This window comes from Thioalkalivibrio thiocyanodenitrificans ARhD 1 (genome assembly GCF_000378965.1).
Classification (GTDB): Bacteria; Pseudomonadota; Gammaproteobacteria; order Ectothiorhodospirales; family Ectothiorhodospiraceae; genus Thioalkalivibrio_A; species Thioalkalivibrio_A thiocyanodenitrificans.
Genome location: NZ_KB900536.1, coordinates 2,112,872 through 2,170,542 on the forward strand (window position 1 = coordinate 2,112,872; position 57,671 = coordinate 2,170,542).

The following is a 57,671-nucleotide window of genomic DNA, read 5'->3' on the forward strand; positions in this document are numbered from 1 at the left end:
CCGGCGTCAACGAACGCCGCCTGCGCGACATGAACCTCCCCCACGAGGTGGTCTACGCCCACCCGAACAATCACGTGGGGTACTACCCCGGCGCCAGCACCATCAACATGAAGCTCCTCTACGATCCCACCGACGGCCAGGTGCTGGGGGCCCAGGCCGTGGGTGCCGAGGGTGTCGAGCGGCGCATCGACGTCATCGCCATGGCCATCCAGATGCGGGCCACGGTGTTTGACCTGGAGGAGGCGGAGCTGTGCTACGCGCCCCAGTACGGGGCCGCCAAGGACCCGGTGAACATGGTGGGCATGGTGGCCGCCAACGCCATGCGCGGCGATCTGACCATCACCCACTGGGACGATTTGGCCCGCGACGACGCGCTGGTCCTGGACGTGCGCACCGCCGAGGAAGTGCGCGACGACCCCATGCCCTGCGGCATGCACATCCCCCTGGATGAACTCCGGGGGCGGCTGGACGAACTGCCGCGCGACCGGGCCATCCAGGTGGTGTGCCGCGTGGGCGTGCGCGCCTACAACGCCATCCGTCTGCTGAGCCAGCACGGTTACCGGGCGAGCCTGCTTTCCGGAGGCGTGTCCACCTGGCTGCACTTCAACCCGCCGGTCTGCAACGACGCGCAGGACATGCAGGGAACGGGCGCCACCGGCTGACCGGGGCTAACGACCACACCCGGCGGCACACACCGGCGGGGCACGAACACCACAGGAGGGATACCCACATGAACAGGGCGCCGCTCATCTCATCGGAGCTGTTCGACTATCTGCGCAACCTGGCCATCGAGCCCTACACCAAGCTCAGCGATCTGGCCCGCGATCGCCTCGGTGACGAGGTGCGGGTCATCCCGCTGCTGGCCGGGGAGAATCTGGTGACCCGCAAGCCCGGGCAGCGGGTGACCGTCCTCTCCGGAACGGTGGAACTGGATGCCGAGGACGGTCCGCTGGATCTCGCCGGAACCCGGGAGCGCATGGTGCAGACAGGCGCGGACGGGACCTCCCTGCGCGCCCTTGAGAATGCCGTGGTCCTGCTCGCCGACGCGGAGTTCCTGGACACCCTGGCCTCCTGGGCGGAACTGGCCGCCTACGCCAAGCAGTCGGGCGGCGAAGCGCTGGTCCAGCGGCTGCTCTCGGTCATGCACACCAACGCCTTCAAGCAGCTCCCCCTCGAACATGTCACCCAGGCCCTCAGGCAGATGGTCTCGCGCAGGGTCAGCGCTGGCGAGGTGATCGTCAACCAGGGCGAACGGGGCGACGCCTTCTACCTCATCTGGTCCGGCCGGGCCGAGGTCTGGCAGGAGGACCCGTTCGAGGGCGACCTGAAGCTCGTTGACACCATGGGCCATGGCGACACCTTCGGCGACGAGGCCCTGGTGACCGGCGGCACGCGCAATGCCACGGTCAAGATGATCGAGGACGGCGAACTGCTGGTGCTCGCGGAGCAGGACTTCCGGGAACTCATGTCCCGCCCCATGATCGAGGAGATCCCGCCCGGCAGCGTGCCGGGCATGATCGACGATGACTGGAAGGTGGTGGACGTACGCTACATGGAGGAATTCGAGGACGGCCACATCCCCGAGGCCATTCACCTGCCGCTCCACGAGCTGCGCCAGCGCGCCGATGGCATGCTCGATCGGAACGATCGCTTCATCACCGTGTGCCTCAGCGGCAAGCGCAGCGCCGTGGCCGCCTTCCTGCTCAAGCAACGCGGCTACAACGTGGTGTCGATGAAGGGCGGCATGTCGGCCTGGCAGGGCGAGGCGGTCACCTGATTGCGGGAGGTATCCGGTCATGAGCCGTATCCTTGCACCCTTGCCGTGCGTGCTGTTCGCCTGGCTGATGAACGCCGCCCTGGCGGGCCCGCTGTCGGCCAACTCCAGCGTGCTCGCCACCGACCCGCATTACACAGAACTGGGCTTTTTTGACATCCACCTTTGCAACTGGCCCGAGCGCCCCGAGTACTTCAAGGTGCTGTTCTCGACCGAGCACTTCGAGGACGTCGTCTCCATGGACGTCTACATGCCGGACGGCACCGCGCTGGTCAGCCTGGACAAGGACAGATTCATCCCGCTGCGGCGGGAGGGTCGGCCCGAGAGGCGGGTTTTCATGCTCGACATCGACGTGCCCCCGTCGGCCTCGGTCGGCTGGTACCGCATCCGGGTCCGGACACGCAGCGGAAGCACGGCCGAGGGCCGGGACTTCGTCACCCTTTCCCGGCTGGAGCGCGTCAGCATGCCCGATCCGCCCCGGGATGCCGAGGACATCACCATGCCCGAGGCCCTGTCCTGGGCGCCGGTGCCCGGCGCACGCTACTACCAGGCCTACCTGCGTGATGCCTGGACCGATCAGCGGATCTTCAGTACCGCCCTGCTGGACGAACCCAGGGCGGAGCTGCCCGGCGATCTGCTGGAGCCCGGCGGTTACTATTACTGGACCGTCCACGCCCGGGACACCAACGAGCATATTCTGCTGGGGGACTTCTCCATGGGCTCCATGAGCGAGCGTTTCTACTTCTCGGTGGCCCGTTGATGGCGGCCGTGGCCGGCCGAATCGGAGCCGACCCGTGACACACCGTGTCCTGCTCGCCTGCCTGACCCTGATACTGGCCGCCCCGATTGCCTGGGCCACGGGCGACGAGGGCGGTGCGCAGTTCAATGTCGTCGAGATGACCATTGGCGAGGCCCGCGAGGGTCTGCGCTCGGGCCGGTTCAGCTGCCGGCAGCTGACCGCCCGCCACCTGGCCCGGATCTCGGCATACGATCAGGCCGGCGGCCTGAATGCCATCGCGCACATCAACCCGAACGCCATGCGCCGGGCCGACACGCTGGACAGGGCCTGGCGCGACCGGGGGGAGATGGCGCCGCTGCATTGCATGCCCGTGATTCTGAAGGACAACATGCATACGGCCGACATGCCCACGGAGGCCGGGGCAATCGCCCTGCAGGGCTTCGTTGCGGCCGAGGACGCGTTCATCGTGAAGCGCTTGCGTGAAGCAGGGGCGATCGTGGTAGCCAAGTCCAACATGGGGGAATGGGCCTTCAGCCCCTTTCACACCATCAGCTCGACACGTGGCGAGACCCGCAACGCCTACGATTCGGAACGGGTCCCCGCGGGCAGCAGCGGGGGCACGGCGTCCGCCATCGCCGCCGCTTTCGGCATCATCGGCCTGGGCACGGACACGGGCAATTCCATTCGCGGTCCGGCTGCCCACCTGGCCCTGGTCGGACTGCGTCCGACGCTGGGCGCAACCAGCCGTCACGGCATCGTGCCCCTGTTGCTCAACCGTGATATCGCGGGCCCCATGACGCGCACCGTGGAGGATGCAGCGATCACCTTCAGCGTGATCGCCGGCCATGATCCCGCCGATCCGCTCACAGAGCGGGGGAAGGAGAGGCTCAGGGAGGACTATCGGGCCTATCTGGACACCGGTGGCCTGTCGGGGGCGCGCCTGGGGGTGATGCGCGAACTGTACCAGACGGCCGATGCCGACCCGGAAGTGATGCGCATCATGGAGCAGGCCCTGCATGACCTGCGGGACGCCGGTGCCGTTCTGGTGGATCCGTTCGAGGTGTTCGACTTCGAGATGCTGCGCAACGCGACGGGCTTTTGCAGCCGCTTCCGCTTCGATCTCGCCAATCATCTGCGGGACCTCGGCGACGCGGCGCCGGTGCGCACCCTGGACGAAATCGTCTCGGCAGGACGCTACCTGGCGCACAACGAACGCTCCATCGCGTGGGCGATGGCGGTTGACGTGCCGCCCCATGAGATGCAGCCCCCGTGTGTGGATGTGGACGGCGACCCCCGCCGCAGGGCGCTGCTGGATGCCGTGCTGGGGGCCATGGACGAGCAGTGGGTCGATGCCGTCATCTATCCGACATGGAGCAACCCGCCGCGCCGAATCGGCGATCTCGACAGTCCCCACGGCAACAACAGCCCCGTGATCGCGCCGCATACGGGTCAGCCGGCCATCACCGTGCCCATGGGGTTCACCGCGTCGGGCCTGCCGCTCGGCCTGCAGTTTCTCGCCCGGCCGTTCGACGAGCATGTACTGTTTCGGCTGGCGTACGCCTATGAACAGCACACGCAACATCGCCGCCCGCCGGCCCGCTTCGGAGCACTGTCGCCATAGGTATGCAAGGGGTTCATGAGCCCGCCCGAACGACGGTGGCCTGCGAGGGTGAGGCGCAGGCGGGCACTGCCGCGGCACGGGGGAACGCCGCAACCATCCGGCCCCGTCCAGCCATGCCCGTGGCGCGAACCCCTCTGTGCTGAATCGCCTGTCAGCGATGCTGCTGATCCGCCCCGGGGAAGGGGCGCAGGTCGGCTATTTCTTCGCGCTGTTCGTCACGATCGGTGTGGGCATGGCCCTGGGGAGGGGCACCACCGATGCGCTTTTCTTCAAGCGCTACGGGATCGAGTACCTGCCGGTCATGTACGTCCTGGTCAGCGTGCTCCTCGCGGGCGTCGCCCTGATCTACGCCGCCTTTGTCGACCTGATCCCGTCGGAGCGCTTCTTCAGGATTCTGCTCGGCACCCTCGCCGGCCTGCTGGCGCTCAACTGGGCCGCCATCACGTTCGGGGGTTCCGACCTGGTCTATCCGGCGTACTTCCTGCTCTACGAGGTCGCATCCGAACTGTTGCTGATCCACGGTGCGCTCTATCTCGGACAGAATCTGGTCCAGACCCAGTCGAAGCGGCTCATCCCCGTGATCCTCGCGGGACACACGATCGGCGTGATCGCCGGCGGACTGTTTCTCGCCTTCGCCTCAAGGGCACTGGGTGTGCAGAATGTCCTGCTGGTCTGGGCGGCGCTGCTCGGGACGAGCTTCGCGCTGCTGACGCTGTGGCATCGGCGACGGGGCGTCTCGCCCTACTTCCGCGCCCCCCGCAAGGAACGCTCGAGACTCAGGCAGTCGGTGACTCAGGTCCGCCAGGGGGTCCGACTGCTCGGGGCCTCGCCCCTGCTCAAGTGGGCTTCTGTGGGACTCTTCTTCATGGTCATCTCGGTCTACGTGCTCAGCTACTCGGTCAACCGGGTCTATACCCACAGCTTCGAGACCGAGGAATCGCTGAGCGCCTTCTTCGGGATACTCACCGCGGTGACCAGCACGATCGCGCTGCTCCTGCAGGTCTTCGTCACCAACCGGGTGATCCGCCGTTTCGGCGTCAGGTCCGTCAACCTCGTGTTTCCCGCCACCAGCCTGTTGAGCTTCACCGCGCTGTTTGCCAGCTTCAGTCTGCCGGCGGCTATTCTCGGAAGCTTCAACAAGGATGCACTGATGCCGGCGTTTCGAAACCCGGTGCACAATGTTTTCATGGCGGCGCTGCCGGGCCAGCTTCAGGGGCGGGCCCGGGCCATGTCGCTCGTCATCGTGATGCCGCTGGCGCTGCTGGTGGCCGGCCTGTTCCTGTGGGCAGCCCAGCCGCTGGACAGCACGCGCTATCTGGCACTCCTCGGCATCATTGCCGCCGCCGGTTTTCTGTTCTTCAGCCACCGGATGAACGCCGCCTATATTCGCGAGATCGTGCAGAACCTCCGCGAGCGTCTCTTCCTGCCCGAACAGCAGATCCGCGACCTCGCCCGCAGCGGGGACGGGCAGGCCGTCCGCGACATTGAGCGGGGCGTGATGCACGACAATGACGAGATCAGCCTGGCCTATGCGCGTGTCCTTCTGCGCTCGGCACCGGAACGCGCCACCGAGGTGCTGCCACGGCGCCTTGAAACGGCCGGACGTGCGACCCGGGACCAGTTCATCCGCATGCTGCGGCCACTGGAATCCACGCATCTCCGGGACCGGTTGCGGGTGCACCTCGGCAGCGGGGACGTGCGCCTCGATGCCACCCTGCTGTTCGCCCTGTTCGAGGTGTGCGACCCGCAGGCGCGCTCCAGCGTACTCCGACTGCTCGAACGCCACGAGCCGCGCCTGCGGGCAGCGGGCATCTACGGCGCACTGCACTACCCGGTGCCGGAACTGGAGCAGGCGGCGCTGGATGCCTGGCTGGAACTGCTGCGCGACCCGTCCCCCCAGCTGACATTGACGGGTGTCGAACTGCTGCTGCCCGAACTGCAGGACTTTCACAGCCGTGAACCCCTGTACGGCGGCAGCCGCGATGCGCTGATGCGCCTGCTGGGGTGCGAGGACACCCGTTTCGTGCGGGCCGCCCTAAAGGCGCTTCGCAACCGGCCCGCCGGGCCGGATGCCACATGGTTCACCGATCCGGTGGTATCGCTTCATGCCCATCCGGACCCGTCGATCCGCGAGGCCTGTCTGCGCTGCGTCCACCTGCTGCCGCCGGACATGCGGCAACAGGTGCTGATCGCGGGGGTTCAGGACGCTCATCCCCGTGTACGGGTCACGGCCGTCCGGGTCATGGCCGAACCTCACCAGGACCCGGTCGACTTCCTGTGCCGCTGTCTCACCGGTCAGGACATGAGCTCACCCCGGGCCCAGGAGGCCATGATTACCCGCCTCATCGAGATCGGTGCTCCGCCCGACGTCATGCTCGAGGTCAGCCTTGCCAGGGCGGCGGATGCCCGCAGGATGCGCGGAGCCAGGGCGACACTTCGCCGGGCAGCCCCCGGTCTCGCCGCCGGGCTGCGATTGCTGGATCACGTACTGGAGGAGCGCATGCATCAGTTCATCGATCTGGCGCTTCTCGCCCTGCAAGCCTCGGCGGACGATCAGGAGATCGCGGCCCTGCGCGCGGGGCTGCAAAGCAAGGACCCGCGCCAGTTCGCCGACGCGTGTGAACTGCTGGCCAACATCAGCCACCAGGGGCTCGCGCGCTCACTGCTTTCGTTGCTCGAAGACGACGGTGACGGCGGCCGCGATCCGCTCACGTTCGACTCTCTGGAGGCCCTGTTTCAGTGGGGTCTGCAGCGCACGGACCCCTGGCTGCGCGAGTGCGTGACACATTGCGAGCGGACAGCCCGGACCGGAGCGGACAGACCGATGGCCGTCCTCTGATGAACGGCCGGCACGGTGGGGCCGGCAACCGCCCCTGCACCCCGCGCAATCAACCCATGCCTGACCGGAGGACCCGCAACGCATGACCGCCGATCTGTTCGAACGCATCCTCCTGCTCAAGCAATCGCCGATCTTCGATCAGCTACCCACCGAAGACCTTGGGGTGGTCGCCCGGCATCTTGAGGAGGAAAGGTACTTCAGTGGCGACCGGGTGTTCGACCTGGGGGAACACGGTGACCGGGTGTACTTCCTGCTGTCCGGACGGATCGGCGTCTATCTGCGCCCCACCCGGGCGGCGGAGGAGTTTCTCACCGAACTCGGACCCGGCGAGTGTTTCGGCGAGATGAACCTGCTGGACGGGCTGCCGCGTTCCGCCACCGCACATGTCCTGGACGACTCGGTGGTGCTCTCCCTGGAGAAGTCAAAGCTCCGGGGCCTGATCATCAATTACCCGGAGCTGAGCCTGGGCATGCTCAAGAGCCTGAGTCTGCGTCTGAGGAAGGCCAACCTGCGGTCGCGCGACATCTGACTCCGAGATTGGCGGCGCTGCGGGAGATATGGCGTTTCCCCGCAGCCGCCGTCCTTGTTGTTCACCGCCGCAGCCGCCCCGACCGATCATTGACCACTCCGTCCCGCCTGCCGGCGACGCACGCCGGCCATCCGCGTGTCAAACCAGCCCGCAGCACTGCGCAAGGCGGCACCCCTGCCGCGCACATGATCATCGGAATAAAAAAGGCGCCCCGAAGGGCGCCTTCCACAGACCATCAGGAACTCAACACGGCTGCAGATCAGTTCCCCGTGACCGGTGTGCCGTTGATGGACGCCGAGAGCAATTCGATATCCTCCTCGTCGTCCATCGACATGATCTGAAGGCCGTTGCCGACACCGATCCACGTGGTGCCCCTGATGGTGTTCGCCACCGGGAACCCGACCACCTGGATCGTCATCGTCTCGTCGAAGCGGCAGGTGTCGAAGGTGCCCGCCTCGACCGTGATGGTTTCACGGCCCACATAGGTGGTTCCCGTCTGGACCTCGGACTTGATCACCATGAGCTCGGTCATCGAGGCGGTATCCGTGTAGGTCACGGTACTGGTATAGCTGTGCGAATAGCTCTGCCCGGCCGACAGGTCGAAGCGCTCCAGCGCATAGGGGTCATTCACCACGGTGGTCACGAAGTCGCCCAGGGTCATTTCCGCACCGTAGGTCAGCCCCGCGGATCCGTTCTGGATGCGCATGAAGTGATCCGCAGTGAATTCTTCATCGCCCGTCACGGCCACGGACACCCGGGTGACGGACTGCCCGTTGAAGAAGTCGTCGCCCATGACGGTCGCGGTGGAGGTCAGCACGGTCGTCCCCTCATCGTCGACCGTCCTGGTCGTGGTCTGGAACATGGTGCCCGCGGCAAGGAGTTGCGGATTGAGGCAATCCAGCGCCGAGCCCGACGCGCCGGTGCCCGGATCAGTTCCCGGATCAGCGCCGGTGCCGGGGTCTGTGCCGGGATCTGTGCCCGTGCCGGTTCCGGCGTCTGCCGTCGGATTGCTGCCGGACGAACCCCCTCCGCACCCCGCCAGCAGCAGGGCGCCGATCATGACAACAAACATCAACTGTTTCATCGCTTCCTCCAAGTGAACTCCGATGCTAGCCAGCCCCTGGGCTTGCCGGTTCGCAACCGTGGTCAGGCTGATTGAGTGAAGGCGCGAAATCCGTCCCGGCCCGCGAACCAGTGTCCCGGAGCAGGTCTTACAGCCCTCTTACACCCCTCTGCCCATCACACCCGATGCTGGCTTCATTGCCGCCGACCGGTTCATGGACAGGCGCCTGACGAACGGCCCCCCGTGGATCGCTCAGCGGGCCACCAGTTCCACCCGGCGATTCTCCGCGCGCCCCGCTTCGGTGGCGTTGCTGGCGACGGGCGCCAGAGGGCCGACGCCGGCGGGGACCAACCGCGTGGCCTCGATACCGTGGCGACTCACCAGTGCCTGGACCACGGCTTCGGCACGGCGCCGTGAGAGATCGAGATTGGTCTCGTACGCACCCACCGAGTCCGTGTGGCCGACGACATAGATCTCCAGTTCCGGATTGTCCCCGAGAAGCCGGGCCATCTCCGCGATCGCCGCATCCGATTCGGCGGTCAGGGTCGCTGCGGCAAACTCGAAGTACACATTGTCGAGCCTGACGCTGCCGGTTTCGCCGATGCTCACGGCCATCGCCGCCGCATCCACCATGCGCTCTTCACATCTCTTCGAGTTCGATGATGTCCAGGTGCACGGCCACGCGGCGCTTGTCCTGGCGCAGGAAGGTGTGGTCGGCCTCGGCCAGGAAGAGTCCCACGAACATCCTCCCGTCAGCGCTGCGTGCCGCCAGATATCTCCGGTCCGACACGCCGAGCATGAACGCGGAATAGGCATGCTGGCCCGGCTGGCCAATCTGGCGATGAGAGGGGTAGATCAGTCGTCCCATGCCATCGCCGCCCCTTCCGCCACAGGCGTCTCCGGCACAGGAGAACGCGACCTCGAAGCCGCGCTCGGTCAGCGATCGTTCATAGTTCCTGAAGACCTCGAGGGCGCTCCTGCCGGGCGGGATCAGGTACATCAGGCGCGTGCTTCGGCCCTCCAGCGCCTCCGAGCGCTCCGCCGCCCACGACCCGTCGCGCTGGACAGCCGGCCCGGTGGGCAGTTGCAGGTCGTCGTAGGCGCGCGCCACATGGGCGATCAGGCAGGCATCCGCATAGCGCGGCACCGCGGGATGATCCCCCCCCTCCACGTCCTTGCAGTCCTGCGCCACGGCGGGACCCAGTAAACACACCGCAAGAACGAATCCTGCGGACGAAAGCCAATGACGTGATCTCATGACCGATGCCCCTGATGATGCAAACAGCCTCCTGTATAGGGGATCGGGTCTTACATGCTTCTTACCGGCCACTCAGGAGCTGCGTCGGGGGCCATCCACCCGGCCGGGGAGGCGAATGCGGACCCCGTGCGGCCCCCGAGGTTTCGTGCAACCGGTCACGACGTCAGACATGCCTGAACCGCTCGTAGACGGGCATGATCCTGGTCAGGGAGTCCAGCATGGCACGCACCACCCTCGGATCGAACTGCGTGCCCGCGTGCTCCCTCAGCCAGGCCAGGGCCCGCTCCACCGGCCAGGCCTCCTTGTAGGGTCTGCGCGACGTGAGCGCGTCGAAGACATCGGCCACCGCCACGATCCGCGCAGACAGGGGGATCTGATCACCCTGCAATCCACGGGGATAGCCCCGGCCATCGAAACGCTCATGGTGCCCCTCGGCAATCTCAATGGCGGTCTGGAACACGCGGAATCCCACCTTCTGCAGCTGCTTTTCGCACTCCCGCAGGACCTCGCCCCCGATCATGGGATGGCGGTTCATGAGACCGCGTTCGTCGTCGCTCAGCTTCCCCTCCTTGAGCAGCACATGGTCCGGAATACCCACCTTCCCGATATCATGCATGGGCGCAAAGCGATACACGTCCCGCGTGAACTGTGGCGTAACGGTGTCCCTGAGCTCGGGATCCTCTCCCAGCCGTTCGGCGATGATGGTGGCGTAAAGGCGCATGCGGGTCAGGTGATCGCCGGTTTCCGGGTCGCGGTGCTCCGCCAGTTTCGCCAGGCCCTCCACGGCACTGATCACCAGATTCTCCATGAGGACTGTCTTGCGCAGCGCGCTGCTGATCAGACCGGCCAGATTCGTCATCAATGACAGGTGCGACAACAGGTAGGCGTTGCTGCGCTGGCACGCGAGCACGAGTGCGCCGGCGTTTCCATGCTCGCCCCGGATCGGGAGGATCAGGGCCGAATGAAGTTCCTGTTCGTACAGCATTTCCTCCAACTGAAGGGGCTCGGACGGCGTGATCACGTCGCCCATCTCGGGAATGCGCAGGGGACGATCCTCGCTCAGGGCAATACGCAGTTGCCCGTCCTGAATCGTGAACCACCGGACTGCAGGCCGAACGGCCCGGCCGCGGTACGCGGCATGCTCCAGGGTCGCCGCAGCCCCATCCGGACTCGCCAGAATCAGTCCGGCCCAGTCCATGGGAACGAGCGTTTCCAGGTCGGGCCATATAATGGTCAGCATGCGTTCGGGGTCCTCCGCCTGCTGAATCCTGTCGATCAGCATGAAGAGGGCATGCAGCCGATCGGAGAGGTTATTGAAGGACTCGGCCATGAGGCCGATCTCGTTGCGCCCGGGAACGGGCAACCGATGACCGAAATGCCCCTGGGCCACCAGTTTGAAACCCTCGGAAGTCTGCTTGAGCGGCCGCAGGACACGGGATTGCAGCCACCAGACCGCCACGAGCATGATCAACAGCGCCGTAACGGACGATATGCGAATCATGCGCTGATGGGCCGACATGCCCGCCAAGGCGGCTTCTTCCAGAGCCCGATGCAGCGCCCGCGTGGCGGCCTCCAGACCGTCCCCATGGTCGATGATGTATTCCACGGCCCATTCGAGCCGGGGGGTCTCGGGATCATCCCCGAGCGCGCTGACGAGCCCCTCGCGGAATCGGGACCAGCTCCGGCCTGCCTCCACCACTGCGTGATGGCGACCGGCATGAACACCGAGCGGTTTCTCGGGCACGGGACCACCGGCACCGAGGTGGCTGTCAAAGGTGTCCATGTGGCGCAGCAGATCCTGGTAGTACAGCCGCACATCCCTGTAGTAGGTGGGATAGTCGCGCGCCGGCGTGGTCAGGTAATCAAGCGCCTGCTGGCGCATCAGATTGGTTGCCAGCTGCAGATTGGCCGTGGCCGCCACGAGCACTTGTTCCTGCCGGCGTTTTTCAGCTGAGTCCAGCGCGTAGACGGATGCGCCCGCAAACACCGCCAGAAGACAGATCAGCAACAGGGTGAGCTGAAAACGGATACTTTGAAGATACTCTTGGCGCACGGATGCCCTCTCCCGACCGGTCCTGTCTCTCATCAATACGCACGGTAGCGGCCGTCGGTTGCACCTGGGTCCATCCCGATCAGACGGATCCAGCAGGTGCGCCGGATTTGCGCAACTGAACCGTGCACGACGAAGGGGATCCACCGCGACCGGCCATGTTCAGGGAATAAGTGGCCGGCCCACGGATCCGAGAGCGGCCGGCAGACAGGCACCCGGGCCCTAGCCGCCGGGATGCGGATGGACTCGCCTTGACAGTGTCACGCAGGGGCCCGAATAATCCGGAGTCATCGATTTTGCCGTCACAGGCGACCTGTGGCCGCCCCGAACAGGCAGTCCCCTGATGAGTGAGCCCCCTCAGACCCGAATGGCACTTACTTAAGCACAACTGATTGAGCGATAAAGCAAAAAGGCTGACCCAAGGTGATAAGGTGTGAGCTGCGAAACACACCACCCATCGCCGAGGAGTCAGCCTTGATGCATCCTACCCGCCGTGCCTGTGCGCATCAACAGCGACGCGTTCGCCGCTGTGCCACCCATACCGATTCCTACCAGTTCTTCAACCTGCTCACCAGCCCGGACCTGCTGGAACCGCTGGAATCTCTGCTGCCTGATCATCGGGAGCGTCTGTTTCCACCGACCGAGACCTTGTCGATGTTTCTGGCCCAGGCGTAGCACACACACACCGGGGCATATTGCCGAGCCCGCCAGCGCCTGCCCTTGGAGATGTTGGGCACGCTGACCCGCCATGCCGGGCAGTGGGTGAGCGAGCGTGTGCCGGCCACATGGCTCTGGCAAGGGCGTGCGGTGCGCCTGGTGGATGGCACCACCGTAACGATGCCCGACACCCCGGCCAATCAGGCCGCGTATCCGCAACCGCGCAGCCAACAACCCGGTCTGGGATTCCCGCTGTGCCGGCTGGTGGGCCTCGTGTGCCTGGGCAGCGGCGCGCTCCTCAATGCGGCCATCGGGCCGTATCACGGCAAAGGCGGCGATGGACAGGCCCTGCTGCGCACGCTTGTGGATACGCTGCAATCCGGGGACCTGCTATTGGGCGACGCGTACTACGCCACCTATTTCCTATTGTGCGACCTGCAGGAACGGGGTGTGGATGCAGTGTTCGAACAACAGGGCGCACGCCGTCGCAGCACGGATTTTCGCCGCGGCCATCGGCTCGGCCAGTACGATCATCCGATCACCATCACCAAACCGAAGATCAAGCCCGACTGGATGGCTCAGGCCGCCGTGTTCGCGAACTCTCTGGCCCGCGAACTGAGCTTCAAGCACACCCTCCAGATCTGGGTGATTTGGCGTCAACGAGGCATGGAAACCGATCATGACGACGCGCTCTCTGCCCTGTTCGTGCTGATCGCCCAGCAGCGCGTCGGAGATCGCCCCCGGACGTATCGAGCCAAGGGCCGTCAAACGACGACCAGAACCCTATCCTCTACTCACGAAACCAAGACTTCTGGCGAGAGAGAAAATCCAGATTCATGGGCATCCCAAGAAGCTTAAGTAAGTGCCATTCGGTTCCGACCCCATTTCAAGCCGATCGACCTGCTGGAGCGCAAAGCGTTCCGCTCAAGGATCAGACTGGAACCGAAGTCGCCTCGGCGGCACGCTCCTGAATCTTTCTGCGCATCATTGGAGCCGTCTTGCCGCCAAGCAGCACAACCAGATCCCCAGGGCAGGCACAATCAAGGGCCTCGGTCACTGCCTGCTCCATGTCGTGCAACGTGGAGATTCCATCTTCGGGAATACCTTCCTCCAGGAGCGTGTCGCGGAGCAGTTCCGGTACCCCGGTCGACTGCCCCCGAACGCAGCAGACATACCGATCAAAGTGCTCGGCGGCCGCAGCGCGTGCAAACTCCCGAATCTCTTCGTCAGATCGGCTGCGGGAAGTAGTCAGCAACATGATCCGTCGTTTCGGTCGCGATAACGCCCTCAAGGCCCCGCAAAGCACGCGCATCCCGTCTGCGTTGTGGGCATAATCAATGACAACGCGGAAAGACAGCGTGTCGTCCACATTAAAACGGGCAGGATTGAACTCGTAGCTTGCCTGGAAACGCTCAAGGCCGACGCGAATCGCATCGTTCGGGACGCCCAGCGCCCACGCGGCCGCAACAGCAAACATCGCATTGTCCACATTGAAAGCCACCCGGCCCCCGAGCGTGGCTGCAACGTGGTTTGCCGGCATGGAAAAGGCCCGGGTTCCGCCGTGGCAGGCGAGGATTTGCGCGTCTTCTCCCGAGCCCTCCGTCACAACCACGCGCCCTCCGGCGGCCCGGTGGGCCGTGACGGTGGGATTATCAGTATGGCGACTGACCAGAATCACGCTTCCTGGCGGCCGTCCCGCACCCGTTGCAAGCACGCGATGATCGTCCGCGTTCAGTACCACAGTACCGGTTGTACGCCGGATCACATCCCCCTTTACTGCCGCCATCTGGTCAAGCGTATACACTCCGTCCAGCCCCAGATGGTCGGATGCCACATTCAGGAAGACGCCGACGTCACACGAATCAAACCCGGCCCCTAGCTTGATCAACCCTCCGCGGGCCGTTTCCAGCACAGCCACCTCGGTTCGCGCGTCGGCCAGAACCAAGGCGGCCCCCGTCACTCCCGCGACATCGCCATCACGAAGCTGTTCATCATTCACCAGGGCGCCCGTGGTGGTAGCCATCCCCACATAACGGAAACTTTGACGAAGAATATGACCGATCATGCGGCTGGTCGTGGTCTTGCCATTGGTGCCCGTGACCGCCACCAGGGGAATCCTCGCCGAAGCCTCCCGAGGCAGGATCGCATCCACCAGTTGGCGACCCACGTCGCAACCGGGTCCCAGATGTGGATGGGTGTGGATCTCAAGATCGGGGTCCGGCAACACATCGAGCACCACGGCGTTGGGCGCTTCCGCAGGGCCGGTCAGTTCGCTGACCGCCATGTCGACTCCGGCCAATTCATTGAGCGAAAAACACCCCACCGCGCGCTCCGCAAGGCCCTTCAGGGCTTCTCCGGTAAGCTCCGTCACGTCACGGCAAAGCCCGCCGTTGTAATAAGTCCCCTCCGCACGCAGGTTGATACGGTATCCCGAGGCGGGAACTGAGTCGCGACCGAGGCCCGCCAATGACAGCCGAAGGTCCACGTCCAAGTCTCCGCTCGCCATTTTTTTCCATGCGGATCGCACAACGCCTGTGTGATCCGCATTTGCTTGCCGGGCGATCAACTGGTCAACTGTCGTCACACCGTCCCCTACAATGACGGGGGGCTCATGCAGCACAACGGATCGCACGCGCCCCGCGATGACGAGAAAACGACACCGCATTCCAGAGCAATACCTTTCCACCCAAATCTTACGCGCAGGTCCGGCAGCTGCTTCAAAGACCGCGAGCACCTGCTCTCTGCTTGCCAGGGGGCCGAACATCCGGCGCTTCGGATGTCGATAAGAGAACTCCTCCCGGAGCTGGTACTGGACAGTCACGGGATACCCGAGTCGCTCGGCGCCTCGCACCGCGCGGGCGGCCGAGTTCTTATTGGGAAAATCAAGATCCTGCGCCGGAACAGGGACGCCTGCCTCCATCAGCCGGGAGACCACTGAAGCACGGTCAGTGATTCCCGCCAACACTTGAAGATCGGGCATCTTAGGCATCGGGCCACTGAACAGGCGACTCCGCGCACCGTAGCCCATCTGCAGCAGTCCGAAGCGTATCACGCGGCCTTCGGGGGCTTCGGCGAAGGGCTCCTGGTCGAGCCACCGGGCGGGCAGCCCGCGAGCACGGGCTGCCCCCATAAGAAGGCGCGAATTGGGATCAACAGCCCGCGGACACGCGAAGACCAGGTACTCCTCCAGTGCGGACTGCCGCCCCTCCAGGCTGTCTCCATCGAGAATCAGCCCCAGCAGGTCCGCGGCCAGTTCCCCCGCGGCAAGGCAACTGGCCGGCTCTTCGCAGTCGATCGCCACTGCGCACCCGTCTCCCTCAGGCAACTCTTCAACCCCAACCCATCGGGCCTGATGCCCGGCATGGGCGAGCAGCGCGTGAAGGAGCCGAACGTATAGACGCACGACACGTGGTACGTCGTCGGCGAACCGCGTTTCAGGATCCGCGACTGACTGAACGCCAAGGCGACTCAACCCGCCCAGGAGCAGATCTTCTCCGCAGTCGGCGCGGGCATTGGAAACGGCGAGCGCAAACCACGCGACCGTCGGCGGGCCAAAACGTGAATATCCGGTATAGATCCGAGTACCTTGGATGAAGATCACGGTGGAAACCCTGTTCGCGAAAACCACATCGGGATAGTGCTCCAACAGTCATCGGGGACCTTTCCGGGAGTCCGCGCCCCCGCACCGGCAGGAGAGACGGCTTATGCGGCCAAGGTGACAAAGTCACCCCCTCCACGGCATACCCCATGGCCCACAGACGCCGCAACCTTTATCCGCAACAGGTGCCATTCTGCCATAGTCGGGCGCGCTTCGGATTCAGGCACATGGCCCGCTTCCCATACCGGCGTCGCGCGGGCATACTCCTAAGCCCTACGGTCACCCGTACGCAACAACCACATGCACGGGTCACTCGCCTGGCGCCAGCGCCCTGACGGCCCGCAACCGATATGCCGCCCAGGACGCTCTTTTTACGCCAACCCAATCCGGTGCAAAAGGAACCTGGCGCGCAAGCCTTCAAGCCATGAAAGCCGCACTACTGTTAATCGATTTGCAGCAGGATTTTCTGGGACGCCCTGATCTGCTCCCCATGGCTGAAGAGGTCATCGCGGCCAATGCCCGGGTTCTGGCGCTGGCGCGGGCCCGGCGCATTCCGGTCATACATGTCCACACCGTCGTCTCCGAGGATGGTCACGACGCCATGCCCCATTGGCGCGCGTGGGACGCGCCTCTCTGTCGCCGGGGAAGCGCGGGCGCCGGCACGCCCGAGGCCCTGGAACCCCGACCGGGCGAAACCGTGATTACAAAGCGCTTCTATAGCGGGTTCGACAATCCGGACCTGGACTCAACGCTTAAAGCGCTGAATGTCCACACGCTACTGCTAAGCGGCCTGTATACCCACGGATGCATCCGGGCAACCGCTCTGGACGCCTATTCAAGGGGGTACGAAACCCTCGTGGTCTCCGATGCGGTCGCCAGCCCCGATCCCATTCACTCCGAAGCCAGCCGCCAATGGATGGAGGGGCGCTGCGCGTGCTTCCGTCCCATGGATCAAATCTTCGGATCGAGTAATGACCACGACTCCGCGGCCGATGTTGAAGCGGCCATCAGAGAAGCCGCGGCCTACGTGCTCGACGAAGCTTCTCAACACGACTGGCCCGACAAACTCGACGCATGGCTGAGACAGATTCAACACGAGCGCGAGTACTTCATCGACCTGATCACTCAAGAAGTGCAGAAGCCGCTGTTGAACTCACAGGAAGAGTTTGAACGGGCCGTGGAGCATCTGCGGGCGGCCATCACCCTGGCAACCGAGTCCGGCCCCGGATGGCCCGGCATCAACGTCCGACACCGCCCGCTGGGTGTCATCGCCCTGCTCACCCCATGGAACAATCCGCTGGCCATCCCGCTTGCCAAGGCGTCGGCTGCGCTGGCGTTCGGTAATGCAGTGGTCTGGAAACCTTCCCCTCGGGCCGCGGCTGTGGCCGAGAGCCTGATGAACAGTTATCAGCGTGCCGGACTTCCGAAGCAGGCGCTGCAGCTCGTTCACGGTGGCCCGGAGACTGCGCGCCTGATCGTAACCGCCGAGCCTGTCCGCGCGGTCTCCTTAACCGGGTCCGTCAGCAGTGGTCGAAGTGTTGCCGCCATGTGCGCCGCGGGCGGAAAGGCGCTCCAGGCGGAGCTGGGGGGTAACAACGCGCTGATCGTTCTGGCGGACGCCGACATAGAAGGGATAGCCCCGGACCTTGCGCTGGCGGCCTTCAGCTACTCCGGGCAACGCTGTACGGCCATTCGCCGCTTCATCGTGGAGCGGTCCGTTGCCGAGACCTTCGAACGCGAAATGAAACGGGCGACGGAATCACTGCCCCTGGGCGATCCCCGAGATTCCGCCACGGTCATTGGGCCATTGATCGATGCCGAGCAGCTTGAAGCCATCGACCAGAAGGTCCGACAGGCGATCTCAGACGGGGCTCGCCTGATCTGTGGTGGTGCGCGGCCCAACGGGTGGCAACACGGCGCCTGGTACGCTCCCACGCTCCTGTACTGTGCCGACAATACGTCGAGAATCGTCCAGGAGGAGAGCTTTGGTCCCATCGCCGTCATTCAGATCGCGGATGACCTGGAACATGCACTGGCCTTATGCAATGGCGTCGCTCATGGTCTTGTGGCCGGGCTTGTGAGCGAGAGACCCGACGCCCGAACACGCTTCCTCGGGGAGGCGCAGGCTGGAATCCTGCGCTTTGGGACAGGCCCGCTCGCCATCCACCCCGAAGCGCCTTTTGGGGGCTGGAAGGCCTCCCAGTTCGGCCCCCCGGAGCATGGCGTCTGGGATCGTCAGTTCTACACCCGCCCACAAGCCGTGTACGCCGAAGACTGAGGCGAGCGTTTCGCCAACAAACACCACAACCCCTGACATGTGTCCGAAGCTCACACCAATGAAACACCCGATTATCAAGAGCAGTTCCGAGCCCTTGGAGACCCTGTCCCTTCTCAGCTGGGAGACTGCACCACAAACATGTGATCCTGCACATGGCTGCGTGGACTACCATCGCTGCTGGAGCATCGTACGGTTGCTCGAACTGGACGGCGCGCCGCCGGCCGGCGTCAAGTTCTTTCACAGGGAACTCGCTGAGTTCGCACGCCTTCCCGAAGCGCGGATCCTGATTTCAGGCGGCGCGGACAGCGGCTTACTGGCGCTGGTCGCCGAGGCGTTTTCGGACACCGCGAGCAATCCGACCCTCATCTTCGTTGACCAGTGCGCGACCCCCTGCCACGTGAACGCCGCCTATGCACGTGAAACGGGTATAGAACTGCAGATCCTGCAAGGCGATATCAGGGAGGCACGCACCGCGCCCGTCGACGCCATCGTCGCCCATTCGTTCCTGCCTTTCTTCCAAGGGCGGGACCGTCAGCTTGTCTTGTCCGCATGGGCAAGACTGCTGCGTCCCGGCGGCAAACTCCTGATGTCCACGTGGGTAACAGAGTCCGAGACCCAGTGGGCCGCGCCCAAGGACGCAAATACCATGCTGAATCGGGCCAACCAGCTGAAGTCCAAGGCGGCCCGGCTCGGATGGGACGAACACACCGCCGCTGAACTGGCCGAGACGGCGCAACGGTTCTGGGCTGCCACTCTGGCGAAACCACCCGCCATCACCCGTGATTACCTGCACAAAGCCCTGAGCGAGGCGGGCTTCGCGATGGAAGGGTACACCGCCGAATCCGCCGAAAGCATTGGAGGGCCCTACCTGCACGGGCAGGCAACGCACGCAGCCAGGCATCGCGCGGAAGTCGTCGCGCGCCGAGTGTGATGCTTGAACCCCGGTAACGCACTGGCAGGAAATTCCCGGGATCCTTGCGCTCCGCCGACCCGCCGATGTGGAGGCCGGGCCCGCAAACCAAACCCATCATTTCACTTGAAGCTTGACGGAAACCCGGCCCAAGGACGCCTGCACAGGCCTTTTCTTGACACCATCTTCCCTGCCCCAAATAATCGTGCCCTGATTATGGCCTTTGGCCCGCATTGGCATCCGATCCGATGAATGATCCCAGCGCATCCCTCGATCAGTTCATTTCTCAACTCTTCTCCCAGCCGGACATGCTGCGAATGGGGCATGGACAGCGACTGGCCGACCAAAACCTCGGGCTTGGCTGGCTCTATTATGGACTCGCGAGAATCCTCAGACCGCGATGCGCTGTCGTCATCGGCTCATACCGAGGCTTCGCGCCCAGTGTGATCGCTCGGGCACTGCTTGATAACGACGAAGGTGGCGAGGTTCACTTCGTCGATCCATCCTTGGCCGATGGATTCTGGTCTGAACCCGCGGCTGTATCCCGCCACTTCACCGGCCTCGGCACGCCCAATATAAGGCACCATCGATACACCACTCAGGCATTTGTCGAGACCGATGCCTATGCCGGCCTTGACGATATCGGCCTGCTCATGGTGGACGGGCTGCACACCGCGGAGCAGGCGCGGTTCGATTATCAGGCCTTCCTGCCCAAACTGAGCAGCGAAGCGATCACGCTGTTTCATGACAGCACGACGCGCCGCATGAGCACGTTCTATGGGGAGGACAAGGCCTATGAGCACAACGTCTGTGACTTCATGGATCGGATACGGCAGGACACGAGCATGGAGATCTTCACACTCGCAGTCGCGAGCGGGGTGAGCCTGGTTCGCGGCTACCCGGTGAACCCTGACAGAATATTTGCACCGTTTAAGACCAATGGACATGCTCATGACACCTGACAGTACGCGGTACCTGAACATCGCTGCGGGATCACACCCCGTCGATTACTCGCCTTTGATTGGAATGATCGAGGGGGAAGGAATCGGCCCCGAGTTGTTCGACGTCTGTCGGAAGCTGCTGGATACCATTGAGGCGCACACCTCTGTGCGTTTTCGTTATCGTCACGGTGGCCTGATCGGCAAGCAGGCCCTTGTCGCGTCAGGGCAATCACTCACGCTGGAGATCATTGATTTCTGTAGCAACGTGTTCCGTGATAGCGGAACACTGTTCTGTGGTCCTGGTGGTGACCGATTCGTGTACGAGCTTCGCAAAGAGTTCTCGCTCTACTGCAAGCTTGTTCCACTACAACCCCAACCCGCGCTACGCGACACGGGGCCTTTGCGCGCCACGGCCGTGGAGGGTGTCGACATTCTCCTGGTCCGGGAGAATCTCGGCGGTCTGTATCAGGGGGAATTCTCCCTGGACGACTGGGATCGTGGTCAACGGGCCCTTCACCAGTTCAGTTACACCACTGAACAGGTCACTGACATTCTCCAGACCGCCTTGGCCCTCGCCAAGGCCAGGCAGGGAGAATTGTGTGTCGTCACGAAACCCGGTGGCGCACCCTCAATCAGTAAACTCTGGGAGACACAGGCTCGCCATGTCATCGAAGGTTCGGGTGTAAAACTCAAGCTCCTCGAGGTGGATAACGCCAGTTACCAGATGGTGGCCCACGCACGAAACTTCGACGTCGTTGTGGCCCCCAATCTGTTTGGAGACATTCTCGGAGACAGCGCGGCCTTGTTGCTTGCGTCTCGGGGCATGTCTTACTCCATGAACTTCAATCACTCGGGACATGCCGTATACCAGACCGGTCATGGCGCCGCTCACGATCTTGCCGGCACCGATCGCGCCAACCCCCTGGGCCAGATACTGTCCCTGGCAATGATGCTTCACGAGAGTTTCGGCCTCACGGACATTGCTCGCGCGCTTCACGCAGCCATCGATGACACCTTGTCCGCGGGGTGGCGAACCCCGGACATCGCCGCCCCGGATTCACGCATCGTTGGCACCCAGCGGTTCGGCTCACAGGTCGCAAGCCGGCTCCCCCTGTATCTTCAGGCCGAGTTGCGGACCACTGCTTGATCCGGAACCTGGGTGATTGATGCGGACACGCTGCGACTGGTTGCTGATTTTTTGGGCACCGCACAGCGCATCCCAGCGCCAGCAACCGAACTCCCGAATGGCTCGCGCGCAGGTAGTGCTCCATAGCCGGGGCTTAACGACCTGGAGCCCACCGCCGAGCATCGACGGCGCGAGAATCGATCATGACCCCTGAGGAGCAAGAAAGGCTCATCCGCACCTCCGCCGGAACCCCGATGGGCGAACTCCTACGGCGCTACTGGTTTCCCATTGCGGCCAGTGTCGAGGTGCCCCCCGGCCGGGCTCTGGCCCGACGTCTTCTCTCCCAGGACCTCGTCCTGTTCCGAACCACGGAAGGGGTGCTCGGCCTCATTGACGAACACTGCACCCATCGCGGCGTGTCCCTGCGTTGCGGGCACGTGGACGCCCAGGGCGTCACCTGTCCCTATCACGGCTGGAAGTTCGATCCCGCCGGGCGGTGCCTGGAGATGCCGGCCGAGCCCGCGAGCAAACCGGCATTACTCGCCAAGGCCGCCACCCACGCCTATCCGGTGAAAGAGCTGGGCGGGCTGATCTTCGGCTACCTGGGCCCGACGCCAGCCCCGCTCCTGCCCCGCTACGACCTGCTCGTCGTCGACAACGTCCTGCGCGACATCGGCGTGGCGGAGCTGCCATGCAACTGGCTCCAGATCATGGAGAACAGCGTGGATCCCACCCACGTGGAATGGCTGCATGGCCATCACCTCGCGAGCGTCCGGGGTGCCAAAGGCCAAACGACTCCGAAACAGTACGTGAAGCACCACGAACGCATCGGGTTCGACATCTCTCCCCACGGCATCATCAAACGGCGCATTGTGGAGGGCGGGAACGAGTCCGACGACGACTGGCGGATCGGTCATCCGCTGATCTTTCCCTGCGCACTGCGCGTGGGCACCGGCAATCAGCACCGCTTCCAGTTCCGCGTGCCCGTGGACGACACCCACACCCGCCACTACTGGTATGCCTGTTACCTCCCCCCGGAGGGCCGCAGCGCCCCTGCGCAGCGGCAGATCCCGCTCTACCAGGTGCCCTGGCAGGACGAGAACGGCGAGTTCATCGTCGATTTCGTGGACGGCGGCGACATCATGACCTGGGTCACCCAGGGCCCGATCGCCGACCGCACCCGGGAGCTGCTGGTGTCATCGGACAAGGGCATCGTGCTCTACCGCAGGCTGCTGCTGGAGCAGGCACACCGGGTGGCCGAAGGCGGCGACCCCATGGGCGTGATACGCGACGAGGCGGACAATACCGTCATCCGTTTCGAACAGGAGCACGACAAGTTCAGAAATGGCAGGCAGCTGCTGCGCGAAGCGATCGAGATGAGCCATGTGCGCTACAGCCCCCTGAAGGAACAGATCATCGAACTGCTCGGACCGTGACGGGACGACCATGCGGAGCGGCCGATTGCGCATCCTGTTTCATGTCCAGCACCTCAGCGGCGTCGGCCATTTCATGCGCAGCCTGGCCATCGCCCGGCACCTGGCCGCACACCATGACGTGTGGTTGACGCAGGGGGGGATTCCGGTGCCTACCGCCCACGGTGGCCGGGTCCGCCTGCTGCCGCTGCCCGGCCTTCGCAGAAGCGGGTCCATGCTGGTGCCTGTCGACCACGGCGCCGATCCGGCCGGCATCTGGCATGAGCGCCGACAGCGGATCGCTCAGACGATCGACGGGATCCGGCCCGATATCGTGATCGTCGAGCACTACCCGTTCAGCAAATGGGAACTGGGCGGTGAAATCGAATTCCTCCTGCGCCACGCCCTGGAGCACAATCCGGCCGTGAAACGGGTCTGTTCCGTGCGCGACATCCCGTTGCAGACCCGGCACGAGCAGTGCACGCCGGCAACATACGCGGACACCGTCCTCACGCGCCTGCACGGACAATTCGACGCCCTCATGGTGCACGGGGATGAGAACCTCTGCCGCCTGGATGATGCCTTTGGGGCCTTCGGCAGTATCCGCATCCCGGTCTGTCATACCGGCATGGTCTGCCAGTGCCCGGGTGAGGACGTGGAAATCTCAGATGGGGACTGCGCTCCGCCGCCCATTGACGGGCCCTTTGCCATCGCGAGCATCGGTGGCGGCAACGACCTGGCCGCGCTGCTCACACGACTCGCCGCTCACTGGCGGGACATCCGGGAACGCGCGGGTATCGCCGGATGGAAACTGGTCATGTTCGGCGGCCTGACGGGCGCCGGCACGGCCCTGGAGGAAGCTGTCCGGCACGACGAATCCATCCTGCTCCGCCCCTTCAGTCCTGATTACCTGTCCTGGCTCGAGTGCGCGGGACTTTCCATCAGTTGCGCCGGCTACAACACCTGCGCAAATCTGATGCGCACGGCGACACCGGCCCTGCTCGTCCCCAACACCGGGATGTCCGATCAGGTGCGGCGCGCGTGCCTGATGCATGCACGGGGTCTGTCGGAAATGCTGCTGCCGGATGATTTCGACGCCGGAAATGCGGCCGCGGCCATCCGCAGGCTGCTGAACGGCGGTCAGGCGACGCGTATCGAGGTCAATCTCCAGGGAGCGCAGGGCAGCCGCCTGTTCCTCGAGCGGCTGGTCGGCATCGTCAACGGCACCCCGGGCGATGCTGCAGTCACTGAATGCGCAACCCGCCCACTTGGAAGGACTCCAGTCGCCTGAGAAGCCATTCCTTGGCCTGCGGCGGGTAAAAGGAGAGCGTCACCAGGTCATAGAGCAGCTTGCCGGTCTCGGTCAGTTTCATTTCTTCGCCGTCACGTTCAATCAGCCCGCCTTCCACCAGACGCGCGACGGTCTCCCCATGGTCCGATTCCATCGGATTCCCGAAGACCGACTCGTACCGCGCCAGGGACAGGGGCTTCCCATCCCCCAGGCTTCGGGCGATGAACTGCGTCTTGAGATCCTCGTCACCGAGATGAATCACCTCTTCCACCGGGCTCTCTCCGGCCTCGATGCGTGCCACATAGGTATCGAGTGCGCGATGGTTTCGGTAGACGCTGTGCCCCAGGGAGGAGCGCGCGCTCATGCCGATGCCGAACTGATGGCCCTTCATGTCGGCGCCGGACGTGGGCAGCCACTGGTGGCGCGCCGCAATGGTGTCCAGGCGCTTGAAGGTATGCCATCGCGTCTGCGTGAAGCCGAACTCCGCGGCGGTATCCCGGATGAAGGCCCGCCAGCGCATCAGCCCTGCGATATCGAAGCGCTCGCCGGGCAGCAGCGTGCGTGACACCGGCGTGCGTTCGTTCAGCCGCAGGTTGTACGCCGTCACGGCGTGCACCCCCGCCCCGGCCACCCGCTCGAAGTCCCTGCGAAAGACCGCCTCGTCCTGGCCGGGCAGGCCGTACATGAGGTCGATGTTCAGGATCATGCCCGCATCGATGATCCGGCGGCAGGAGGCCAGCGCCAGATCCGGCCCGTGATCGCGCCGCACCGATGCCAGGACATTGTCCTCCAGGCTCTGGATGCCCATGCTGACCCGACCCACGCCATGTCGGCGCAGCACCTCCAGATGTTCATCCGTCACCGATTCAGGAGATGCCTCGACCGTGTGCACACCCGTACCGTGATAGGGCATGCGGTCGGCTATCGCGGCCAGCAGATCATCGAGCAGATCCGGCGGCAACGCGGTCGGCGTACCGCCCCCCATGAAGAACTGGCTCAACGGCGTACCCTGCGGTATCCACTCCAGCTCTTTCTTCAACGCCTCGACATAGCGCTGCATCTGTTCCCGGCCGGCACCCACCTTTTTTGCGTAGCAACAGAACGAACAGGCGTAATTGCAGAAAGGCACGTGGATATACAGACGCATGAACTCGGACTCGACCTGCTCGCGCCGGAGCCCGGGAGCCGCCTGAAACAAAGGCGCCGCATGGGGATAGTCGTGGGGGGCGGAGTATGCCGCGGTCGGCGTGAAGGCGAGAGCAGTGGCGATCTTGTCCAGTTCAACGTCAGACAGGCTGGCAGCCTTCATCAAGTATCTCCTTCCAGTCTCACGAGACCTGTGCCGGGGGACCCGTAAGGTTATTTGCGGAAAATCCGGAATCCGGGTGGTCATCATAGAGGCCTCCGCATGCGCGCACCACCCCTTTTCTCGGCGACATATGCCGGCACCCGGGTGCGAACCCTGCCTCTTTCCCGAACCGGCCATTGTCATTACCGGCCAGGATCGTGACAATGAGGATGGTAACCTGCGGGCACGGCCTGCTTGGGGACTTGACCGGGCAGTCATACATGCCAGACAGGCAGAACGCGTACATGCTGGAAACCCGTCCGTAGCCCCATGATCCATATCGTCCTGCGCGAAGACTTCCGCAACACCGTCCAGGGTTTCCTGCGTCATTCCACGAGGGGATTCGACTGCGTCCGTATTCTCTCCTACGAACGGCTGTTCGCCCGGGGGCGCACGCCCGTGGGGCACTACATCTTCACCGATTTCGACCGGCTGGACCCGGCCGCGATCGAGGTCCTGGCGCGCCTTTCCGATGACCTGCGGGCGCGGGCGCCCCAGGTGCGCATTCTCAACGATCCCCGAAAGGTGCTGGAAAGGGTCCCCCTGCTCGCGCGCCTGCGGCGCGAAGACCTGAACCGCTTCGATGTCACGCGGCTCGACGCCGGGGAGCGCCCGGACGCGTTCCCGGTCTTCGTTCGCAGCGAGGACGGTTGCGGCGGCCCGGAGACCGGACTGTTGCGGAACCTGTCGGAACTGGAGGCGGCACTGGAGGAACTTCACCTGGAGGGACGCGGCCTCAAGCGCCGGATCGCGGTGGGGTTCTGCGCCCAGCGCGACGACCGCGGCCTGTACCGGAAATACGGCGCAATGAACATCGACGGACACATCATTCCCCAGCACATGCACTGCAGCGAACACTGGGACGTGAAATGGGCCAACAACTTCCACGATGCCGGGACGGCACGGGAGGAGATCGAGTACATCCGGACGAATCCCCACAGGGACGCTCTTGCACGGATCTTTCGAATCGCCGGCATCGACTACGGGCGCATCGACTACGGGCTGGTGGACGGCACCGTCCAGACCTACGAGATCAACACCAATCCACGGCTCCCTCGATACGGGCTGAACGGCAATGAACGCACGGAGCAGCGGCGGATACTGATCCGCCCCGCCATGGAGGAGGCATTAAGGGCCATCGACAAACCGTTGCCGTCGGGACCGGACGTGCCGCTGCACAGCCCCGAATACACGTCCGTCAATAGCGATCTGCACCGTCACCCTGCGTTGCACCGGATGCTGCGGCGTCTCTATCATGCAATGCGCTGACACCGGGCGCCCTCATGGGAACCGGCTGCGCCGCCACACCCCCGGAACCACGGCGCTCAACCGGATGACTCCAGCCCGAGTACCCGGGCCTCCTCACCACGTCGCAGTCGGATGTCCCAGAACGCAGCGCCGGCGAGCAGGATGAACCCCGAAAGTTCGACGATCATGCTGTAGTCGACGAACAATGCATAGAGGATCACACCGGCACCCGCCACAGCCAGCACGGCAGGGCCGTACCCGCGGTGGCGCCGGAATCCGGCCGCGATGGCGGCAGCGGCCAGCACGGCGAACAGCGCGATCGTCCCTGCCCACAACCCTTCGTTCAGCGCCAGACCAACGCCCATCATTGTCAACAGGGCCACGGCTGCCAGCGTTCCGTAGCAGGCGAGCACCGCCGCCACGAGACTGACCGTACCCGTGAAACCCCGGCGCCACATGGACTTCACCAGACGCACGGGATTGAGGCGTTTCAGCCACTGCGCCACTCTCGACGGCGTCCGGCTTCCCCGGCGCATGCCCACCTCGACGGATCGCGCGTCGAAACTGGCGGCCACTTCTCGCGTCTGGGTACTGGGGCTGTGGGAAAAGTAATCCACTTCGCGCAGGACTTCGACGTCCTCGAAGCCCGCGTCCCTGAACAGGGTGAGAAAATCCTCCTCCACCGTCGCGCCGACGACGCACTCCACCCACAGTCTGGGATCCTCGTGGCAGTCCACGGTGACCGGCCGTCTGATGACCACATCCGCGATCTGCACACGGCCGTCCGGACGAAGGACGCGGCACATCTCGTTGACGGCCCTCCGCTTGTCGGGCACGAGGTTGAGCGCGCCGTTGCTGGTGATGCTGTCAACGCTGCCGTCGGCGAAGGGAAGCTGCTCCGCGGAACCCTGCACGACACTGACGTTACGGTGGCCCGATTCCGCTGCCACACGCTTGAGCTTGCGCGTCATCGCCGGCGTCAGGTCCAGGGCGATGACATGCCCATCGGGGCCGGCGAGGCCGCTGGCGATCAGGGCGTCATTCCCGGCACCGGCACCGATATCGAGCACGGTGTCGCCCCGGCGAACTGCCCCGGCACGGAAGGGATAGCCCACGCCCGCAAAGGATTCCCGGATGGCTTCCGGCAGTGCGTCGATCTGTTCATCGGGGTATCCGAGGGTTCGACAGGCCCCCGCACCGACGGGGAAGTGAAAATGCGACGAGGGGGCATCAGCCACGGCGGTATACATGCCCTTGACCGCCGTGAAGATCTGCTCGCGCGTGTAACCCAGTATTGCAACCATACAAGCGTCTCCCTTCTGGCGTCGAAAAGAATATGGCCGCCGACCGCTCAGAACCGGTCGAGCAGCCCCCTGATCCTTCGCTGCAACCGGTCCGGTGCCTCCACCTTCGCCGAATCCCTGATCTTTGCGCGCAGCTTCCTCTCGAACTCGACGCGGCTGAAGCAGTCGCGGCATCGCTTCAGGTGCTGGTCTATAGCGGCGCTTCGCCCGCTCTCCAGTTCCCGGTCCAGGTAGGTGAACAGCTGTTCGATCACCTCTTCACAGCTGAGCTTGTCGTCAATCATGGCGTATCCCCGGCGCCTCCGTCAGGCTGGGCGGCGCCCTGCACGATGCCGGCCTCGGCGGCCTGGCTCCAGAGCGCCTTCTGCAACAGCGTGCGCGCCCGACTCAGACGGGAGCGCACGGTGCCGATCGGTATCTCGAGCAGGTTCGAGACCTCCTCGTAGGTATAGCCCTGCACCTCCACCAGTACGATGACCATGCGGAAGACATCCGGCAGGCCATCCAGTGCCCGCTGCAGGTCCTCCTTGAGAACGTCATTGAGAAACTCCTGCTCCGGCGTACCCCACCAGAGAAGGAAGGGTTGATGCAGTTTCCGGAACAGGGAGAAATCTTCCGCCTCGGAGTCGTCCGGCACACCCTGTTCGTTCTCCAGCTTTGTGCGCTGCCGGCGCCAGGCACTGACGAACGTGTTGTTCAGTATCCGGAAGAGCCATCCTTCCATGCACTGGACATCGCGCAGATCATCGAGTCCGGACCACGCCTTGCCGACCGCTTCCGCGACCACGTCTTCCGCATCATCGGGGTTGCCGGTCAGGCGCAGGGCCGTGCCGTAGAGACGGTCCATGAGTCGCGCGACCTCCTGCTCGAACAGCGCCCGCCGCGCCTGCCCGCTGCCGCTGCCTCGCTCGCTTGAGCCTGAATCTGGCATCACACCCCCCGCACCGCATCCCAGGGATGGCCCGTTCGCGCCGTCCGCGCAGCCGGCATCCTGCCCGCCGGTGAAGTACATGGCTTTGCCCATCATGAGCCATCCCCGAGGTCGGATCCAAATTGCCGGCATTGCAAATATGTCACAGGGGTTGCCCGCACGACGGATTCAACGCAAGGACGCGGCAGAAGGAAAAAAGGTTCCCGCAGCCGAGCACGGAACAGGTCAGGGGTGCGTCGCGGAAGAAATTTCCGATGCCCGGGAACTCCATCTCGACCGAACGCGTCCTTGGGGCACCGGACACACCTGGTGTCCGGATCTCAGAACAGAAACAACGAGGAGGGTAGACTGATGAACAAGACAGGTATCGTTCTGGCTGTGACCGCACTGACGCTGGGCGCCTCGGGTGCCGCCTGGGCCGGGACCCCGTACCAGGGGGACGGTCCCTTGCTCATGGAACCGTCGGAATTGCAGTGGTCGGCGGTAGCGTCCATGGCCCCTGGAGCACGCATCGCCGTGATCGAGGGAAACCTGGGAACCGAGGAACCGTTCACGTTCCGACTCAAGCTTCCGGCGAACTACCGTGTCGACCCCCATGCGCACCCGGCGTATGAACGGGTGACCGTATTGTCCGGCACATTCCACTTCGCGCATGGCGACACGTTCGACCGCAACCAGACCACGGCCCTGCCCGCCGGGGGCGTTGCGATCATGCCACCGGGCACCCCCATGTTCGGATACACCGAGGAGGAAACAATCATCCAGCTTCACGGGACGGGGCCCTGGGGGCTCGAGTACGTCAACCCCGAGGACGACCCTCGCAGCTAGCCGGCATATCCCGCAGCCGATCCACCTGTTGCGGCAAGCGGTGACAGGGGGTGCGGGCCGGGGGTTCCATGCGGAGCCCGGATTGCGCGGGGCGGCCGTGTCATATCACGGCCGCCCCGCGGCCCTAGCAGGCGGTTGAAAAACCCTCGGGCGGCGCCATGCTGCGTTGGAAAGCGGCTCAAAATGCTCATGTACTCGCATGTACACTGCGCTTTTTCGCCGCTTTCCGCCTTGCCTGGCATCCACCGGAGACTTTTTCAACCGCCTGCTAGCGGGTCCCGTCACGCGGGGATGGATCAGACGACACCCTGGGCGAGCATCGCTTCGGCCACCTTGACGAAGCCGGCCACATTGGCCCCGTCCACGTAACTGACACGGCCGTCAGCGTGGGTGCCGTGTGTCAGGCAGGCATCGTGGATGCCGCGCATGATGTCGCGCAGGCGTCCGTCCACCTCTTCACGCGGCCACGACAGACGCATCGCGTTCTGGCTCATCTCCAGTCCGGAGGTCGCCACGCCGCCGGCATTGCAAGCCTTGCTGGGCGCATACAGCACGCCGTTCTCCTCGAACAGTTTCACCGCCTCATTGGTGGTCGGCATATTGGCGCCTTCGGACACACAAAGCACGCCGTTCCTAACCAGCGCCGCCGCGTCCTCACCATCGAGCTCGTTCTGCGTCGCGCACGGCAGGGCCACGTCCGCGGGGACATGCCAGGGGCGCATGCCCGCATGGAACTCCACTCCGACACGCTCGGCGTAATCGCTGACCCGGCCATAGAGGTGGTTCTTCACCTCCATGAGTTCCGCGAGCTTCTCGCGGGTGAAACCGGCCTCGTCGACGACCATGCCGCTGGAATCGGACACCGTCACCACCGTCGCCCCCAGCGCCATGGCCTTCTCCACCGCGTACTGGGCCACATTGCCGGAACCGGACACCGATACCCGCAGGCCTTCCAGGCTTCGCCCGGCATGGCGGAGCATCTCCTCGGCGAAGTACACCGTGCCGTAACCGGTGGCCTCGGGCCGGATCAGCGACCCTCCGAAACTCAGGCCCTTGCCGGTGAACACGCAATCGGCACGATTGGTGAGTTTCTTCAGCATGCCCGTCAGGAAACCCACCTCACGCGCGCCCACGCCGATGTCGCCGGCGGGCACATCGGTATCGGAGCCCACATGACGGTACAACTCCGTGATGAAGGCCTGACAGAAGCGCATCATCTCACCGGGGCTCTTGCCCTTGGGGTCGAAATCCGAACCGCCCTTGGCGCCCCCCATGGGCAGCGTGGTGAGCGCATTCTTCAGCGTCTGCTCGAAGGCGAGGAACTTGAGAATGGAGAGATTCACGGACGGGTGAAAGCGCAATCCGCCCTTGTAGGGGCCGATCGCCGAACTGTGCTGCACGCGGTACCCGCGATTGACCTCCACCTCGCCCTGGTCGTTGACCCACGAGACGCGAAACACGATGATGCGCTCGGGCTCCACCAGCCGATCGAGCAGGCCATGCTCGGCATACCTCGGATGCTCCTGGATATAGGGCCAGAGGCTGTTCATCACTTTCGCAACCGCCTGATGGAACTCCTGTTCCCCGGGGTTGCGCTCCGCCACGTAGGCCAAAAACTCATCTAGGGACTTGTACTTCATGCCGGTTCCTCATATTCAAGATGTTCAGGACAGGAATCACGAAAAGTCGTCAGGATGCCTGATTCTGCACGAGCGGGGCGGCCGAAGGCATGCGCGAGATCAACCACCCCCCTGGCGCGCCGGGGCCGCATCACGGCAACTCACTGAATCACGCAATAAAAGCGCACCCGCGGATGCGTGGGCCGCAGGCACGGCTTCGAAGTATCCATGAAAACGGGGAGGAAGCATGATACTTGACCGGGATTCCATTTACACTTGCGGGGCACACCCCAGCCGACGGTGCCGCCATACCGTGCCCAGTCGCAGGAACCCATCCCCTGCCGGCAGCGTCCTCGACGAGGCGGAACTCAGGGATCCGCCGGACGGCGAGGTCCTGCGATTGCGCTTCAAGGGTCCTTTCGAGGGACGTCAGGTCACCTGGAACGCCACGCTCCGCGCCCTCGGGGCTTCACGCGGCACGGATCAGGCGGACGCATCCGCCAATTTCATCGACGTGGGTGACGACACGCCCGACGGCATCACGCTCACCGTCGGCCTTGCGGTCGAGCGCATCGACCTCGCCACGGTGCGCAACGCCATCATCATGATCCGCCGGTACAAGCGCCTGCGTCGCGGTCGTCACGCGTGGTAGACCCCGAACGGCCGGCCGCCCTGGTGCAATGTCCGGGCTAGACCAGGTCCCTCGGAATGGACACGTCCCAGTTGCGGGAGAACACCCGTCGCTGCCCCTCATAGGCATCGAGCTGCGCATGGAGCAGAAATTCCGTGGGCGTCGAGGTCAGCACGGTGCGCGTGACCGTGCGCACCTGCCAGTCGCCGCGCCGGAACCCGCGTTCCCACAGGGTTTCACCCCGCACGGAGTTGAAGTCGTCACTGCGGTAGCTGTACCACTCCAGGGCCTTGCGCTGCATCTCCAGGCCGAGGGACTCCAGCAGCACGGTACCGTGATCGTTGATGACCTCCAGCGTCGACCGGTCTTCCGCAAGATCGCGGATCACCCGCCAGTTGTGGTGCTGGGGCGTGAGCTGGCGGATCTCGGTGGACAGGGATCCGCCTTCCGGCTCGGGGAAGCCGATGCGGGCATCATCCTCATCGCGGCGCTTGCGAACGGGGAGCAGGAGGCGGCTGGCACCCATGAGGATACGCAGGCGCGCGGGTTGCGGGGCGGGCCAGGCCAGGGGCCAGTAGGACGTGGAAACAGACAGGCGCACGCGGTGACCGGCGGGAAACGTCTGTGCCACATCATTGAGCTTGACCCGCACCCGGTAGGTGCCGCCCGGCTCCAGCGGCTGTGGCGACTCGGAGCTGTCGCGATGGGTGAGGTTGAGCAGGCCGTAGGTGATGCGGGTGGCCTTGTCATCCGGCGCCACATCAGACAGCCGCACGGCCACCATCGCCACGGGACGGTCCACGCTCAACTGCAACTCCACTGCGGCGGCCCCCAGGATCTCCAAGGGCGATTCCAGGGGTGCGCCGGTGAACACAAGCGCGCCGCCATCTTCCTCACGCTGGTCGTGGGGCAGATCCGGGGTGGCAGCATAGGAACACCATTTGCCCGCGAACAGGCCCACGCTCAGGGGGGACTGTACGGCCATCTCCCCTTCCGGCACCTGTGTGGACGGCGGCTCCAGCGTCCCGGGCCAGGCCAGAGTCAGGGCCTGCTGCGCCACGTTCGACGACGGCCATCGGGGTTCGCCCACCCAGCGGCCGGGCCGTTCATGGTAGTAGGTGGTCGGGGGCACACTATCCTGCATCCAGGCGCGCAACATGGGTTCGTCCATGATCCCGGTATCCCGACCCTTCAGCCAGCGGTCCCACCAGCGCAGGCATTCCTGCAGGAACCCGATGGCCGGCCCCGGCACGCCCTGGTGGGGATACTTGTGGCTCCAGGGCCCGATCAGTCCCAGACGGGGCACCCGCAGATGGGCCAGCAGGCGGAACACCGCGTTGGAGTAACCGTCGGCCCAGCCGCTGACCGCCATGACCGGACATTGCACGGCCGACCAGTCCTCGCAGATGGAGCCGTGTTTCCAGTAGTCGTCGCGGCGCTGATGGCGCAGCCACTTCTCAAGCCACAGGCCGCTGCCCTCCAGGCGCTGGAACCACGTCTCGCGCCATTCTGTTCCCACCACCTCCGGGTCCGGCGGCAGGGAGTTGTAGGCGAACATGGTGGAGGCCCATGAGAGGTTATCGCCCAGCAGACAGCCGCCCATGTGGTGCACATCATCGGCGTAGCGGTCGTCTGTGGAACACACGCTCACCACGGCCTTGAGCTGCGGCGGCCGCAGGGCGGCGATCTGCAGTCCGTTGAACCCGCCCCAGGAGATGCCGATCATGCCCACGTCGCCATTGCACCAGGGCTGTTCGCTGATCCAGCGGATCACCGCCACCCCGTCATCCAGTTCCCGCTGCAGATACTCGTCCTCCAGCACGCCCTCGGAATCGCCGCTGCCGCGCAGGTCGACGCGCAGGCAGGCGTATCCGTGGCCGGCGAAGTAATGGTGCATGACATCATCCCGGGTCCGGGTGGAGTCGCGCTTGCGATAGGGAATGTATTCCAGGATCGCGGGCACAGGATGCCCATCCGCGCCTTGTGGCCGCCACAGCCGGGCCGCAAGGCGGACACCATCGGACAGAGGGATCCAGAGATTCTCCTCCACGCGCACCGGTTCGGGCAGGTCCGTCACGCTCTTCATGGTCATGCCGGCACTCCCTGCAACGATTCGTATTCCAGCGGCAGCCGCGCCATGACGCGTTCATACTTGTGCTCCAGTTCGGCGGCGGTGCGGGCACCCACGAACACCGTGGCCACTTCAAAGGTATAGCTGTCCTGGTAGCGAAGCTGGGAAAGCCGCATGCCCTCCGTCACGTCCACCTGTATCACCACCCCGGGGTTCTCCGCCTCGATGGCATCGATCTCCGCCCGGGTCGGCGTCCGCACCACGCGGGCGTCCTCATGGCGGCGCACCATGAACTTGGCGGCGCAGGCGTAGGGGCCCTCCCGGTGGGGCATGACCGGCTCGTGCCCGAGCCCCAGGTGGATCATCACCTGGTGGTGATAGCATCCGTCCACCATGCGGAACAGCGCTGCATGCGACTTGGAGATACGCGTGTTGATCTCCAGAAGCCAGATGGCATCGGTATCCTCTTCCCAGTAGAACTCCACGTTGAAGGGCGCATCGTCATAGCCGATCTGCCGGATCACCCGTGCGGCGATATCGGCCATGCGCGCCTGAACCGGCTCCGGCAGCGTCGATGGGTACTGGTAGCGAGAGAACGAGGATCCCGCGGCGCCCTCGCGCATTGAATCGACCACGCCGTAGATCCGGACGCGTCCATGAAAGGAGTAGCCCTCCAGCGTGCACTGGCGGCCGGCGGAGATCAGCGACTCGGCGATGCAGTGATTGCCGTCCACGCCCGCCACTTCAGGCGGCAGCGACGCAAAGCCGAGCACATGGTTGAACGGCTCTCCGAAGCGATGGATTCCCTCGCGGATGCGGTTGATCGCGTGACGGAATGCGGCGGCATCATCGACGCGAAAGCCCAGGTAGGAAAGCACCGCCTTCACCGGTTTGATCCAGAAGGGGAAATCCAGCGTCACCCGGGACAGGGGCTCCGGCGCGAAGGGATCCACGGCACAGAAGGCCGGAATGTGGCCGGGCACCACCCGCGCCTGCTCCAGGCGGCTCCAGTACTTGTGCTCGCATTTGAGCACACCCTCCAGCGTGGGTCCGGGAAGGTTCGCCTCCCGGCGCAGGATGGGAAGGACGGTGCTGACGGGAAAATCCCAGTAACCGACGACGGCATCCACGCGGCCCGGAAAGCGCCTGAGCTGCTCCGCGCCCTCATCCAGCAACCGCTCGACCGGAAACCGGTCGCAGCACTTGAGTTCCTGGTGCGTGAACAGGGCATGGAATACATAGTCATCGGCCCCGGGAAGTGTGCGCAACTGGGCGAGATGAAAGTCATCGATGCCGACCACGAAGATGTTCTTCTTGTCGTACATGGGAACCTGACCCGGGACAACGGAAATGGAAGGCGACACGCGGACCCGGTCGCGCAAAAACCCGATGGGCAGTTACAAGCCTAGTACACGGTTTTCATCAGGGCATTGCCCTCGATCAGGGTTCAGGCGTAAACGCCCGACCCCGGCCGACGCACGGAGCAACGGTGAAAAGGTGCGGTCACTGCCTGTCCGTCCGGTCCCGATGCGCGCCGCCGTCTTCGGATCGGTCATCCATGCCGCCCCGGAGCCACGGCGACTCCGTGTCGGGTCCGTCATCCTGGTCGGGCTCCTCGTCCTCCCAGCTGTAGCGCACATACCTCGGCAGCGGGTCGAGACGAAACAACAGGATCCCGCAGCCTATACCCGTCACGGCACCGGCGAGGTGAGACTCGAACGAGACCCGGGGATCCTGAGGGAACACGCCCCAAACCATGCTGCCGTAGAGGAACAGGACCACCAGGGCAAGGCCGATGGACAGCGCATCGCGGCGCATCATCCCGATGGTCACGGCGAAGAACATCAGGCCATGGGCCACTCCGCTGGCTCCGATGTGGAAGCTCTCCCGCGCGAACAGCCAGACCCCCAGCCCGCTCCCCAGCCAGATCAGCACCACGGCCCAGCGTGTCGCGCGCGGGTAGCCGTACAGGGCGGCGGCACCGAGTACCAGCAGCGGCGAGGAGTTGGCGATCAGGTGCGCCCAGGAGCCGTGCACCAGCGGTGCCGTCAGGATGCCGACGAGGCCGTGGAGTTCACGCGGGTAGACGCCCAGTCCGACCCAGTCGAAACGGCCGAACTGCTGCACGGCCGCCACCACCCACAGCAGCGCGACCCCGAGGATGGACCAGCGCACGGCCGTGCGCAGGCGCAGGCGGTCGGCGCGTGGATCGGCGGGCGGGGCAGGTCGTCGGAAACCAAGCATCGGGTTCCACGGTAGAGGCACGGCGCAACGGAGGCAAGCGCGGCCACCGGAACCGCGGATCTGCGGACTGCGCGGGGTCGCCACGCCCGGGGCACACGGGAGACGACAGCCATGCTGTCCGGTCAGCGGCCGGCGATCTGCCCGTGTCGGACGAGTCCCTCGAGGACCACCACGTGCGCATCGGCAGCCGCGTCGAAACCCACCCGATACCGCGTCGGATAGTACCCGGGCCGCCGGTAGCGCTCGGCAACCGGAACGGGGGTCGTGACATCAACCTTCGACTCCAGAAACGCCCTGGTGACCATGGGCTCGACGAACACCATGCTGCCGTCATAGAAGCCGTAGATGAAGGTGCTGGCGAAGACGCCGTCGTTGAACTCCGGTGCCCCGGGATCGATGGCGTGGGCGCCCATGCGGGGCTCCGCGGTGCCTTCGGGCAGGACATAACCGGCGGGCATGAACGCGGGGTCCGGCGCCCGGCTCGCCCGCTGGAGGTCTTCGCCCTCCAGGGTGATGCGCTCCCGCTCCTGGGGGTCGATCAGGTAGAAGTGGAAATCGAAATGCGGCAGATCGTAGACGCCCGGGGGGACATGACCCTCCGGGTTCCAGTCCACCGTGATGTGGTCGTAGCCCGTGCCTGCCGCTTCCGCCGGCAGTTCCAGGCGGTACTCCCAGGCGGGGCCATGCCCGGTGGTGTGCGCCGGCAATCCCTCCAGCGCATCAGCGGACAGGTTCACGCCGATGGCGGTCGGCCGGCGCTCATCATCGAGAACGACGAACGCATGCGCCTGACCATTGCCGATCGAGGTCACGGGACCATGATAGATTTCCGGCTCCGTTCCGTCCGCGCTCCCCGCCACCGGCAACCACGCCAGCGACACCGCCAGCACCGACGCCGCCAAACCCTTTGTAATCCATGTGTAAGCCATGAGACTCCCCCCTCAACCTTGAACCGCGGCTCATATTCCCATGATCAGGTATTCACCGTTACCCATAATAGTACGCAGACTGCGAATGGGCGGACCGGACCACCGCCGGGAGAGGGTACCGGAAAGCGAATCGCGTGTGCATGCATTGCCGGATGCAGGCCATCGGGCGGGCCGGGGGCGCGATGCCTCGATGCGCACCCCGGTGTGCGCCGGGAGTTCCTGCAACGCGAGCAGATGCGGGGCCGGAGAACGCAGCCGGCCCCGCATCCCTGACGCCCGGGACGGCATGCCCGTCCGTGCCGCCGTCAATCCCGCGGCCGGGTGAACACGTACTGCCTGTCCTCCTGCGAGGCATGGCAGGCGAAACACGACTGGCCGCCGTCGCCCACCAGGCGCTCGGTGCGGCTGTTGCCGGCGAAGCCTTCGAAGCCCCAGCCGCCGGTATCGGCGTAGCGCTGTGCGTCATACGCCATGACGCCGACCAGCTTGCGCTCACCCTCTTCCACCGCGTGTTCGCTGCGCACGGAGTGCAGCAGGTCGAAGACCAGCACGGCGCCATTTTCGTAACGGTTCCGTTCCAGGCCCGCGAGGGCCTTGTCGTTGGCGTAGATGTGGTGAACGCCGGCGAAGGGATCCTCCAGCGGGTGGCCGGGCAGGATGACCATGGACTTGACGTGATGCCAGGCGCGATACCCGTCCGGGTAGGGGACGCCGCTATCCTGGGCCAGGACGGAGCCCAGTGGGGCGCTGGCGATCGCCAGCGTGAGGAACAGATTGCGCATGATTCAGCCTCCTTGAACAGTGACAGGGACTTGTCGTATCGACCCGATACTTTCTAACCTGTAGCGCAGACCTTGTCAAGGTGTTTTCGCGTCGATACTATCTGGCCATGGACGACCCTGCTCGCCTGATCGAACTCCTGGAACGGCTGGGCAACCTGCTGCGTACGGAGCGCCGCCTTGCGGCACACACCGCCGGTCTCCAGCCGGTGCATCTACAGGCGCTCGCCTATCTCTCGCGCTGCAATCGCTACAGCAACACCCCGGCCGCCGTCACCGCGTACCTGGGCACGACCAAGGGCACAGCCTCACAGTCGCTCGGGGTGCTGGAGCGCGCCGGGCTCATCGGCCGCCGCACCGATCCGGACGACCGTCGCGTGGCGCGCCTGCATCTGACACCCAAGGGCGACAGGCTGCTGGGCGAACTCATGCCCCTGCCCGAATGGGAGACGTCCGCGCGAAGTCTGGATGCCGATCAGGTCCGGGCCGCCGCCGATACGCTGGAGTCACTGCTGCGCACCCGCCAGGCGTCGCGCCGCTGGCGCAGCTTCGGGGCCTGCCATACCTGCCGGCACTTCCGGCGCGAGGGGGAAGATCAGTACCGCTGCGGTCTCACCGGGGAGCCGCTGCTTGTGGAAGAGACGCGCCTGATCTGCCACGAACACGAGTGGCCGGAGAAGGCATCGGCCTGACCGGACAAACCCACCGGCCTGTTCACACGCAATACGTACGGGCCGCTCGCGAAGCATGCGAAGCAATATGCGTGTGGGTTGTGTAACCCGCATCGTAGGAGCCCGGTCCTCCGGGCGATCCTGCACAAACCAAACCCCCTTCGCCCGGAGGACCGGGCTCCTACCGGCACAGCACGCCCCGGCGTTCAGCGATAAGGGATCTCCGCCAGTCTCTCGTCGTATCGCCGGATCACATCCAGGAACAGGGTCTTGGTGAGCCGTTCACTATCGGGCAGCCCGTAGGCCGCCTCGCAGACGGCGCGGCTGTTGAAGCCGGAGAGCGTATACAGGGCCGTGTCGAACTGATTGAAGCTCATGCTCGCCCACATGCCCATGTAGTACTCCCAGTAGAACAGGTCGTTGATGTCGTAACCCAGTGCCGCAATCGCGTCGTAGTCAGCGATCTCGTGAAATCGCTCGAACGCCGCCGAGGCACATCCACGGAAGCCGCGATCGTGCGCGTAGCGCCTGTCCTTGAGCCGGTCCGTGAAGATGCGCACCATCTCGCCCACCGATGCATCCCGCATCGGAGGTCGGTCCTTGTCCAGGCACTGAAGGATGCCACGGATGGCACTGGCACCGTGACCGTGAACAAACAGGGCTCCGGCCTCCTCCCCGTACAGACGGTACATCCCGGCCAACGTGCCGGACGCTCCCCGGCAATTGCCGCTGTTACGAACACCGATCAAGGAGACATTGTTCACCCGGTCATTGTTCGCGTTGACTTCGGCGTGTACGCCGTCGAGACAGGATGCCACAAGTCGGACGGGCTCCCGTTCCCACCGCTTCAGGTTGAAACTGGTCCATGTCACCGTGCGAACATCAGCACCATGACGACACAGGGCCGCGATCAATGTTCGGGAGTCGATCCCTCCCGTGATACTGACCACCGGGCGCACGGGCGGCCCCAGGAAATCGGCCAGACCGGCGAAATGGCGGTCGATCGTTCCGAAAAACGCCTCGAAACCGCACCGCCTTCGTGCTTGCCGCGGCCAATGCCGAATCGCCCGACGCGAACCGATGTCGTAGTAGAAGTTGGGAAGCAACAGACGGACGCCATCAAACATCGTTGCATCACCCGGAAGACTCTGCATGCCGAGATTCCGGAAGGCCCCCGTACAGACGAATGACTCCAAGTCCCTGCGTCGCCCTGCGCCGAATACCAGCGAGATGATCTCGGGATGCGAACTCAGCGCAAATGCTCCCTCCCTGCGATAGCAGACCGAACGCGCGCCGAATGCATCATGAAAAACCTGCCCGGCACCGCCCCGCAGGACCAGCAGCGCAAACCTCCCGCCAAGGCGATCCAGAAGTTCCAAACGTTCATCATGATCCGCGCCAGCCAACAGCGTCAGGGGGTCACCATCCCGACCGTCCGGCAGGAAGGCATCACCGATCAGCACCAGGTGTTCACTGCCGACACTGCGCTGTGAGATGCGCGTCTCGGGATGCCGATAAACCACGTACTCGCCAATCGTCATCCGCGGCCATAAGCGGGCAATGCGGTTCCATTCGGCCGTGCCCTCCGGGGTGTCGGCCGCCGCATGACAGAAGAAGCCGAACCGGAACAGCAGGCGCTCGGCGTGTTCACGCGGGACATTGTCAGGCGCCAGCATGGCGGTCATCCGGCGCTTCATGCCGGAGGCCCTGCGCAGGACCCGGGCCACCGGATCAGGTGTGCGGATCATGGGGTCGGGTGCAACCTCTTCATGTCGGAGCCTGTGACTGCCCATTCCGGGTGCCGGAACAGGCATCGCGTTCAGGATACCGTCCACCCCGTGGGAATGCTCGTACGATGGGACGCGGCGTATCACCCTGACAACACCCCGGCCGGAGATCCCGGGGGCCTGCCTGCCGGATTCGGTCATGGCTCCCACCCCGGGGTCGTGCGGCTTCACAAAGCCGTGCGCGCCGTCCGGGTATATCCCCGCCTCTCGCTTTCCCGCCCCTGTTCTGTATCATTCCGGTCCTCACGCATCCCGAGAACCGACGCATGACAACGGCCGCGGCGCCCTTCCTGTACGGCTATGTGTTCCTCGCGCTGGCGCTGGGCGGTCTGATCAAGGGCGTCGTCGGTGTCGGTCTGCCACTGCTCGGCATCTCACTGCTGGGGCTGGTCCTGGAGCCGAGACTGGTGCTGGCCATCCTGGTGGCGCCCATCGTCGCCACGAATCTTCGCCAGTCCTTTGCGACGGGGCTGCCCAGGGAGGGTGTCCGGCGATTCTGGCCGCTGATCGCGCTGTTCATCGTGGCCACCTGGGGCGGTGCCCTCCTGCTGGTGCAGATCAATACGGCGCTGCTGCTGGCGATCCTGGGTGTCATTGTGGTGATCTTCAGCGCCCTCAACCTGGTCAGCCCCAGGCTGTACCTGCCGCCCCGCCACGAGCGCTGGGCGGGCCCCACCGTCGGCCTGGCCGCCGGACTGCTTAACGGGATCTCCACCGTCAACGGGCCGCCCCTGGTGATGTACCTGATGTCACTGCGGCTGGAGAAGGATACGTTCGTGGCCGCCTACGGCCTGATCGCACTGTGCGGCGCCATCCCCCTCGCCATCTCCTACGCCGCGGTGGGGGTGCTCGGGTGGCGGGAACTGTGGCTGTCGATGCTGGCCCTGATCCCGGTGTTCGTCGGCATGTGGGCCGGCGAGCGGATCCGCCACCGCATCAACCCGGTGCTGTTCCAGCGGGTCCTCCTGATCACCCTGATCGTGCTCGGCCTGAACCTGATCCGGCGAGGCGTGTTCGGGGCCTGAGCGGCACCGCGACGGGAGGACCGGAAGGACATCAGCGTCCCGGACAACCCGGCATGGAGGCAGGCACCCTGGGGCCACCGGGCGTTACCGGGAGACCCGCCTGCCGGCGGCTGCATTCTGTCCCATACTCAGGGCGCAGGATCGACAGCGGGGTTCGCCCCCATTTCCCGAGGACTTCCGCACATGGCTTTCAACCGCATTCAAGCCCGCCCCCTCTGCACGAACGCCGAGTACACACTGTTCACGTCAAGCCTCGCCGGGGGTGTCACCGAACTCACACCGGCACAGTTGCGCAGCAGGATCGAGCGCACCCGCAAGCTGCGCGACAAGTACCGCGACCTGTTCCAGCGCCAGCGCCTGGCGAACCGCGCACGCACGGGCACCCGGATGGGGGAGCGGCCGGACACCAATGAGCGCACCCGGGACAAGGCCACCCTGTTTGACGAGGCGCTCGGCCGCTTCGAGGCCCGTGCGGCAAAGCTGGCGGCGGCGGCCGAGCGGGACGCGCGCCGCAAAGCTGTCCGGGAGGCGCGCCTTGCGCAGACGGCGGCCCGGAAGAAGGGCGGCGCGAAGCCGGCCGCCGCACCGGGCCGGGGCAAACCCGGGACGGCAGGCCGCAAACGGCCCGGCGCGGCCGGCTATACCAGCGAATCGGCGCGGGCCGCTGCGCACGGCAAGATGGCGCGCGACAACCGGGCAGGCGCCAGAAAGGGACAGGCGACGGCCGCAGGCAAGCGCAGCCAGGCGCGCCGGGACAGCCGGCGCTGACGCCGTCCGCCCGGGACACCTTCAGGCAACCGACTGCACCTCAACGGTCATGCCGGGGTCGGCGTATACACAGGACCATGAGGCGGCCGGCGGGCGTCGCCCTTTCCCGGGAAGGGGAACGGCATGGCACGACTGAAACTGGACCTGCATGCCATTTACAACCAGGGCCGGCAGATCGAGCAGGCACTGCAGGCGATCTTTGACGATGCCGAGAAGAAGCGCATCCGAACCGTGGAGATCATCCCGGGGAAAGGAACCGGGCAACTGAAGAAACGGGTTCTGAAGTTCCTGGAACGACCGGAGATCAAGGCCCGCTATCACCGCATCGAGAAGGATTCGAAGAACTTCGGCCGGCTGTTCGTTCATTTCCGACACTGATTCGCGAGACCCTTCGACCGGACGGGAGGTCCGCGCCATCCTCCCGGCATCAGGTTTTCCACGCAGCGAACATGTAGTTCGCGCCCGGGACGGGGCGATCCGGCAGGGGGAAATGCTTCGACCGGAAACCCTGGGCGGCCAGAAGCTTGCCGGCCTCCTCATAGCGCGCTCCCGCTACCGTATCTGTCGTTCCCGGTCGGGAACGTGCCAGATAAATCAGGGCGCTCTCCGTGATCTCCATCATCTCGGGGTCTGGAAACTCCGCCTTGAGTCGGGTGAGCAGACGGCCGAGCCGCTCGACCATGATGTCCTGATCGAAGCTCCCCTCTGGCCGGGTCGTGCCGATAAAAGTGGCCAACCGCAATTCGGATGCCAGGCATCGATATGCTTCCAGTATCTCTTCGCGACCTGAACCCCGGGTTGCGGACGAGAAATCGGTGATCAGCCGATTCACCAGGGCTTCGTAGTCACGCCGGCCTTCCGGCTCCGCCCACTCCTTGGCGACAAAGACGCCGTGATCCTTCAAACAGCCATGCACCAGCCTGAACAGGGCTGTCCACTGGCCCGGGAACTCCAGGAACAGCAGGCCACCGTCACAAACCACGGCATCGAACGCATTGGCGAAGGACGGGCGCTCCTCGAGCCAGTCTCCCACGACCATCTCCACATTGCCCCAATCCCTGCCGCCAAGCTGTCGCAGGGCCTCCATGATCTCCGGGTCCCGCTCGATGCAGACAATTCGCCGGCCCCCCAGATCGATTGCCATATCCACCAGTTCCGGTGTGGTCCCCAGGATCAGGATGCTCCTGTCCACCAGGCTGCCGATCTGCTCACGGTATAACGCCAGGCCCTCCGGGCCCGGCCTCACCGGCACCCGCAGGTTGTTCCATACGCTGCGGTACTTCGCGATGCGTTCCTGATCCATCGTCATGTCGATCGTCTCCAGGGTGCAATTGTCGGGGGGTCAGAAATCCTCGATGCCGCTCGCCAGGTCATCCAGGCGATCCTTGTACTCGTCCATGCGATGCGCCCCGCCGATGGTCTTGTTGACATCCAGCAGGATCACCTCGCCATCGTGCTCAACGTAATCGAAACGCCCGTAATCGAAGCCAAGCGCGGTCCGCCGGGCCTTGAGCGCATCGGGCACCTCCACGGGTTCCTCCGGGGTCACCGCATTACTGAACTTGACGATGGGCTGCGGGGACCCGAGCCGGCCGGCCCAGCCCTTCCCGCCCAGGAAGATCCAGTAACGCAGGTAGTACAGATCATCACGCCTCTCCGGAAGAAACCGCTCCACGACCAGGGCGGGGTTCTCCCACACCCCCGGAGGAACCTCGGCCTTGCCGGCGAACACCGGGTAGCGGTCGGGCCTGATGGCCGCCACCTTCGCCCAGGCCCGCCCCCGACCGAATCGCGTCGGCAGATAGCGTGACAACGGGTGCTCCGGCAGGCCGCCGCAGTTCGCGTCGGTCTTCACGACCACCGGTCCCGCGTAATCATCGCCGGGCGCCACCAGTTGCCTGCTGATCGCCCGCTTGGAGATGTCGACGGCCTGCCGGTTGAGGACAACCGGGTAGGATTTCAGGCAGTCGGAAATCCTGCCCGGCACCACCGTACGATCCACGTGAAGGATGACGACATCCGCATCCGGCAGGTGCCGCGTCGTACGGCGCTTCAGGATCCTGTGACCGGCCTCGCGCCAACGCAGGGCGAGCGCATCGACCAGATAGCGGCGGCGCCAACCGAGCAAGTCGCCCAGGATGAGGATTCGTTTCACGCGGCGGGCATCGGGAGGAAGCGGCGGGGACCTGCCTTGCCGGATTGGTATGACCCGGTTCCACGGGACCAGCCATCGGGCACGATAAGCGATGGCCATCGGTCGGCGGCATTCAAGATGCGTTCCTCAAACCTGCTCTGGAAGCAGGGCTCATGGGGGTCCTGGAGTAGGGGCCTGAATGCGCCCGGACCCATTATAGGGCCGACAAGACCCGGCCACCCAGCCCCCCGGGTGCCAGCACCCCGCGAAGGCCAGGGCATGCACCATCCCCGACCGCGAGCCCTGCCCCACGGATTTCCGCGGGCACACCCGCCGTCACAGCGTCACGATCGCCGGACCGACCCTCAGCAGCGGGACCCGGATCCGGGCCCTTTGTGACTCGGCGGGGGCACAAACCCCGGACCCCGCTCCAGCAGATCGACAAACTCCCCGTAGCGCTGTTTCAGGCGCGCATTGTTCGCGGGGCGAAAGGTACTGCCGGGTGAGCTGCGCCGCCAGTGCGCCGGGCGGTTCGCGGCGAGCCAGGCCAGGCCGCGCGCCGTGGCCTCGGGATCCTCGTGACGGTGCACGGGAAGGCCGGCGAGATCGGCGATGCGCTGGCACAAACCGTCGAGCCGCGACAGACCGCCCGATGCCTGGATGGCGTGCAGGCTGTCCGGATGCATCTCCTCAAGATTGCGGTGCACCAGGAAGGCGATGCTGTCGATCACGGCGACGGCCCGCCGGGCCGCGGATCGCGTGGCCGGTATGAAACGCGCCTCGACATCCTGCCGCCAGTAGGGCGAACCCAGGCCGCCGATGCTGTTCACGAACAGCGGCGCATCCCGGATCTCGCCCAGCCATTCGGGCAGCCCGCGCAGGATGTCGGTGTCCGTCTGTTGCTGCAGCCAGCGGATGGCGCTGCCGACGCCGTTGACCGTCCCCTCCAGCAGATAGCGCCGCGCCCCGGCCGTGCTCCAGGCGATTCCGGCGAGCAGGTGGTCCGGCGCGGGCGGCGTCTCGCCCGCGTCGCGCAACAGGAAGGCACCGGTACCCAGATTGAGCAGCGCCTGATCCTCCGGCGGTTCCCCGCCGGCATGGATCGCCGCGTTCTGGTCGCCGCACAGGCAGGTGAGGGGGATGGCCGTGCCCGCCAGCACGCCGTGGGCCGCCAGCGTCGGAACGCAGGCGGGAAGCGACTCCGGGTCGATCCGGAACAACGCCGCCAGATCGCGGCTCCATTGCAATCGCCCGAGGTCGAACAGGAGGCTGCGCGCCGCGTTGCTGTGATCGGCGATCAGCGGGTGCCCCTCGAGCAGATGCCAGGCCAGGTAGCTGGCCAGCGGCCCCATGACCAGTGCGCCTTCCGCGTGCGCCCGCGCCACCGCCTCGTGGTGATCCAGCAGCCAGCGCATCTTGCCGGCCAGGTAATGGGGCGACAGCGGCAGACCCGTGACCCCGCGGATCCGCTTCTCATGGGGCGCAAAGGCCCGGAGCAGATCCCTGCAGCGGGTATCCTGCCAGCTCAGGGCCGGGGCCAGCGCCCGGCCGCTGTCGCGGTGCCATGCCACCAGGGTGGAACGCTGAACCGCCAGGCCCGCGCAGCGCACCGGCCCGCCGGCCTTCGGCAGCACCTCGCCGATCACCGCGCGCACCGTCTCCAGCACCTGCTCCGGTGAGAGCTCCACCCAGCCCGGGTGCGGCTCGCGCTGATCCACGCCCGCCTCGTGGCGCGCGATCACCCCGCCGTGCGCGTCAAACAGCAGGGCGCGGCTGGCGTGGCTGCCCTGGTCAATGGCGAGAATGCACTCCATGGCTCAAGTATGGTCCATCACCACCCAACGCCATTCGCCAAGGCCCGTATCGCCGGACCCTGATCTCCCGGTCTTTCCCGGTGCGATACCTGCGGGCGCTCTCCGGATCGGCCGCGACATGGGTGTCCCCGGTCTCTGCTTCACACCACCTTGCCGGCCTCGGTGGCCTCCTTCACCTCCATCAGCTTCCCGGTCTTGCAGTCGTAGATGTAGCCGTACACCGGGATATCGCCGGGCACCAGGGGATGCGCCTTGATGCGCCTCACGTCCTCCACCACGCTCCGGGCATTGTCGGATATGGTCAGCCAGTTGATGTAGCGCCCTTCCGGCGAACCGGGTCCCTTGCCCGTGTCGTGCCAGCCGTTGGCGTCCACCGTGGCCGTCTCCAGACTGCTGGCCAGCAGGTCGCCCATGATGTCATTGGTGAAGGTCTCCATGCCGCAGTCGGTATGGTGGATGACGAACCATTCGCGGGTGCCCAGCAGCTTGTGGGAGATCACCAGGGAGCGGATGGCATCGTCGCTGGCACGCCCGCCGGCGTTGCGGATCACGTGGGCATCCCCCTCGGCCAGCCCGGCGTACCTGGCCGGATCCAGGCGCGCATCCATGCAGGTCAGGATGGCGAAGTGTCGCCCCGGCGGCATGGGGAGCTTGCCTTTGTCCCCGAAATCGGATGAATAGGCGGCATTGGCGGCGAGTACCTCTTTGACGACCTGGCTCATGACGGCTTCCTCCATCGCGTGGATACGCTTCAAGCATAGGAGATTCGCCGCGCGCCGGGGGCGGCGGGACTTTGGGGACTTTGGGGGGGGACTTTGGGGGGGGACTTTGGGGGGGGACTTTGGGGGGGGACTTTGGGGGGGACTTTGGGGGACTTTGGGGACACCCAAGACTTCATGGGGACTTCGGGGACACCCAAGACTTCCCCAAGACTTCATTGGCAGCAACAACTCCATGGCATCGCACGATGATCGGCCGCTCAGGCGTGCACCTGATATAGCCGGCGCGCCTGGCTCTTGAAGCGACCCTCCCAGAACCGGCCCTTGCAGCCGCCTTCCTCGTTGGCGCGCCGTGCCAGGTATTCGTTGAGGCTTCGCATGAACCAGGACAGGTCACACAGGCGCTCGCGCCGAACTGCCCCGGGCGTAAAGCTCGTCAAGAAGTGAAACAGGTATACTGCTCCCGCGCATGTGTCATCTTTTGGTCTGTTACACATGTCGTGCTTGGGCCACTTGCTTCTCACTCCGGCCATATCGGAGAGAATGACATGAAAGGACGATGGATGGTTTCGGGCGTTGCTGCAACATTGGTCTTTACATTCGGTATCGTGGACACATCGGCTGAGCAACAGCAAGCGACAAGTTCGTCGACCCTTGTCCACGATTACGAGGCCGACTTCAGGGAAGTGGCATCCGGTATTTCCAGGGCTGTCCTGTGGAGCAACCACAGCAAGGGTTCCTATGGTGTGTTTGCCAGATTCGAACCGGGATCCGATCCGGGGGTACAGACGAACATCAGCGATGTCCGGATCGTGGTTATCCAGGGCGCTTTTGTATACAAGGACGATGCCGGGGAGAGGCGGGTCGAGCGAGGTGAAGTCATACGGATTCCGGCCGGGACGCGGTACCGGAGTGGCAGCGATGCGCAATGGGGTGCGCTCCTTTATGAAGAGTCTTCCGCATTGGGCCCAGGCCACGCTGCAGGAGATGCACTGACACAGCAACACAATTCGCCTGTTGTCGTCTCCATGAATGAGGCGGGCTTCCAGGAAGTTGTTCCGGGCATGTCCAGGGCGGTATTGTGGGGGGACCATGACAAGGGCCCCTATGGCGCGTTTACCGAGTTCGACCCTGAGTTCGACTCAGGGCCGCATATGCATGCCAACGATATCTTGATCGTGGTGATCCAGGGTTTCTATTTGTACCACGACGACACTGGAGAGAAGCGGCTCGGACCCGGCGACTTCATGCGGATCCCGGGCGGGACGAAACACCGCGGTGGCGGCGACAAGAAATGGGGTGTGGTGTTTTACGAAGCGTCCGACGGCAGATTCGACTGACTCCCTGCACCGTAGCGCACCGTAGCGCACCGTAGATTCGAGCATAGCTTACATGGAACGACAAGCGAGGACACCGACAAGCGAGGACACCCAACTTTTCTTCGGCGTCACATCGCCATCATCCTGTTCGCAACACGTGGTCAGGCCGGCATCTGATAAAGCCGCCGAGCCTGTCCTAATCCCTTGAGAAACCGCCGCCCGAGACGCTCGGCCGCCTCGCGAAGCCGGTCGACGTGCCCAAGTGCCGCCACATGGTGGCTCCGTCCGCCCCGCCTGACATGACGAAGGTAGTGCTCGGGGCTGAGATTGAGCCGAGCAAGAATCGGCGGAAGGCGACCCGGAATGGCGCCGCGCTTGTCCTCCCGGATCGCCCGCCCGGCCCAGTCCACCAGCTGCAGGTAGTCCTCGAAAGTGAAGGCGATGTGGTTGGGGTGATCTCCGGCAGACGTCCCGTCCAGGTCCATCAGGCGCGGCCCTTGCGATTCGTGCCGGTCGGGTGGGTGGTTCCCGCCTGATCCTGCGTACTCGGCGATACGTTGCCGGATGGAGGTGAAATCGGATGCCTCCGGGGTTTGGGCGACGCCCGCACGCACCGGATTGAGATCCACATAGCTCATGCAGGTCAGCACGGCGGCCTCATCCAGAAGGGCCTGGCTCTTGAACCGGCCCTCCCAGAAACGCCCCTTGCAGCCGTCTTCCTCGTTGGCCCGGCGGGCCAGATGCTCGTTGAGGCCGCGCATGAACCAGGACAGATCACACAGGCGCTCGCGCCACTCGGCGATCAGAGCCCGGGCCTGCTCGGCCTCGGCGGCCGTGACCGTCTCGTCGGCCCGGTAGCGGGTGACCAGCACGGGCACTGAGAACAGGCGCGCCCAGCGATCCATGACGTCTTGTTCCGACCATGCCCGCGCCCGCTCGCGGTCAAGGCGCACCACCAGGTGGTAGTGGTTGGACATCACCGCGTAGGCGCAGATATCGACCGCAAAGACAGCGGCCAGCGCCTCCAGCCGCTCCAGCACCCAGCCCTTGCGGTGCTCGTAGCTCTTTCCCGAGAACGAATCCTGTCCGCACAGATAGGCCCGGCGCACGCAGCGCGCGATGCAGTGGTAGTAGGGGGTGGTCTCCGGATCAACGAGTTCCCTTCTGGCTCGGGTCATAGGAATGCTCCTTATTCCTTGATTGGATTGACGGATCAGAGGCTAGGCGGCTCGGGTGGGGGTGTCAACCAAATGATGGGTGTCCTCTTGATCCTGCTGGGTGTCCTCTTGTTCGTTCTCTTGTTCGTTATTCGACAGTCTCAACGCCGAGCTAAAGGGCACCAATGGCACGTAGCGGAATTGGCGTCCATTTTGAGCGTCGCGTTATGTGGTTACGAGAAATCAAAAACAACGCAACCGTTCCCTGCTGCGGCAATGCTACGAAGATCAGTTGTAGACTTTTTGCCGGCATTAGTAATTACGATTTGGGCTTGCTTGTTGCTTGCGGCAGAAGCGATGCTCCTTAAGTCGGTAGTGGAATAATTTTCTGCATCAATAATCATCCCCCCACCTGCGGCTGCGATACTTCTTAGGTCTGTTGTTGACTTTCCCATGTTTCAGTCTCCATTAGTTTGTTTTAATCACATAACACCGCATTCACCAGCCGGTCCGGTGCAATGCCTTGTTAAATTTTACTTTTTTGTACTTACTGTATGCACGATGCCCATGTTGTTTTTTTATATGCCTGCCTAACTTCTTCCGCCCGGTATGCGACTCATTGCATATAGGGCAAGCCATCAAGTTGTGACAGATAAAATGGTGCCTACCCATATTCTTTGGCAAGACCTTTTGTCCACATTTGTCACACGACTCTCTCAGGTCGGGCTTGCTGCGCGGAGCGGTCTCTTTCTTCAATGCCGACTTCAGAACCCCCCTAAATGTTCTCATCTCTGGAGCCGAACATATACCATGATTAGGCTGCTCTTTCTTGGCCCTATCCAATCTATTTTGCTTTTCGTGATCAAATTTGGTCATAGAAATTTAACTAGATTTCTGCCACAGATGTGGCGTGTTGTAACACGACAAAATCGCCGCACAATCTTCCACGCCGTTCGCAGCCCATTGAATATCCAGAATGCAGGTTGCACAAACACTGCAATAATTCACGGAGGAAACACTGCCATGGAGGCACCCCCTCAGCCGCGGCTGCTCGACCAGGTTCGGGAGCGTTGCCGCGTCAAGCATTACAACCTGTGTACCGAGCAGGAACTGCTGGGGCACAGCGTCGTGCGCACGACGCAGATCTACACCCACGTGCTCAACCGGGGCGGGCTGGCGGTGCGCAGCCCGCTGGATGCGGGCTGAATGCGGTGCGGCTGTCGGGGGCATGAATAGGGCCACTCCCTGTGTGCCTTTTGTGAACTTTAGCCCTTCGGGCCCCGGGGTGGCAAACCGCATGCGGTGATCACTTCCTGATGCGGGCTAAAACGCCGGGCAGCTGGGGCTAACAGTTCATCCCTTGTTTCCCCGGCACGTAACGCAGGCGCGCTGGGTAAGGGGGCTATCGGGCATGTGCGTTCGCCCAGAGGACTGGGCTCCTACGGGTGTGGTTTTGTGCCAAGTTTGCTGGAGAGGGGAGCGCTCAGGCTCAGTCCTCCTCTCCATAGTTGATCACCGCGAGAAAGCGGATGGGCACCTTGATCAGGCGCTCGGGTCCGTGGGGGATACTGCCCTTGAAGGTGAGTGAGTCGCCCGGTTCCAAGATGTAGGTGTTGCGCCCGTGCCGATACTCGATCTTTCCCTCCAGCATGTAGATGAACTCCACGCCGGGATGGGTGAAGGTGGGGAACACCTCGCTGGCGTCGTCCATGGTGATGAGGAAGGGTTCCACCTGCTTGCGCGGGCCCTGGTCGTAGGCGAGCAGATGATACGTGTGGCCGCGCCGGGTGCCGCGGCGCACCACTTCGAGACCCTCGCCGGCCTTGACGTGCTGGGCGCCGCCTTCGGGGACGTCGAGGTTCTTGAAAAGCTGCGCCAGTGTCATGCCGAGTGCGGCGGCGAGGCGGCGCAGGGTGTCGAGGCTGGGGGAGACCTGGCCGTTCTCGATCTTGGAGAGCATGCCGCGGCTGACACCGGCAAGCCCCGCAACGTCGGCGATGGTGAGCGACTGGGCCTGGCGCCTTTCGCGCAGCACGAGGCCGATGTAGCGATCGAGGCCGCTGTCGCCGGCCTGGGGGACTTCGGGCGGCACCGTCACCGGTTGCACGACTTCGATCTTGCGTTTGGCGCGGGTCACGGTTCTGCGCTCAATAGCCGCTGTGTCCGGGGATCCAGTCGGTGCCGGCCAGCGGGATCTTCGCCATGGCGGCCGCCTCGATGGTGAGCGCGGCCAGGTCCTCGCGCTCCAGGTTGTGCACGTTGGACTTGCCGCAGGCGCGCGCCAGCGTGGTGAGTTCCATGGTGAGCGTTTGCAGGTAGTTCTTCACCCGGCGCGCGCCCCAGTCCACGTCCAGACGCTGCTCGAGCTCGGGCGTCTGGGTGGCGATGCCCACCGGGCACAGGCCCGTGTGGCAGTGATGGCAGTAGCCGGGGGCCGTGCCGATGGCGGCGTAGTCATCCGTGGCGTCCACCAGTTGGCCGTTCATGTGGTAGTGCCGGGCGTTGCAGCCCAGCGCCATCATGGCGGCCTGTCCGATGGACACGGCGTCGGCGCCCATGGCGAGCGCCTTGGCCACATCCGCGCCGCTGCGGATACCGCCGGAGATGATGAGCTGCACCTCGCCCACCTTGTCGATCTCCTCCAGGGCCTCCACGGCCTGGCGCAGGGCGGCGAGCGTGGGGATGCCGGCGTGTTCGATGAACACCTGCTGGGTGGCGGCGGTGCCGCCCTGCATGCCGTCCACCACCACCACGTCGGCGCCGGCGGCGACGGCCAGCTTCACGTCGTTCTTCACGCGCGTGGCCCCGATCTTCACGTAGACGGGCAGCTGCCAGTCGGTGAGTTCGCGAAGCTCGGAGAGCTTGATGGCGAGATCGTCGGAGCCGGTCCAGTCCGGGTGTCGGCAGGCGGAGCGCTGGTCGATACCTTCGGGCAGCGTGCGCATGCCGGCCACGCGCGGGCTGATCTTCTGGCCCAGCAGCATGCCCCCGCCGCCGGGCTTGGCGCCCTGCCCGACCACCAGCTCGATGGCGTCGGCCTGCCGCAGGTCATCGGGATTGAAGCCGTAGCGCGACGGCAGGCACTGGTAGACCAGCGTCTTTGACGAGCGGCGCTCTTCCGGGGTCATGCCGCCATCGCCGGTGGTGGTGGAGGTGCCCATCTCGCCCGCGGCGCGGCCGAGCGCGTCCTTGGCCTGGGCGGTGAGCGCGCCGAAGCTCATGCCGGCGATGGTGATGGGGATGCCGAGCTCGATGGGCTTCTTCGCGAAGCGGGTGCCGAGCACCGTCTTCGTCTCGCACTTCTCCCGGTAGCCCTCCAGCGGATAGCGCGAGGCCGATGCGGTGAGGAAGGTGAGATCGTCGAAGGTGGGCACGCGGCGCTTGGCGCCCAGCCCGCGGATCTCGTAGAGCCCGTGCTCGGCGGCCTGCTGGATGTAGTGCAGCGTGGCGTCGCCGTAGGTGTAGTTGGGCTCGATGTAGACGGGCTTGTCGGTGGGCTTGGACATGGGATCAGTACTCCTGGTGATGATCGGCGTTCCAGTGGTACAGGGTGCGCGCGGAGGCGACGCGCCTGAACGCCTTCGGATCGTGATCGAAACCGGCCTTGTCCAGCAGGGCCGCCACGCGGGCGTAGTCCTCCTCGCCCATGGGCTCCTCCTGGGCATCGGCGCCGAGACCGCGGATCTCGCCGCGCACGTAGATCACGGCCTCGTAGAGCGAATCCCCCAGGCCCGCGTCCGCGTCGCCGCAGACCACCAGCGTGCCGAGCTGGGCCATGAACGCGGACATGTGCCCGACGCTGCCTCCCACCACGATGTCGCAGCCCTTCATGGAGATGCCGCAGCGCGAGGAGGCATCGCCCTCGATGACCACCAGGCCGCCGTGGCCCGAGGCCCCCGCGCACTCGGAGGCGTTGCCCTTCACGCGGATGCTGCCGGACATGATGTTCTCGCCCACGCTCCAGCCCACGTTGCCGTGCACGGTGATACGCGCCTGCTTGTTCATGCCGCCGATGAAGTAGCCGGCGTGGCCGCGGATGTCCACGGTCACCGGTGCATCCATGCCCACGGCGATGTTGTGGCGGCCGTTGGGGTTGAGCACCTCGATGTGTTCGACGCCGCTTGCGGCGAGATCGTGGTGCAGGAACTGGTTCAGGTCGCGCACCGTCGACTCGTCCAGGTCGAAGCGCACGGCCTTGTCGGTGTCGGTTATCGTCTCCACGTGTAGATCTCCTCGGGCCGGGGCTCGAACAGGGCCGCCTCCTTCACCCCGGGCAGGTGGGCAAGCGCGCGGTACTCGGAACCGATGGCCACGTAGTCGTCGGTCTCGGCCACCACGGCGGGCTTGCAGGCGAACGAGTCGCGCACCAGGGCGAGTTCGTCGCGGGTGGCCATGAGCAGGGTGTAGAAACCGTCCAGCACGGAGAAGCCCTCCGCGAGCGCGGTCTCCAGGCCGTCGCCCTCGCGCAGGCGCCATTCCAGGAAACGGCAGGCGGCCTCGGTGTCGTTGTCGGTCTCGAAGCGGATGCCCTTGCGCTCCAGCCTGCGGCGGATCTTGTAGGGGTTGGACAGCGAGCCGTTGTGCACCAGGCAGAAGTCCTCGCCCGCGGTGAAGGGATGGGCGTGGGCCGGGGTGATGGCCGACTCCGTGGCCATGCGCGTGTGGCCCACGGCGTGGCTGCCGGTGAGCGCCGGGAAGTCATAACGCCCGGCGATCTCCGCCGGGTGGCCGGCGTCCTTGTAGATGTCCATGAAACGCCCGGCCGAGAGCACGTGCAGTTGCGGGAAGTGCTCGGCCATCCAGCGGCGCAGGGTGTCCGGGCCCACGTCCAGGTAGAGGCGCGCGTAGCGGCCCCGGGACTCGATGCGCGGCGTGGGCACCAGGGCCTCGTCCAGGGCGCGCTCGAGCGCATCCCAGTCGAACTGCGCATCCTCGGCGAACAGGCTGTACTTCTCGCCCCGGTCCCGGTCCGCGAACACGGCCAGCCCGGCGGAGTCCGGCCCGCGCTCGGCCATGCTCACCAGCATGGGCGTCACCAGCGTGCCGAGACCGTCCTTGAGCGCCGGGTTCTTGAGCAACAATCCTACGATCCCACACATGGGGGAAATCTCCTCGATCAGTAAAATTCCACGTAGCGGCTGAGTTCCCAGTCGGACACATGGCGGGAATACTCCACCCACTCCATGTTCTTCAGCTCGACGAACTCGTCGATGAACGCCTGTCCGAGTTGCTCGGCAAACAGCGTGTCCTTGCGCAGGGTCTCGATGGCCTCGTGCAGACTCTGCGGCAGGGTCTCGATGCCCTTCTCGGCAAGCTCCGTGGGGCTGAAGTCGTAGAAGTTGAAGTTCTGCGGCTCGCCCGGCTCCAGCTTGCGGTCCACGCCGTCGAGACCGGCGGCGATCACGGCAGCGGCGGCCAGGTAGGGGTTGCAGGCGCCGTCACCCAGGCGCAGTTCCAGACGCCCCTGGGGCACGCGCACCATGGAGGTGCGGTTGTTGTCGCCGTAGGAGATGAACGCCGGGGCCCAGGTGGCGCCGGAGAGTGCGCGGCCCACCACAAGGCGCTTGTAGGAATTGACGCTGGGCGCCATGAGCGCGGTGAGCGCCGGGGCGTGTTCCATCAGGCCCGCCATGAAGTGATAGGCGGTCTTCGACAGCGACAGCCCGCGCGGGTCGGACGGCTCCTCGAAGATGTTGGGGTTGGTCTCGTCGGCGATGGAGATGTGCATGTGCATGCCGTTGCCCGTGCGGTTGGAGAAGGGCTTGGGCATGAAGGAGCAGATGAGTCCCAGCTGGTTTGCGATCTCGCCGGCGGCCATGCGGAAGAACACGTAGCGGTCGGCGGAGGTCATGCAGTCGGAGTAGGTGTAGTTGATCTCGAACTGACCGTTGGCGTCCTCGTGGTCCACCTGGTAAACGTCGAAGTCCACCGCCTGCAGCGACTCCACCAGGCGCTCCAGGAACTCCCGGGAGCGGGACAGGCCCTTGTAGTCGTAGCAGGGCTTGTCCAGGCGATCGGAATCATCGGCGGGCACGACGCCGCCGTTGCCGTCGCGGCGCAGCAGGCTGAACTCGGGTTCCAGGCCGGTGTTCATGGTCCAGCCGCGTTCTTTCAGGCGCTTGACCTGCGCGGCGAGGATGTTGCGCGTATCCATCATGTAGGGCTCGCCGTTGACGAAGCCGTCGCACACGATGCGCGCGTAGCCCGGCTGCCAGGGCACGATGGACAAGGTGCCCAGATCACCGCGCGCCATGTAGTCCGCCTCGTGGGGGCCCATGCGCAGGCCCCATACGGCAAAGCCCGCAAACCCGGCGCCGTCGGTGAGCACGTCTTCCAGGTGGCTCACTGGCACGGACTTGGTCTTGGCCACGCCGTGGATGTCCACGAACTGGGCCAGGATGTACTTCACGTCGTGGCTCTCGAGGTAGGTCTTCGCTTCCTGTGGTGTCATTGTGGATCCTCCCGGATGGTGTAGAAATCGGAAAAGCCGATGACTTCCCCCTGCATTTCACGGACCCCGTGCATAAGGGTCTCGAATAGGAATTCGCCGTAACTGGGTTCGCAGCCCATGCGGTAGACAGGCCCCGTTTCCACCCGAAGCCAGACGCCCACGCCGGCCACGCGGGTGTAGAGCAGCGCGTCGTCCGCGGCGGAGAGATCCAGCGCGCAGAACTCCGCCATGAGCATGGCGGCGTGTTCGCCGCCAAGAGCGATCTCCTGATCGTCGCGCGCGAGTATGCGGGTGCCCTTCTCCAGGCCTTCGGGCAGCGGGCCGAGCCGCTCGGCGAGACCCCCGTCGGGACCGTCGTGGAGCAGATACTCGGCGTTCCCGGTGCGCGCGACGAAACAATCCCGCCCAAGGTCCGGCAGATCGCGGCAGACGAACCACTCGTCCGGCACGGTCAGGCCGCGGCCCGCGAGCCAGCCGGCGGCATCGCCGCCCTTGACCAGCACCCGGGTCAGCGGACTCAGGTCGGCGAGCCAGGTTCCCGGCATGCGCGGCGCCTGGAGCGGTGTGGTCATCTCCATGGCCTTGCCCCAACGAAAACCGTTTCGGGGAAGGATGTCGTGGGCGGGGCTAAGACGGGTCATGCGCTCACCTCCCGCACCTCCGGTTCCCGGACCGTTTCCGGTTTCTGCCGCAGGCCCTCCGGGTCGTAGAACGGCGTGGGCACCACGGGCGCGTCGATCATCACCGCGCCGGCCACGCGGATGGACAGCGTGTCGGCGCTCTCGAGGACGCGATCCACCATGGCCAGCCCCACCCAGGCATCCAGCGACGGGCTGTAGCCGATGCTGGTGACGCGCCCGGCGATGTCGCCGTCGTGGATCACGAGATGGCATTCCTCCGGCACCGGGCCAGAATGATTGCCCGGCAGCCGGAAACCCAGCAGGCGGTTGGACGCGCGCTCCTTCAGGATCTCCAGGCTGCGCCTGCCCTGGAAGAACGGCTTGTCGAACTTCACCGCCCAGTTCATATTGGCGTCGAAGGGGCTGGAGGTGCCGTCGGTATCCTGCCCCACGATCAGGTGCGCCTTCTCCAGGCGCAACTGGCGCTGGGCCTCCACGCCGAAGGGCCGGATGCCGTACGCGTCGCCCGCCGCCATGAGCGACGCCCATACCTGGCGCGCCTGTGCGGCGGGTACGTGTATCTCGTAACCCAGTTCGCCCACGAAGCCCACGCGGAACAGCCATGCGGGCACGCCGGCCACCGCCGCCCGGCGCGCGCCCAGATAGGGAAAGGCCTCCTGCGAGAGATCCAGATCGGTGAGCGGCTCCAGGACCTCCCGCGTCAAGGGGCCGGCGATGTTCATGGAGGCCATCTGGTGGGTGCGGTTGATCACGTCCACGTTCAGTTGCCACTCGCCGATCAGGCGCTGCATGTGGCGGAAGATGATCTCGGCGCCGGTAGTGGTGGTCGTCACATAGAAATGGTCATCGGCCCAGCGGGCGCACACGCCGTCGTCGATGATCACGCCGGCCTCGTCCACCATGAGCGCGTAGCGGGTCCGGCCGATCTTCACGGTGGAAAGCTTCAGCGTGTAGAGCTGATCCATGAAGCGGGCGGCATCGGGGCCGATGACCTCCACCTTGCCCAGCGTGGAGACATCCACCATAGCCACGCCCTCGCGTACCGCAAGCACCTCGGCGCGGATGGCCTCTTCCTCCGGACCGGGGCCGTAATACCTGGGCCGCAGCCAATGTCCGGCGGGCATGAACACGGCGCCGTGCGCCTTGTGCCAGCCGTGCATGGCGGTG

Annotated in this window: 50 protein-coding genes and 2 pseudogenes (2 of these 52 running past the window's edge); 22 read left to right on the top strand and 30 right to left on the bottom strand. The window is 64.9% G+C overall.

The window, feature by feature from the left end; all coding sequences use genetic code 11:
- The 6 genes from THITHI_RS18825 to THITHI_RS0110005 form a co-directional block, all read left to right on the top strand.
- Positions 1-662: the 3' portion of an FAD-dependent oxidoreductase gene (locus THITHI_RS18825; protein ID WP_083908779.1), read on the top strand. The gene continues 1,033 nt to the left of window position 1, outside the view; 662 of the gene's 1,695 nt are visible here — the last part of the coding sequence; its start codon lies off the left edge, out of view; it ends in the stop codon at positions 660-662.
- Positions 663-730: 68 nt separating this feature from the next.
- On the top strand, positions 731-1,777 hold the full coding sequence (locus THITHI_RS18830; RefSeq protein ID WP_018232949.1) for a cyclic nucleotide-binding domain-containing protein: 1,047 nt from the start codon (positions 731-733) through the stop codon (positions 1,775-1,777).
- 19 nt (positions 1,778-1,796) lie between these two features.
- Positions 1,797-2,534 (top strand): hypothetical protein, encoded by a 738-nt coding sequence (locus tag THITHI_RS0109990; RefSeq protein ID WP_026186239.1) that lies wholly within the window; start codon positions 1,797-1,799, stop codon positions 2,532-2,534.
- Between the two features lie 34 nt (positions 2,535-2,568).
- The gene (locus THITHI_RS0109995) at positions 2,569-4,134 is read left to right on the top strand and encodes an amidase (RefSeq protein ID WP_018232951.1); all 1,566 of its coding nucleotides are present in this window, start codon (positions 2,569-2,571) and stop codon (positions 4,132-4,134) included.
- 136 nt (positions 4,135-4,270) lie between these two features.
- The gene (locus THITHI_RS0110000; protein WP_156820514.1) at positions 4,271-6,973 is read left to right on the top strand and encodes a hypothetical protein; all 2,703 of its coding nucleotides are present in this window, start codon (positions 4,271-4,273) and stop codon (positions 6,971-6,973) included.
- Positions 6,974-7,055: 82 nt separating this feature from the next.
- Positions 7,056-7,502 (top strand): Crp/Fnr family transcriptional regulator, encoded by a 447-nt coding sequence (locus tag THITHI_RS0110005; protein ID WP_018232953.1) that lies wholly within the window; start codon positions 7,056-7,058, stop codon positions 7,500-7,502.
- A 259-nt stretch (positions 7,503-7,761) separates the two neighbouring features.
- Here the strand turns inward: THITHI_RS0110005 and THITHI_RS0110010 are convergent, their stop codons facing one another.
- From THITHI_RS0110010 to THITHI_RS19780, 4 genes are all read right to left on the bottom strand, one after another.
- Positions 7,762-8,586, bottom strand: coding sequence for a hypothetical protein (locus THITHI_RS0110010; RefSeq protein ID WP_033336936.1), 825 nt, complete (start codon positions 8,584-8,586; stop codon positions 7,762-7,764).
- Positions 8,587-8,817: 231 nt separating this feature from the next.
- Positions 8,818-9,174 carry an OmpA family protein gene (locus THITHI_RS20820; RefSeq protein ID WP_198005599.1) on the bottom strand — a complete coding sequence of 119 codons (357 nt, stop codon included), beginning with the start codon at positions 9,172-9,174 and terminating at the stop codon, positions 8,818-8,820.
- 31 nt (positions 9,175-9,205) lie between these two features.
- Complete coding sequence (locus THITHI_RS19775) at positions 9,206-9,823, bottom strand: DUF4892 domain-containing protein (protein ID WP_083908701.1); 618 nt, start codon at positions 9,821-9,823, stop codon at positions 9,206-9,208.
- A 163-nt stretch (positions 9,824-9,986) separates the two neighbouring features.
- A complete protein-coding gene (locus THITHI_RS19780) occupies positions 9,987-11,876 on the bottom strand; it encodes an HD domain-containing phosphohydrolase (protein WP_018232957.1) in 1,890 nt (629 codons plus the stop codon).
- A 474-nt stretch (positions 11,877-12,350) separates the two neighbouring features.
- Between THITHI_RS19780 and THITHI_RS21195 the strand changes: the two are divergent.
- A pseudogene (locus THITHI_RS21195) lies at positions 12,351-13,392 on the top strand (transposase).
- A gap of 69 nt (positions 13,393-13,461) precedes the next feature.
- Here the strand turns inward: THITHI_RS21195 and THITHI_RS0110030 are convergent.
- A complete protein-coding gene (locus THITHI_RS0110030) occupies positions 13,462-16,176 on the bottom strand; it encodes a Mur ligase family protein (RefSeq protein ID WP_018232958.1) in 2,715 nt (904 codons plus the stop codon).
- Positions 16,177-16,552: 376 nt separating this feature from the next.
- On the opposite strand from THITHI_RS0110030, the gene THITHI_RS19790 reads away from it, so the two are divergent.
- The 6 genes from THITHI_RS19790 (at position 16,553) to THITHI_RS0110060 (ending at position 24,086) form a co-directional block, all read left to right on the top strand.
- Positions 16,553-18,406: an aldehyde dehydrogenase family protein gene (locus tag THITHI_RS19790; RefSeq protein WP_018232959.1), complete on the top strand. Its 1,854-nt coding sequence runs from the start codon at positions 16,553-16,555 to the stop codon at positions 18,404-18,406.
- A gap of 193 nt (positions 18,407-18,599) precedes the next feature.
- A complete protein-coding gene (locus THITHI_RS0110040) occupies positions 18,600-19,337 on the top strand; it encodes a methyltransferase domain-containing protein (protein ID WP_018232960.1) in 738 nt (245 codons plus the stop codon).
- 227 nt (positions 19,338-19,564) lie between these two features.
- A complete protein-coding gene (locus THITHI_RS0110045) occupies positions 19,565-20,278 on the top strand; it encodes a class I SAM-dependent methyltransferase (protein WP_018232961.1) in 714 nt (237 codons plus the stop codon).
- The gene (locus tag THITHI_RS0110050; RefSeq protein ID WP_018232962.1) at positions 20,256-21,404 is read left to right on the top strand and encodes an isocitrate/isopropylmalate family dehydrogenase; all 1,149 of its coding nucleotides are present in this window, start codon (positions 20,256-20,258) and stop codon (positions 21,402-21,404) included. The genes THITHI_RS0110045 and THITHI_RS0110050 overlap by 23 nt, the downstream gene beginning before the upstream one ends.
- A gap of 233 nt (positions 21,405-21,637) precedes the next feature.
- A complete protein-coding gene (locus THITHI_RS0110055; protein WP_018232963.1) occupies positions 21,638-22,819 on the top strand; it encodes an aromatic ring-hydroxylating dioxygenase subunit alpha in 1,182 nt (393 codons plus the stop codon).
- 25 nt (positions 22,820-22,844) lie between these two features.
- Positions 22,845-24,086 (top strand): glycosyltransferase family protein, encoded by a 1,242-nt coding sequence (locus tag THITHI_RS0110060; protein ID WP_018232964.1) that lies wholly within the window; start codon positions 22,845-22,847, stop codon positions 24,084-24,086.
- On the opposite strand, the gene THITHI_RS0110065 is transcribed toward THITHI_RS0110060, so the two are convergent.
- Positions 24,040-25,395 (bottom strand): coproporphyrinogen-III oxidase family protein, encoded by a 1,356-nt coding sequence (locus tag THITHI_RS0110065; RefSeq protein WP_018232965.1) that lies wholly within the window; start codon positions 25,393-25,395, stop codon positions 24,040-24,042. The two genes, THITHI_RS0110060 and THITHI_RS0110065, sit on opposite strands and share 47 nt — an antisense overlap.
- Positions 25,396-25,704: 309 nt before the next feature.
- On the opposite strand from THITHI_RS0110065, the gene THITHI_RS0110070 reads away from it, so the two are divergent.
- A complete protein-coding gene (locus THITHI_RS0110070; RefSeq protein WP_018232967.1) occupies positions 25,705-26,703 on the top strand; it encodes an ATP-grasp domain-containing protein in 999 nt (332 codons plus the stop codon).
- 56 nt (positions 26,704-26,759) lie between these two features.
- On the opposite strand, the gene THITHI_RS0110075 is transcribed toward THITHI_RS0110070, so the two are convergent.
- From THITHI_RS0110075 to THITHI_RS18855, 3 genes are read right to left on the bottom strand one after another with little or no spacing between them, the layout of a single operon-like run.
- Positions 26,760-27,986 (bottom strand): MerC family mercury resistance protein, encoded by a 1,227-nt coding sequence (locus tag THITHI_RS0110075; RefSeq protein WP_018232968.1) that lies wholly within the window; start codon positions 27,984-27,986, stop codon positions 26,760-26,762.
- A gap of 47 nt (positions 27,987-28,033) precedes the next feature.
- Entirely contained in the window at positions 28,034-28,270 is a 237-nt protein-coding gene (locus tag THITHI_RS0110080; protein ID WP_018232969.1) for an anti-sigma factor family protein, read from the bottom strand.
- Positions 28,267-29,013, bottom strand: coding sequence for an RNA polymerase sigma factor (locus tag THITHI_RS18855; protein ID WP_232199410.1), 747 nt, complete (start codon positions 29,011-29,013; stop codon positions 28,267-28,269). Before THITHI_RS18855 ends, THITHI_RS0110080 begins: the two co-directional genes overlap by 4 nt.
- 255 nt (positions 29,014-29,268) lie before the next feature.
- Between THITHI_RS18855 and THITHI_RS0110090 the strand changes: the two genes are divergently transcribed.
- A complete protein-coding gene (locus THITHI_RS0110090; protein ID WP_018232971.1) occupies positions 29,269-29,745 on the top strand; it encodes a cupin domain-containing protein in 477 nt (158 codons plus the stop codon).
- Between the two features lie 296 nt (positions 29,746-30,041).
- Here THITHI_RS0110090 and gdhA read toward each other — a convergent pair whose 3' ends face one another.
- On the bottom strand, positions 30,042-31,385 hold the full coding sequence (gdhA, locus tag THITHI_RS0110095) for an NADP-specific glutamate dehydrogenase (protein ID WP_018232972.1): 1,344 nt from the start codon (positions 31,383-31,385) through the stop codon (positions 30,042-30,044).
- Positions 31,386-31,677: 292 nt separating this feature from the next.
- Between gdhA and THITHI_RS0110100 the strand changes: the two genes are divergently transcribed.
- On the top strand, positions 31,678-32,016 hold the full coding sequence (locus THITHI_RS0110100) for a hypothetical protein (protein ID WP_026186243.1): 339 nt from the start codon (positions 31,678-31,680) through the stop codon (positions 32,014-32,016).
- A 37-nt stretch (positions 32,017-32,053) separates the two neighbouring features.
- Here THITHI_RS0110100 and THITHI_RS0110105 read toward each other — a convergent pair whose 3' ends face one another.
- The 5 genes from THITHI_RS0110105 to THITHI_RS0110125 form a co-directional block, all read right to left on the bottom strand.
- The gene (locus THITHI_RS0110105) at positions 32,054-34,081 is read right to left on the bottom strand and encodes a CocE/NonD family hydrolase (RefSeq protein WP_026186244.1); all 2,028 of its coding nucleotides are present in this window, start codon (positions 34,079-34,081) and stop codon (positions 32,054-32,056) included.
- Between the two features lie 2 nt (positions 34,082-34,083).
- Positions 34,084-35,391 (bottom strand): ATP-grasp domain-containing protein, encoded by a 1,308-nt coding sequence (locus THITHI_RS0110110; protein ID WP_018232975.1) that lies wholly within the window; start codon positions 35,389-35,391, stop codon positions 34,084-34,086.
- A 178-nt stretch (positions 35,392-35,569) separates the two neighbouring features.
- Positions 35,570-36,310 carry a rhomboid family intramembrane serine protease gene (locus THITHI_RS0110115; RefSeq protein ID WP_018232976.1) on the bottom strand — a complete coding sequence of 247 codons (741 nt, stop codon included), beginning with the start codon at positions 36,308-36,310 and terminating at the stop codon, positions 35,570-35,572.
- A gap of 122 nt (positions 36,311-36,432) precedes the next feature.
- Entirely contained in the window at positions 36,433-37,239 is an 807-nt protein-coding gene (locus THITHI_RS0110120) for a DUF5602 domain-containing protein (protein ID WP_156820517.1), read from the bottom strand.
- Positions 37,240-37,544: 305 nt separating this feature from the next.
- Complete coding sequence (locus THITHI_RS0110125; RefSeq protein ID WP_018232978.1) at positions 37,545-38,021, bottom strand: cytochrome P460 family protein; 477 nt, start codon at positions 38,019-38,021, stop codon at positions 37,545-37,547.
- An 80-nt stretch (positions 38,022-38,101) separates the two neighbouring features.
- Here THITHI_RS0110125 and THITHI_RS0110130 point away from each other — a divergent pair, with 80 nt between their 5' ends.
- Positions 38,102-38,710, top strand: a complete 609-nt coding sequence (locus tag THITHI_RS0110130) for a MarR family winged helix-turn-helix transcriptional regulator (protein WP_026186245.1) — start codon at positions 38,102-38,104, stop codon at positions 38,708-38,710.
- A gap of 185 nt (positions 38,711-38,895) precedes the next feature.
- Here THITHI_RS0110130 and THITHI_RS0110135 read toward each other — a convergent pair whose 3' ends face one another.
- Positions 38,896-40,437, bottom strand: a complete 1,542-nt coding sequence (locus THITHI_RS0110135; RefSeq protein WP_018232980.1) for an asparagine synthetase B family protein — start codon at positions 40,435-40,437, stop codon at positions 38,896-38,898.
- A gap of 305 nt (positions 40,438-40,742) precedes the next feature.
- Here THITHI_RS0110135 and THITHI_RS0110140 point away from each other — a divergent pair, with 305 nt between their 5' ends.
- From THITHI_RS0110140 to THITHI_RS0110150, 3 genes are all read left to right on the top strand, one after another.
- The gene (locus THITHI_RS0110140) at positions 40,743-41,501 is read left to right on the top strand and encodes a sulfite exporter TauE/SafE family protein (RefSeq protein ID WP_018232981.1); all 759 of its coding nucleotides are present in this window, start codon (positions 40,743-40,745) and stop codon (positions 41,499-41,501) included.
- Between the two features lie 183 nt (positions 41,502-41,684).
- Positions 41,685-42,269: a hypothetical protein gene (locus tag THITHI_RS19795; RefSeq protein WP_018232982.1), complete on the top strand. Its 585-nt coding sequence runs from the start codon at positions 41,685-41,687 to the stop codon at positions 42,267-42,269.
- A 123-nt stretch (positions 42,270-42,392) separates the two neighbouring features.
- Positions 42,393-42,647, top strand: coding sequence for a Smr/MutS family protein (locus THITHI_RS0110150; protein ID WP_018232983.1), 255 nt, complete (start codon positions 42,393-42,395; stop codon positions 42,645-42,647).
- 49 nt (positions 42,648-42,696) lie between these two features.
- Here THITHI_RS0110150 and THITHI_RS0110155 read toward each other — a convergent pair whose 3' ends face one another.
- From THITHI_RS0110155 to THITHI_RS20205, 5 genes and pseudogenes are all read right to left on the bottom strand, one after another.
- Positions 42,697-43,578, bottom strand: a complete 882-nt coding sequence (locus THITHI_RS0110155) for a class I SAM-dependent methyltransferase (protein ID WP_018232984.1) — start codon at positions 43,576-43,578, stop codon at positions 42,697-42,699.
- A 33-nt stretch (positions 43,579-43,611) separates the two neighbouring features.
- On the bottom strand, positions 43,612-44,424 hold the full coding sequence (locus tag THITHI_RS18865) for a hypothetical protein (protein ID WP_018232985.1): 813 nt from the start codon (positions 44,422-44,424) through the stop codon (positions 43,612-43,614).
- Between the two features lie 344 nt (positions 44,425-44,768).
- Positions 44,769-46,217, bottom strand: a complete 1,449-nt coding sequence (locus THITHI_RS0110165; RefSeq protein ID WP_018232986.1) for an FGGY family carbohydrate kinase — start codon at positions 46,215-46,217, stop codon at positions 44,769-44,771.
- Positions 46,218-46,357: 140 nt separating this feature from the next.
- A complete protein-coding gene (locus tag THITHI_RS0110170; protein WP_026186247.1) occupies positions 46,358-46,939 on the bottom strand; it encodes a beta-class carbonic anhydrase in 582 nt (193 codons plus the stop codon).
- A gap of 284 nt (positions 46,940-47,223) precedes the next feature.
- Positions 47,224-47,346: pseudogene (locus THITHI_RS20205) on the bottom strand (transposase); the annotation flags it as partial.
- 138 nt (positions 47,347-47,484) lie between these two features.
- On the opposite strand from THITHI_RS20205, the gene THITHI_RS0110180 reads away from it, so the two are divergent.
- Positions 47,485-48,276 carry a cupin domain-containing protein gene (locus THITHI_RS0110180; protein WP_083908705.1) on the top strand — a complete coding sequence of 264 codons (792 nt, stop codon included), beginning with the start codon at positions 47,485-47,487 and terminating at the stop codon, positions 48,274-48,276.
- A 140-nt stretch (positions 48,277-48,416) separates the two neighbouring features.
- Here the strand turns inward: THITHI_RS0110180 and THITHI_RS0110185 are convergent, their stop codons facing one another.
- Together THITHI_RS0110185 and THITHI_RS20590 are read right to left on the bottom strand one after the other, a co-directional pair.
- A complete protein-coding gene (locus THITHI_RS0110185) occupies positions 48,417-49,433 on the bottom strand; it encodes a transposase (protein WP_018232990.1) in 1,017 nt (338 codons plus the stop codon).
- A 212-nt stretch (positions 49,434-49,645) separates the two neighbouring features.
- On the bottom strand, positions 49,646-49,867 hold the full coding sequence (locus THITHI_RS20590; protein WP_156820518.1) for a hypothetical protein: 222 nt from the start codon (positions 49,865-49,867) through the stop codon (positions 49,646-49,648).
- A gap of 568 nt (positions 49,868-50,435) precedes the next feature.
- Between THITHI_RS20590 and THITHI_RS0110190 the strand changes: the two genes are divergently transcribed.
- The gene (locus tag THITHI_RS0110190; protein ID WP_018232991.1) at positions 50,436-50,618 is read left to right on the top strand and encodes a hypothetical protein; all 183 of its coding nucleotides are present in this window, start codon (positions 50,436-50,438) and stop codon (positions 50,616-50,618) included.
- 283 nt (positions 50,619-50,901) lie between these two features.
- Here the strand turns inward: THITHI_RS0110190 and THITHI_RS0110195 are convergent, their stop codons facing one another.
- The 7 genes in view from THITHI_RS0110195 to THITHI_RS0110225 are tightly spaced (at most 17 nt apart) and all read right to left on the bottom strand, a layout consistent with a single transcriptional unit that may run on beyond the window.
- Positions 50,902-51,549, bottom strand: coding sequence for a helix-turn-helix domain-containing protein (locus THITHI_RS0110195; protein WP_018232992.1), 648 nt, complete (start codon positions 51,547-51,549; stop codon positions 50,902-50,904).
- A 10-nt stretch (positions 51,550-51,559) separates the two neighbouring features.
- Positions 51,560-52,918 carry an FMN-binding glutamate synthase family protein gene (locus tag THITHI_RS0110200; RefSeq protein WP_018232993.1) on the bottom strand — a complete coding sequence of 453 codons (1,359 nt, stop codon included), beginning with the start codon at positions 52,916-52,918 and terminating at the stop codon, positions 51,560-51,562.
- A gap of 4 nt (positions 52,919-52,922) precedes the next feature.
- Positions 52,923-53,633: a GltB/FmdC/FwdC-like GXGXG domain-containing protein gene (locus THITHI_RS0110205; protein WP_018232994.1), complete on the bottom strand. Its 711-nt coding sequence runs from the start codon at positions 53,631-53,633 to the stop codon at positions 52,923-52,925.
- Positions 53,621-54,511 carry a class II glutamine amidotransferase domain-containing protein gene (locus THITHI_RS0110210; RefSeq protein ID WP_026186249.1) on the bottom strand — a complete coding sequence of 297 codons (891 nt, stop codon included), beginning with the start codon at positions 54,509-54,511 and terminating at the stop codon, positions 53,621-53,623. Before THITHI_RS0110210 ends, THITHI_RS0110205 begins: the two co-directional genes overlap by 13 nt.
- 17 nt (positions 54,512-54,528) lie before the next feature.
- Positions 54,529-55,863: a type III glutamate--ammonia ligase gene (glnT, locus tag THITHI_RS0110215; protein WP_018232996.1), complete on the bottom strand. Its 1,335-nt coding sequence runs from the start codon at positions 55,861-55,863 to the stop codon at positions 54,529-54,531.
- On the bottom strand, positions 55,860-56,504 hold the full coding sequence (locus tag THITHI_RS0110220; protein WP_018232997.1) for a hypothetical protein: 645 nt from the start codon (positions 56,502-56,504) through the stop codon (positions 55,860-55,862). The genes glnT and THITHI_RS0110220 overlap by 4 nt, the downstream gene beginning before the upstream one ends.
- On the bottom strand, positions 56,501-57,671 hold the end of the coding sequence (locus tag THITHI_RS0110225; protein ID WP_033336938.1) for a 2Fe-2S iron-sulfur cluster-binding protein. 1,739 nt of this gene lie beyond the right edge of the window; the window shows 1,171 of its 2,910 coding nt (coding positions 1,740-2,910); the start codon falls outside the window, past its right edge; it ends in the stop codon at positions 56,501-56,503. The genes THITHI_RS0110220 and THITHI_RS0110225 overlap by 4 nt, the downstream gene beginning before the upstream one ends.

Bases quoted from the DNA above. Each gene is read 5' to 3' on its own strand.
- THITHI_RS18830 (WP_018232949.1), top strand. From the start codon at position 731: ATGAACAGGGCGCCGCTCATCTCATCGGAGCTGTTCGACTATCTGCGC.
- THITHI_RS0109990 (WP_026186239.1), top strand. From the start codon at position 1,797: ATGAGCCGTATCCTTGCACCCTTGCCGTGCGTGCTGTTCGCCTGGCTG.
- THITHI_RS0110005 (WP_018232953.1), top strand. From the start codon at position 7,056: ATGACCGCCGATCTGTTCGAACGCATCCTCCTGCTCAAGCAATCGCCG.
- THITHI_RS0110010 (WP_033336936.1), bottom strand. From the start codon at position 8,586: ATGAAACAGTTGATGTTTGTTGTCATGATCGGCGCCCTGCTGCTGGCG.
- THITHI_RS19775 (WP_083908701.1), bottom strand. From the start codon at position 9,823: ATGAGATCACGTCATTGGCTTTCGTCCGCAGGATTCGTTCTTGCGGTG.
- THITHI_RS19790 (WP_018232959.1), top strand. From the start codon at position 16,553: ATGAAAGCCGCACTACTGTTAATCGATTTGCAGCAGGATTTTCTGGGA.
- THITHI_RS0110045 (WP_018232961.1), top strand. From the start codon at position 19,565: ATGAATGATCCCAGCGCATCCCTCGATCAGTTCATTTCTCAACTCTTC.
- THITHI_RS0110050 (WP_018232962.1), top strand. From the start codon at position 20,256: ATGGACATGCTCATGACACCTGACAGTACGCGGTACCTGAACATCGCT.
- THITHI_RS0110055 (WP_018232963.1), top strand. From the start codon at position 21,638: ATGGGCGAACTCCTACGGCGCTACTGGTTTCCCATTGCGGCCAGTGTC.
- THITHI_RS0110065 (WP_018232965.1), bottom strand. From the start codon at position 25,395: ATGAAGGCTGCCAGCCTGTCTGACGTTGAACTGGACAAGATCGCCACT.
- THITHI_RS0110070 (WP_018232967.1), top strand. From the start codon at position 25,705: ATGATCCATATCGTCCTGCGCGAAGACTTCCGCAACACCGTCCAGGGT.
- THITHI_RS0110075 (WP_018232968.1), bottom strand. From the start codon at position 27,986: ATGGTTGCAATACTGGGTTACACGCGCGAGCAGATCTTCACGGCGGTC.
- THITHI_RS0110080 (WP_018232969.1), bottom strand. From the start codon at position 28,270: ATGATTGACGACAAGCTCAGCTGTGAAGAGGTGATCGAACAGCTGTTC.
- THITHI_RS18855 (WP_232199410.1), bottom strand. From the start codon at position 29,013: ATGATGGGCAAAGCCATGTACTTCACCGGCGGGCAGGATGCCGGCTGC.
- THITHI_RS0110090 (WP_018232971.1), top strand. From the start codon at position 29,269: ATGAACAAGACAGGTATCGTTCTGGCTGTGACCGCACTGACGCTGGGC.
- gdhA (WP_018232972.1), bottom strand. From the start codon at position 31,385: ATGAAGTACAAGTCCCTAGATGAGTTTTTGGCCTACGTGGCGGAGCGC.
- THITHI_RS0110105 (WP_026186244.1), bottom strand. From the start codon at position 34,081: ATGAAGAGCGTGACGGACCTGCCCGAACCGGTGCGCGTGGAGGAGAAT.
- THITHI_RS0110110 (WP_018232975.1), bottom strand. From the start codon at position 35,391: ATGTACGACAAGAAGAACATCTTCGTGGTCGGCATCGATGACTTTCAT.
- THITHI_RS0110115 (WP_018232976.1), bottom strand. From the start codon at position 36,310: ATGCTTGGTTTCCGACGACCTGCCCCGCCCGCCGATCCACGCGCCGAC.
- THITHI_RS0110120 (WP_156820517.1), bottom strand. From the start codon at position 37,239: ATGGCTTACACATGGATTACAAAGGGTTTGGCGGCGTCGGTGCTGGCG.
- THITHI_RS0110125 (WP_018232978.1), bottom strand. From the start codon at position 38,021: ATGCGCAATCTGTTCCTCACGCTGGCGATCGCCAGCGCCCCACTGGGC.
- THITHI_RS0110135 (WP_018232980.1), bottom strand. From the start codon at position 40,437: ATGATCCGCACACCTGATCCGGTGGCCCGGGTCCTGCGCAGGGCCTCC.
- THITHI_RS0110140 (WP_018232981.1), top strand. From the start codon at position 40,743: ATGACAACGGCCGCGGCGCCCTTCCTGTACGGCTATGTGTTCCTCGCG.
- THITHI_RS19795 (WP_018232982.1), top strand. From the start codon at position 41,685: ATGGCTTTCAACCGCATTCAAGCCCGCCCCCTCTGCACGAACGCCGAG.
- THITHI_RS0110150 (WP_018232983.1), top strand. From the start codon at position 42,393: ATGGCACGACTGAAACTGGACCTGCATGCCATTTACAACCAGGGCCGG.
- THITHI_RS0110155 (WP_018232984.1), bottom strand. From the start codon at position 43,578: ATGACGATGGATCAGGAACGCATCGCGAAGTACCGCAGCGTATGGAAC.
- THITHI_RS0110165 (WP_018232986.1), bottom strand. From the start codon at position 46,217: ATGGAGTGCATTCTCGCCATTGACCAGGGCAGCCACGCCAGCCGCGCC.
- THITHI_RS0110170 (WP_026186247.1), bottom strand. From the start codon at position 46,939: ATGAGCCAGGTCGTCAAAGAGGTACTCGCCGCCAATGCCGCCTATTCA.
- THITHI_RS0110180 (WP_083908705.1), top strand. From the start codon at position 47,485: ATGAAAGGACGATGGATGGTTTCGGGCGTTGCTGCAACATTGGTCTTT.
- THITHI_RS0110185 (WP_018232990.1), bottom strand. From the start codon at position 49,433: ATGACCCGAGCCAGAAGGGAACTCGTTGATCCGGAGACCACCCCCTAC.
- THITHI_RS20590 (WP_156820518.1), bottom strand. From the start codon at position 49,867: ATGGGAAAGTCAACAACAGACCTAAGAAGTATCGCAGCCGCAGGTGGG.
- THITHI_RS0110190 (WP_018232991.1), top strand. From the start codon at position 50,436: ATGGAGGCACCCCCTCAGCCGCGGCTGCTCGACCAGGTTCGGGAGCGT.
- THITHI_RS0110200 (WP_018232993.1), bottom strand. From the start codon at position 52,918: ATGTCCAAGCCCACCGACAAGCCCGTCTACATCGAGCCCAACTACACC.
- THITHI_RS0110210 (WP_026186249.1), bottom strand. From the start codon at position 54,511: ATGTGTGGGATCGTAGGATTGTTGCTCAAGAACCCGGCGCTCAAGGAC.
- glnT (WP_018232996.1), bottom strand. From the start codon at position 55,863: ATGACACCACAGGAAGCGAAGACCTACCTCGAGAGCCACGACGTGAAG.
- THITHI_RS0110220 (WP_018232997.1), bottom strand. From the start codon at position 56,504: ATGACCCGTCTTAGCCCCGCCCACGACATCCTTCCCCGAAACGGTTTT.